This window comes from Pseudomonas sp. VE 267-6A, assembly GCF_024126555.1.
In the GTDB taxonomy this organism is placed as follows: domain Bacteria; phylum Pseudomonadota; class Gammaproteobacteria; order Pseudomonadales; family Pseudomonadaceae; genus Aquipseudomonas; species Aquipseudomonas palmensis.
The window spans coordinates 229718-284737 of the sequence record NZ_JAMYBY010000001.1; the positions used below are offsets into that span (position 1 = coordinate 229718).

General features: G+C 65.6%; 52 protein-coding genes and 1 pseudogene (2 of these 53 only partly in view). 25 read left to right on the forward strand and 28 right to left on the reverse strand.

The window, feature by feature from the left end; translation table 11 throughout:
• The 4 genes and pseudogenes from NJH59_RS01005 to NJH59_RS01020 form a co-directional block, all read left to right on the forward strand.
• Positions 1-207 carry the final stretch of a pitrilysin family protein gene (locus NJH59_RS01005; protein WP_043859990.1) on the forward strand. Its footprint begins 1149 nt before the window's first position, so the window shows 207 of its 1356 coding nt (coding positions 1150-1356); the start codon falls outside the window, past its left edge; its stop codon occupies positions 205-207.
• A 121-nt stretch (positions 208-328) separates the two neighbouring features.
• Positions 329-1678: pseudogene (locus NJH59_RS01010) on the forward strand (M16 family metallopeptidase); the annotation flags it as partial.
• Positions 1678-2274, forward strand: a complete 597-nt coding sequence (gene rsmD / locus NJH59_RS01015; RefSeq protein ID WP_043859992.1) for a 16S rRNA (guanine(966)-N(2))-methyltransferase RsmD — start codon at positions 1678-1680, stop codon at positions 2272-2274. The pseudogene NJH59_RS01010 and the gene rsmD, both read left to right, overlap by 1 nt.
• 304 nt (positions 2275-2578) lie before the next feature.
• The gene (locus tag NJH59_RS01020; protein WP_043859993.1) at positions 2579-3574 is read left to right on the forward strand and encodes a hydrolase; all 996 of its coding nucleotides are present in this window, start codon (positions 2579-2581) and stop codon (positions 3572-3574) included.
• Here the strand turns inward: NJH59_RS01020 and NJH59_RS01025 are convergent, their stop codons facing one another.
• Positions 3575-4429, reverse strand: coding sequence for a sulfurtransferase (locus tag NJH59_RS01025; protein WP_253086240.1), 855 nt, complete (start codon positions 4427-4429; stop codon positions 3575-3577). It abuts the gene before it with no gap.
• A 36-nt stretch (positions 4430-4465) separates the two neighbouring features.
• Positions 4466-5131 carry a TetR/AcrR family transcriptional regulator gene (locus NJH59_RS01030; protein ID WP_043859994.1) on the reverse strand — a complete coding sequence of 222 codons (666 nt, stop codon included), beginning with the start codon at positions 5129-5131 and terminating at the stop codon, positions 4466-4468.
• Positions 5132-5255: 124 nt separating this feature from the next.
• On the opposite strand from NJH59_RS01030, the gene NJH59_RS01035 reads away from it, so the two are divergent.
• From NJH59_RS01035 to NJH59_RS01045, 3 genes are all read left to right on the forward strand, one after another.
• On the forward strand, positions 5256-6647 hold the full coding sequence (locus NJH59_RS01035; protein ID WP_058541781.1) for a coniferyl aldehyde dehydrogenase: 1392 nt from the start codon (positions 5256-5258) through the stop codon (positions 6645-6647).
• Between the two features lie 239 nt (positions 6648-6886).
• The gene (gene coaD, locus NJH59_RS01040) at positions 6887-7366 is read left to right on the forward strand and encodes a pantetheine-phosphate adenylyltransferase (protein WP_043859996.1); all 480 of its coding nucleotides are present in this window, start codon (positions 6887-6889) and stop codon (positions 7364-7366) included.
• Positions 7367-7475: 109 nt separating this feature from the next.
• Positions 7476-7727: a YfhL family 4Fe-4S dicluster ferredoxin gene (locus tag NJH59_RS01045; protein ID WP_011531711.1), complete on the forward strand. Its 252-nt coding sequence runs from the start codon at positions 7476-7478 to the stop codon at positions 7725-7727.
• Between the two features lie 9 nt (positions 7728-7736).
• On the opposite strand, the gene mutM is transcribed toward NJH59_RS01045, so the two are convergent.
• Together mutM and NJH59_RS01055 are read right to left on the reverse strand one after the other, a co-directional pair.
• Entirely contained in the window at positions 7737-8549 is an 813-nt protein-coding gene (gene mutM / locus NJH59_RS01050) for a bifunctional DNA-formamidopyrimidine glycosylase/DNA-(apurinic or apyrimidinic site) lyase (RefSeq protein WP_058541780.1), read from the reverse strand.
• Between the two features lie 3 nt (positions 8550-8552).
• Entirely contained in the window at positions 8553-9419 is an 867-nt protein-coding gene (locus NJH59_RS01055; protein WP_043859998.1) for an HDOD domain-containing protein, read from the reverse strand.
• Between the two features lie 137 nt (positions 9420-9556).
• Here NJH59_RS01055 and NJH59_RS01060 point away from each other — a divergent pair, with 137 nt between their 5' ends.
• Positions 9557-10096, forward strand: coding sequence for a type 1 glutamine amidotransferase domain-containing protein (locus NJH59_RS01060; RefSeq protein WP_043859999.1), 540 nt, complete (start codon positions 9557-9559; stop codon positions 10094-10096).
• A 76-nt stretch (positions 10097-10172) separates the two neighbouring features.
• Positions 10173-11369 carry a class I SAM-dependent rRNA methyltransferase gene (locus tag NJH59_RS01065; protein WP_043860000.1) on the forward strand — a complete coding sequence of 399 codons (1197 nt, stop codon included), beginning with the start codon at positions 10173-10175 and terminating at the stop codon, positions 11367-11369.
• Positions 11370-11462: 93 nt separating this feature from the next.
• Here NJH59_RS01065 and NJH59_RS01070 read toward each other — a convergent pair whose 3' ends face one another.
• Positions 11463-13136, reverse strand: coding sequence for a DUF4153 domain-containing protein (locus NJH59_RS01070; RefSeq protein WP_058541778.1), 1674 nt, complete (start codon positions 13134-13136; stop codon positions 11463-11465).
• Positions 13137-13371: 235 nt separating this feature from the next.
• Between NJH59_RS01070 and NJH59_RS01075 the strand changes: the two genes are divergently transcribed.
• The 3 genes from NJH59_RS01075 (at position 13372) to NJH59_RS01085 (ending at position 18563) form a co-directional block, all read left to right on the forward strand.
• Positions 13372-14736, forward strand: coding sequence for an APC family permease (locus tag NJH59_RS01075; RefSeq protein WP_253086241.1), 1365 nt, complete (start codon positions 13372-13374; stop codon positions 14734-14736).
• A gap of 259 nt (positions 14737-14995) precedes the next feature.
• Entirely contained in the window at positions 14996-16837 is a 1842-nt protein-coding gene (gene ilvD / locus NJH59_RS01080; protein WP_043860003.1) for a dihydroxy-acid dehydratase, read from the forward strand.
• Positions 16838-17171: 334 nt separating this feature from the next.
• The gene (locus NJH59_RS01085; protein WP_043860004.1) at positions 17172-18563 is read left to right on the forward strand and encodes an L-cystine transporter; all 1392 of its coding nucleotides are present in this window, start codon (positions 17172-17174) and stop codon (positions 18561-18563) included.
• A 68-nt stretch (positions 18564-18631) separates the two neighbouring features.
• Here NJH59_RS01085 and NJH59_RS01090 read toward each other — a convergent pair whose 3' ends face one another.
• Entirely contained in the window at positions 18632-19150 is a 519-nt protein-coding gene (locus tag NJH59_RS01090; RefSeq protein WP_253086242.1) for a dihydrofolate reductase, read from the reverse strand.
• Positions 19151-19226: 76 nt separating this feature from the next.
• On the opposite strand from NJH59_RS01090, the gene NJH59_RS01095 reads away from it, so the two are divergent.
• Together NJH59_RS01095 and NJH59_RS01100 are read left to right on the forward strand one after the other, a co-directional pair.
• Positions 19227-20606 carry a DUF2868 domain-containing protein gene (locus NJH59_RS01095; protein WP_253086243.1) on the forward strand — a complete coding sequence of 460 codons (1380 nt, stop codon included), beginning with the start codon at positions 19227-19229 and terminating at the stop codon, positions 20604-20606.
• On the forward strand, positions 20599-21963 hold the full coding sequence (locus tag NJH59_RS01100) for a DUF3482 domain-containing protein (RefSeq protein WP_078480707.1): 1365 nt from the start codon (positions 20599-20601) through the stop codon (positions 21961-21963). The genes NJH59_RS01095 and NJH59_RS01100 overlap by 8 nt, the downstream gene beginning before the upstream one ends.
• Before the next feature lie 78 nt (positions 21964-22041).
• On the opposite strand, the gene NJH59_RS01105 is transcribed toward NJH59_RS01100, so the two are convergent.
• The 6 genes from NJH59_RS01105 to NJH59_RS01130 form a co-directional block, all read right to left on the reverse strand.
• A complete protein-coding gene (locus tag NJH59_RS01105; protein ID WP_253086244.1) occupies positions 22042-23157 on the reverse strand; it encodes a TIGR03364 family FAD-dependent oxidoreductase in 1116 nt (371 codons plus the stop codon).
• 112 nt (positions 23158-23269) lie between these two features.
• Entirely contained in the window at positions 23270-24295 is a 1026-nt protein-coding gene (locus NJH59_RS01110; protein WP_054915526.1) for a putative 2-aminoethylphosphonate ABC transporter substrate-binding protein, read from the reverse strand.
• Between the two features lie 39 nt (positions 24296-24334).
• Positions 24335-26053, reverse strand: a complete 1719-nt coding sequence (locus NJH59_RS01115) for a putative 2-aminoethylphosphonate ABC transporter permease subunit (RefSeq protein WP_043863458.1) — start codon at positions 26051-26053, stop codon at positions 24335-24337.
• 1 nt (position 26054) lies between these two features.
• Positions 26055-27119 carry a putative 2-aminoethylphosphonate ABC transporter ATP-binding protein gene (locus NJH59_RS01120; protein WP_043863457.1) on the reverse strand — a complete coding sequence of 355 codons (1065 nt, stop codon included), beginning with the start codon at positions 27117-27119 and terminating at the stop codon, positions 26055-26057.
• 180 nt (positions 27120-27299) lie between these two features.
• On the reverse strand, positions 27300-28169 hold the full coding sequence (locus NJH59_RS01125) for a LysR family transcriptional regulator (protein ID WP_043863456.1): 870 nt from the start codon (positions 28167-28169) through the stop codon (positions 27300-27302).
• An 8-nt stretch (positions 28170-28177) separates the two neighbouring features.
• Positions 28178-30454 carry a heavy metal translocating P-type ATPase gene (locus NJH59_RS01130; RefSeq protein WP_253086245.1) on the reverse strand — a complete coding sequence of 759 codons (2277 nt, stop codon included), beginning with the start codon at positions 30452-30454 and terminating at the stop codon, positions 28178-28180.
• An 84-nt stretch (positions 30455-30538) separates the two neighbouring features.
• Here NJH59_RS01130 and cadR point away from each other — a divergent pair, with 84 nt between their 5' ends.
• The 3 genes from cadR to NJH59_RS01145 all read left to right on the forward strand — a co-directional run bounded on the left by cadR (position 30539) and on the right by NJH59_RS01145 (position 31949).
• On the forward strand, positions 30539-30982 hold the full coding sequence (gene cadR / locus NJH59_RS01135; RefSeq protein WP_043863455.1) for a Cd(II)/Pb(II)-responsive transcriptional regulator: 444 nt from the start codon (positions 30539-30541) through the stop codon (positions 30980-30982).
• A 420-nt stretch (positions 30983-31402) separates the two neighbouring features.
• Positions 31403-31681, forward strand: a complete 279-nt coding sequence (locus NJH59_RS01140) for a hypothetical protein (protein ID WP_253086246.1) — start codon at positions 31403-31405, stop codon at positions 31679-31681.
• Positions 31674-31949 carry a DUF3077 domain-containing protein gene (locus NJH59_RS01145; protein ID WP_253086247.1) on the forward strand — a complete coding sequence of 92 codons (276 nt, stop codon included), beginning with the start codon at positions 31674-31676 and terminating at the stop codon, positions 31947-31949. Before NJH59_RS01140 ends, NJH59_RS01145 begins: the two co-directional genes overlap by 8 nt.
• Positions 31950-32080: 131 nt before the next feature.
• On the opposite strand, the gene NJH59_RS01150 is transcribed toward NJH59_RS01145, so the two are convergent.
• The 3 genes from NJH59_RS01150 to NJH59_RS01160 are packed head-to-tail and all read right to left on the reverse strand — an operon-like array spanning position 32081 to position 34710.
• Positions 32081-33052 carry a thymidylate synthase gene (locus NJH59_RS01150; protein ID WP_043863454.1) on the reverse strand — a complete coding sequence of 324 codons (972 nt, stop codon included), beginning with the start codon at positions 33050-33052 and terminating at the stop codon, positions 32081-32083.
• Between the two features lie 48 nt (positions 33053-33100).
• Positions 33101-33913, reverse strand: coding sequence for a prolipoprotein diacylglyceryl transferase (gene lgt, locus NJH59_RS01155; protein WP_088514634.1), 813 nt, complete (start codon positions 33911-33913; stop codon positions 33101-33103).
• Positions 33914-33927: 14 nt separating this feature from the next.
• Positions 33928-34710, reverse strand: a complete 783-nt coding sequence (locus NJH59_RS01160) for a sulfite exporter TauE/SafE family protein (protein WP_043863452.1) — start codon at positions 34708-34710, stop codon at positions 33928-33930.
• A 129-nt stretch (positions 34711-34839) separates the two neighbouring features.
• Between NJH59_RS01160 and NJH59_RS01165 the strand changes: the two genes are divergently transcribed.
• The gene (locus NJH59_RS01165) at positions 34840-35586 is read left to right on the forward strand and encodes an NRDE family protein (RefSeq protein ID WP_054915521.1); all 747 of its coding nucleotides are present in this window, start codon (positions 34840-34842) and stop codon (positions 35584-35586) included.
• A gap of 85 nt (positions 35587-35671) precedes the next feature.
• On the opposite strand, the gene ptsP is transcribed toward NJH59_RS01165, so the two are convergent.
• A complete protein-coding gene (ptsP, locus tag NJH59_RS01170) occupies positions 35672-37951 on the reverse strand; it encodes a phosphoenolpyruvate--protein phosphotransferase (protein WP_043863450.1) in 2280 nt (759 codons plus the stop codon).
• 22 nt (positions 37952-37973) lie between these two features.
• The gene (locus NJH59_RS01175) at positions 37974-38453 is read right to left on the reverse strand and encodes an RNA pyrophosphohydrolase (protein ID WP_043863449.1); all 480 of its coding nucleotides are present in this window, start codon (positions 38451-38453) and stop codon (positions 37974-37976) included.
• 140 nt (positions 38454-38593) lie between these two features.
• Here NJH59_RS01175 and NJH59_RS01180 point away from each other — a divergent pair, with 140 nt between their 5' ends.
• Positions 38594-39250, forward strand: coding sequence for an HAD family phosphatase (locus NJH59_RS01180; RefSeq protein ID WP_043863448.1), 657 nt, complete (start codon positions 38594-38596; stop codon positions 39248-39250).
• Between the two features lie 74 nt (positions 39251-39324).
• On the opposite strand, the gene NJH59_RS01185 is transcribed toward NJH59_RS01180, so the two are convergent.
• Together NJH59_RS01185 and ilvA are read right to left on the reverse strand one after the other, a co-directional pair.
• Entirely contained in the window at positions 39325-39753 is a 429-nt protein-coding gene (locus NJH59_RS01185) for a DUF2269 family protein (protein WP_043863447.1), read from the reverse strand.
• A 40-nt stretch (positions 39754-39793) separates the two neighbouring features.
• Entirely contained in the window at positions 39794-41308 is a 1515-nt protein-coding gene (gene ilvA, locus NJH59_RS01190; protein WP_054915520.1) for a threonine ammonia-lyase, biosynthetic, read from the reverse strand.
• 136 nt (positions 41309-41444) lie between these two features.
• Between ilvA and rpiA the strand changes: the two genes are divergently transcribed.
• A complete protein-coding gene (rpiA, locus tag NJH59_RS01195) occupies positions 41445-42116 on the forward strand; it encodes a ribose-5-phosphate isomerase RpiA (RefSeq protein ID WP_043863445.1) in 672 nt (223 codons plus the stop codon).
• 87 nt (positions 42117-42203) lie between these two features.
• Here the strand turns inward: rpiA and NJH59_RS01200 are convergent, their stop codons facing one another.
• From NJH59_RS01200 to NJH59_RS01215, 4 genes are all read right to left on the reverse strand, one after another.
• A complete protein-coding gene (locus tag NJH59_RS01200) occupies positions 42204-43106 on the reverse strand; it encodes an SdiA-regulated domain-containing protein (protein WP_088514631.1) in 903 nt (300 codons plus the stop codon).
• Positions 43107-43183: 77 nt separating this feature from the next.
• Entirely contained in the window at positions 43184-44116 is a 933-nt protein-coding gene (locus NJH59_RS01205) for an SdiA-regulated domain-containing protein (protein ID WP_043863443.1), read from the reverse strand.
• Positions 44117-44278: 162 nt separating this feature from the next.
• Complete coding sequence (locus NJH59_RS01210; protein ID WP_043863442.1) at positions 44279-44944, reverse strand: fumarylacetoacetate hydrolase family protein; 666 nt, start codon at positions 44942-44944, stop codon at positions 44279-44281.
• A 38-nt stretch (positions 44945-44982) separates the two neighbouring features.
• Positions 44983-46380, reverse strand: coding sequence for an FAD-binding oxidoreductase (locus NJH59_RS01215; protein ID WP_043863441.1), 1398 nt, complete (start codon positions 46378-46380; stop codon positions 44983-44985).
• Between the two features lie 172 nt (positions 46381-46552).
• Between NJH59_RS01215 and serA the strand changes: the two genes are divergently transcribed.
• The gene (serA, locus tag NJH59_RS01220) at positions 46553-47782 is read left to right on the forward strand and encodes a phosphoglycerate dehydrogenase (RefSeq protein ID WP_043863440.1); all 1230 of its coding nucleotides are present in this window, start codon (positions 46553-46555) and stop codon (positions 47780-47782) included.
• A gap of 70 nt (positions 47783-47852) precedes the next feature.
• Here the strand turns inward: serA and NJH59_RS01225 are convergent, their stop codons facing one another.
• Positions 47853-48326, reverse strand: coding sequence for a DUF4399 domain-containing protein (locus tag NJH59_RS01225; RefSeq protein ID WP_058541763.1), 474 nt, complete (start codon positions 48324-48326; stop codon positions 47853-47855).
• Between the two features lie 227 nt (positions 48327-48553).
• Here NJH59_RS01225 and NJH59_RS01230 point away from each other — a divergent pair, with 227 nt between their 5' ends.
• Positions 48554-49093 (forward strand): transporter substrate-binding domain-containing protein, encoded by a 540-nt coding sequence (locus NJH59_RS01230; RefSeq protein ID WP_043863438.1) that lies wholly within the window; start codon positions 48554-48556, stop codon positions 49091-49093.
• Here the strand turns inward: NJH59_RS01230 and NJH59_RS01235 are convergent.
• Together NJH59_RS01235 and NJH59_RS01240 are read right to left on the reverse strand one after the other, a co-directional pair.
• The gene (locus NJH59_RS01235) at positions 49090-49578 is read right to left on the reverse strand and encodes a DUF523 domain-containing protein (protein WP_253086248.1); all 489 of its coding nucleotides are present in this window, start codon (positions 49576-49578) and stop codon (positions 49090-49092) included. The two genes, NJH59_RS01230 and NJH59_RS01235, sit on opposite strands and share 4 nt — an antisense overlap.
• Position 49579: 1 nt before the next feature.
• A complete protein-coding gene (locus NJH59_RS01240; RefSeq protein ID WP_043863436.1) occupies positions 49580-50212 on the reverse strand; it encodes a 2OG-Fe(II) oxygenase in 633 nt (210 codons plus the stop codon).
• Between the two features lie 114 nt (positions 50213-50326).
• Here NJH59_RS01240 and NJH59_RS01245 point away from each other — a divergent pair, with 114 nt between their 5' ends.
• Positions 50327-51076, forward strand: a complete 750-nt coding sequence (locus NJH59_RS01245) for a DUF2059 domain-containing protein (RefSeq protein ID WP_043863435.1) — start codon at positions 50327-50329, stop codon at positions 51074-51076.
• Here the strand turns inward: NJH59_RS01245 and NJH59_RS01250 are convergent, their stop codons facing one another.
• Positions 51077-52006: an alpha/beta hydrolase gene (locus NJH59_RS01250; protein WP_253086249.1), complete on the reverse strand. Its 930-nt coding sequence runs from the start codon at positions 52004-52006 to the stop codon at positions 51077-51079. It abuts the gene before it with no gap.
• A gap of 162 nt (positions 52007-52168) precedes the next feature.
• Here NJH59_RS01250 and NJH59_RS01255 point away from each other — a divergent pair, with 162 nt between their 5' ends.
• The gene (locus NJH59_RS01255) at positions 52169-52726 is read left to right on the forward strand and encodes a DUF6436 domain-containing protein (RefSeq protein WP_043863433.1); all 558 of its coding nucleotides are present in this window, start codon (positions 52169-52171) and stop codon (positions 52724-52726) included.
• Here NJH59_RS01255 and NJH59_RS01260 read toward each other — a convergent pair.
• Positions 52723-53271, reverse strand: coding sequence for a sugar O-acetyltransferase (locus NJH59_RS01260; protein WP_043863432.1), 549 nt, complete (start codon positions 53269-53271; stop codon positions 52723-52725). The two genes, NJH59_RS01255 and NJH59_RS01260, sit on opposite strands and share 4 nt — an antisense overlap.
• 100 nt (positions 53272-53371) lie before the next feature.
• On the opposite strand from NJH59_RS01260, the gene NJH59_RS01265 reads away from it, so the two are divergent.
• Positions 53372-55020, forward strand: partial view of a penicillin acylase family protein gene (locus NJH59_RS01265; RefSeq protein ID WP_253086250.1) — the 5' portion only. 724 nt of this gene lie beyond the right edge of the window; 1649 of the gene's 2373 nt are visible here — the first part of the coding sequence; its start codon is at positions 53372-53374; its stop codon lies off the right edge, out of view.

Below are 55020 nucleotides of genomic sequence, written 5' to 3' on the forward strand. Positions count from 1 at the left end.
GTCTACGACCGCGACTCGATCAGCAGCCAGGCCACCACCATCGGCCAACTGGAGACCGTCGGGCTGTCGTGGAAGCTCATCGACAAGGAGCTCGACGAGCTCAAGAGCGTGACCCCAGCCGACATCCAGAGTGCCGCCCGCACCTATTTCACCCGCGAACGCCTGAGCGTTGCGCATGTATTGCCCGAGGAGCAGGCGCATGACTGAGCACACCACCCCACGCCACACCCCGAAGGGCCGCGGCGTATTCGGCGCGTTGCTGCTGAGCGCCGTGTGCCTGGCCGGCCCCGCCCATGCCGACACCACGGCCACCAAGCCCGGCGCCAACCTGCAATCGCTGGCCGAGCTGGACGGCAAGGCACCGAGCCGGCGCAACCTCGACATCAAGACCTGGAACACCGCCGAAGGCGCCAAGGTGCTGTTCGTCGAAGCCCACGAACTGCCGATGTTCGACCTGCGCCTGACCTTCGCCGCCGGCAGCAGCCAGGACGGTAACCTGCCGGGCCTGGCCACCCTGACCAACGCCATGCTCAACGAAGGCGTGGCGGGCAAGGACGTCGGCGCCATCGCCGCCGGCTTCGAAGGCCTGGGCGCGGATTTCGGCAACGGTGCCTACCGCGACATGGCGGTGGCCTCGCTGCGCAGCCTGAGCGCCAAGGACAAGCGCGAGCCGGCCCTGAAGCTGTTCGCCGAAGTGGTGGGCAAGCCGACCTTCCCTGAAGACGCGCTCAAGCGCATCAAGAACCAGATGCTCGCCGGCTTCGAGTACCAGAAGCAGAACCCCGGCAAGCTGGCCAGCATCGAGCTGTTCGAGAAGCTCTACGGCAAGCATCCCTACGGGCACCCCAGCGATGGCGACGCCAGGAGCATCCCGCCGATCACCCTGGACCAGCTGCGCGCTTTCCATGCCAAGGCCTATGCCGCCGGCAACGTGGTGATCGCACTGGTCGGCGACCTCAGCCGCACGGAAGCCGAGGCGATTGCCGCGCAGGTCTCCGCCGCGCTGCCCAAGGGCCCGGCGCTGCCCAAGCTGGCACAACCGAGCGAACCCAAGCCGGGCGTCAACCACATCGACTTCCCGTCCAAGCAGACCCACCTGATGCTGGCCCAGCTGGGCATCGACCGCGCTGACCCGGACTACGCGGCCCTGTCGCTGGGCAACTCGATCCTCGGCGGCGGCGCCTTCGGCACCCGCCTGATGAGCGAAGTGCGCGAAAAGCGCGGCCTGACCTACGGCGTGTACTCGGTGTTCAGCCCGATGCAGGTGCGTGGCCCGTTCATGATCAACCTGCAGACCCGTGCCGAACTCAGCGAAGGCACGCTCAAGCTGGTACAGGACATCCTGCGCAACTACCTCAAGACCGGCCCCACCCAGCAGGAGCTGGACGATGCCAAGCGCGAACTGGCCGGCAGCTTCCCGCTGTCCACCGCCAGCAATGCGAGCATCGTCGGCCAACTGGGAGCCATCGGCTTCTATGACCTGCCGCTGAATTTCCTCGAGGACTTCATGCAGAAGTCCCAGAGCCTCACCGTCGAGCAGGTGCGTGCTGCCCTCAACAAGCACCTGGCCGCCGACAAGATGGTCATCGTGACCGCCGGGCCGAAGGTGGCGCAACAGCCGCTGCCACCGCCCACTGACAAACCCGCCGAGCAGCCGCTTGGCGTACCGGAGCATTAATGGCCAGTCCATCCGCCAAATCCAAGGCCGCCGCCCACGGCGGCCAGGGCCAGTTGCGCATCATCGCCGGCGAGTGGCGCAGCCGCCGCCTGAGCTTTCCTGACGCACCGGGCCTGCGCCCTACCCCCGACCGGGTGCGCGAAACCCTGTTCAACTGGCTGACCGCGCACATCGAGGGCGCCCGCGTGCTGGACGCCTTTGCCGGCAGCGGCGCGCTGTTTCTCGAAGCGCTGTCGCGCGGCGCGGCCTCGGCCGTGGCGCTGGACAGCAACCGCGCCGCCATCGAGAACCTCAAGGACAACCTGGAGCTGCTGCGCTGCCCCACCGGGCAGGTGATCCAGACCGACGTGGTGCGCTACCTGCAAGGCGAACCCAAGGCCCCGTTCGACGTGGTGTTCCTCGACCCGCCCTTCCACCAGGACCTGCTGCCGGCCACCTGTGCACTGCTCGAAGAGCGCCACTGGCTGGCCGAGCACGCGTGGATCTACACCGAAAGCGAAACCGCGCCGTCGACCCTGCAACTGCCGGGCAACTGGCGTCTGCACCGGGAAAAGAAGGCCGGTCAGGTGCACTATGCCTTGTGGGAGCGCGGCTGAACGTCGCCCCGCCTCCAGCAAACTGCGGCCGCCGCCTGAGGTGCTTTGCCTGATCGTGCTCCGGCGCTCCCCAGGCACGGCACCGATCACCAACCGGCTTGTGCGTGCCGCCTGCACCACCGCCGGGCTGCTGACCCTCAGCAGCCCGGCACTCGCCCAGCACACCCTTCCACGACCTCAGCCTCGCCAACCGACAGCCCTTGCCCGAAGTGACGCCTGCTGAATATGCTTTGGCGGCAGCAGACCTGCGCTTGCGCACATACACTGATCACAGGGTCTGCCGCCCGCTCAAGAGACCTCGACGATGTCCAGCGCCACCCCACCCCCGTTCAAGCCAGCCACCGGCCTGCGCAACCCCCATGTGCAGACGCTCTGGGGCCCGCTCTGGCGCAAGTCGCCACCGCTGGCGCATCGGCGCGAGCGCCTGTGGCTGGCCGACGGCGATTTCCTCGACCTGGACTGGCACGGCCCGCTTGCCACCACCACGCCACTGGTGGTGGTACTGCACGGCCTGACCGGCTCGTCGACCTCCCATTACGTCATCGGCCTGCAGCGCGCCCTGGCGGCGCAGGGCTGGGCCAGCGTGGCGGTCAACTGGCGCGGATGCTCGGGCGAGCCGAACCTGTTGCCGCGCAGCTACCACTCCGGCGCCAGCGAAGACCTGGCCGAAGTCATCGCCCACCTGCGCACCCAGCGCCCGCAGGCACCGCTGTACGCGGTGGGTTATTCGCTGGGTGGCAACGTGCTGCTCAAGCACCTGGGGGAAGCGGGTACGGCCAGCCAGTTGCAGGCGGCCGTGGCGGTGTCGGTGCCGTTTCGCCTGGACCAGTGCGCCGACCGCATCGGCCTGGGGTTTTCACGGGTGTACCAGGCGCACTTCATGCGCGCCATGCTGGGCTACGTGAAGGACAAGCAGCGCCACTTCCAGCACCACGGTCATCATGAGGGCCTGGCAACCCTGGATCGCCTCGGCCCGCTGGAAAACCTGCGCACCTTCTGGGATTTCGACGGCCGCGTGACCGCGCCGCTGAACGGCTTCAGCGACGCCCACGACTACTACCAGCGCTCGTCGAGCCGCTACTATCTGGGTGAAAACCGTACGCCCACGCTGATCATCCATGCCCAGGACGATCCGTTCGTGTTCAGCCACAGCCTGCCAGGGGCCGCCGAACTGGCCAGCCAGACCACCCTGGAGCTGCACCGTCATGGCGGTCACGTGGGCTTTGTCGACGGCAGCCTGCGCCAGCCCGGCTACTACCTGGAGCGGCGCATTCCACAGTGGCTGGCCAGCGGGGCCTGATCAGTCGCCCTTGGCCACCGGACGCTGCGGGTCGGTGATCCACTCGCTCCACGAACCGGCGTACAGCCGTGCCAGCGGATAACCGGCCAAGGCCAAGGCGAACAGGTTATGGCAGGCCGTCACCCCCGAGCCGCAATAGGCCACCAGCGCCTGCGGCTGGCGCGTACCGAGCAAGGCGGCAAAGCGCTGCTTGAGCTGCTGGGGCGACAGAAAACGACCATCAGGCCCCAGGTTGTCGGTGAAGGCCGCGCAATGCGCACCCGGGATATGCCCGGCCACCGGGTCGATGGGCTCCACCTCGCCGCGAAAACGCGGCAGCGCACGGGCGTCGAGCAGGGTCAGGTCGGGCGTGCCCAGGCCATTGGCCAACTCGGCGGCGTCCAGCACCAGGCTCGCATCGGGCTGCCCGCTGAAGTTGCCTTCACGCTTGTCACAGGCATCCAGGCTCAGCGGCAACCCGGCCGCGTGCCAGGCCTTGAGCCCGCCATCGAGGATCGCCACCCCGTCGCGCTTGCCCAGCCATGCCAGCAACCACCAGGCCCGCGCGGCAAAGGCCCCGGGGCCATCGTCGTAGAGCACCACGTCGCTGTCGTTGTCGATGCCCCAGCTGCGCAGCCGTTGGATCAGTTGCTGCGGGTCGGGCAAGGGGTGGCGACCGGTCACGCCCTTGACCACCGGCCCGCTCAGGTCACGCTCCAGGTCGGCGAAGTGCGCGCCGGCGATATGCCCTTCGGCATAGCTGCGCTGGCCATAGTCGATGTCTTCCAGGGCAAAGCGACAATCGAGAATCACCAGCTTCGGAGCGCCCAGGCGCTCTGCCAGTTGCTGGGGTGCGATCAGTTGCGCGAGTGGCATGTCGGTCTCCATATCGATTCAAAGGGGGTGGGCGGCCTACTGTTCCAGTGCCTGGTCCAGCGGCACGTAGAATTCCTTGCACAGCGCATCCACTGCAGGGCGCGCGCTGGCGGTGACGAAACCGAGCTCCAGCACCAGCACCTGGTACACGCCGCGCTTGATCGCCTCTTCGCTCAGGTGCGCGGAGTGCTCGCGGGTGGTGCACAGAAAGCGCACCCAGGAGGTCAGCACGATCCAGGCATTGAGGGTCAGCGATTCGATCTGCACGGTGTCCATGGCCACGATGTCGGCCTCGACGAAACCTCGGTAGATGGCCTGGCCCTGCAGCAGGCAGCGCTGCGAAAAACGTCGGTAGCGCGCAGCCAGGGTCGGGTCGTGGCCGAGCAGGTGTTCGAGGTCGCGGTGCAGGAAGCGGTAGTTCCACATCGCCGACAGCAGCGCCTCGAGGTAGAAGCGCTTGTCCTCGACGGTGGCGGCGCGCCCCTGGGGCGGGCGCAGAAAGCCTTCCACCAGCGCCTCGTACTGGGTGAACAGCACGGCGATGATCGCCTGCTTGTTGGCGAAGTGGTAATAGAGGTTGCCAGGCGAGATTTCCATGTGCGCAGCAATGTGGTTGGTGCTGACACTGCGTTCACCCTGCTGGTTGAACAGCTCGAGGCTGTTCTGCACGATGAGCTCGCGGGTCTTGATGCGCGGTGCCATGGTCAGCTCCAAAGGCATGAGCTTGAAGGAATAGGCTTATCTTACGGCGTATCCGCCACGGGATGTACCACCTGCACAACCGGCGTATATGCTCCAGGCACACTTGCCCTGCCACGGAGCCCGCATGCCCCTCCAGACCCTGTTCGAACAGCAGCGCCGGGCCTTTGCCGGGCTGCCCATGGCGCCGGCGGCGCAGCGCCTGCAGTGGCTTGCCAGCCTGCGCCGGCTGCTGCTGGCGAACCAGTCGGCCCTGGTCGCGGCGATCGACCGCGACTTTGCCGGGCGCAGCGCCGACGAGACCCTGCTGGCCGAACTGATGCCCAGCGTGCAGGGCATTCGCCACGCCGAGCGCCACCTCAAGGGCTGGATGAAGCCGGTGCGGCGCACGGTGGGCCTGGCGTTCCAGCCGGCCAGCGCGCGGGTGCTGTACCAGCCGCTGGGCGTGGTGGGCATCATCGTGCCATGGAACTACCCGCTGTTTCTGGCCATCGGCCCGCTCACCGCGGCGCTGGCAGCGGGCAACCGGGTGATGCTCAAGCTCAGCGAAGCCACCCCGGCCACCGCGGCGCTGCTTCAGCGCCTGCTGGGCGAAGTGTTTCCCGACGACCTGGTCAGCGTGGTGCTGGGCGATGCTGGCGTGGGCGAGGCCTTCTCGCGCCTGCCGTTCGATCACCTGCTGTTCACCGGCGCCACCAGCATCGGCCGCCAGGTGATGGCGGCGGCAGCCACCAACCTGACCCCGGTGACCCTGGAGCTGGGCGGCAAGTCGCCAGCCATCGTGTCGGCCAGTGTACCGCTGGCCCAGGCGGCCGAGCGCATCGCCTTCGGCAAGACCCTCAACGCCGGGCAGACCTGCGTTGCCCCGGACTACGCGCTGGTCCCGCGCGAGCGCCTGGAGGGCTTCGTGCAGGCCTATCGCGAGGCAGTGCTGCGGTTTTATCCACAGGTGCGAAACAACCCGGACTACAGCGCGATCATCAATGTGCGCCACCTGGCGCGCCTGGAAGGCTATTTGCGCGATGCCCGCGACAAGGGCGCCAGCGTGCTCGACCTGTACCCCGGCGAAGCCCGCGAAGGTCGGCGCCTGCCGCCGCAGGTGCTGCTGCAGGTCGATGACAGCATGCAGGTGATGCAGGACGAGATCTTCGGCCCGCTGCTGCCGGTGGTGCCCTATGACAGCCTGGCCGAGGCGCTGGCCTATGTGAACCAGCGCCCGCGCCCGCTGGCGCTGTACTACTTCGGCCACGACCGTGCCGAGCAGCGGCGGGTGCTGGAGCAGACCCATTCCGGCGGCGTGTGCCTGAACGACACCCTGCTGCACGTGGCCCAGGACGACCTGCCGTTTGGCGGGGTCGGGCCGTCGGGGATGGGCAACTACCATGGGCACGAGGGCTTCAAGACCTTCAGTCATGCCCGGGCGGTGTTCGCCAAGTCGCGGGTGAATGCGGCGCGGCTGATCTATCCGCCGTATGGGAAGGCGCTGCAGCGGTGGGTCTATCGTCTGTTCATTCGCTGACGTTGCAGCGACTCCATCGCGGGTCAGGCCCGCTCCCACAAAGAGATGCATAGCCTGGGGGAGCGGGCCTGACCCGCGATGGGGTCGATACTTTCAAGGCACCAGACACTCGGCCTGCAGCGGGTGACAAGCATTATCACGCCTGTCTATAGTGCCTTGAGCCGGCGATGGCGACTTGGCCGACCGCAGCTGCTGCGATACCATCCGACTCCCAAACGCACTCCTGCCAGGACGACGCGATGAACCGAGTGTTGTACCCAGGTACATTCGACCCTATTACCAAAGGCCATGGCGATCTGGTCGAGCGGGCCTCCCGGCTGTTCGACGAGGTGATCATCGCGGTCGCCGCCAGCCCCAAGAAGAACCCGCTGTTCCCCCTGGAACAACGGGTAGAGCTGGCGCGTGAGGTCACCAAGCACCTGCCCAACGTGCAGGTCATCGGCTTCTCCACGCTGCTGGCGCATTTCGCCAAGGAGCAGCAGGCCAATGTATTCCTGCGCGGCCTGCGCGCGGTTTCGGACTTCGAGTACGAGTTCCAGCTGGCGAACATGAACCGGCAACTGGCGCCCGACGTCGAAAGCCTGTTCCTGACGCCGTCCGAGCGCTATTCGTTCATATCCTCGACGCTGGTGCGCGAAATCGCGGCGCTGGGCGGCGATATCACCAAGTTCGTGCACCCGGTAGTGGCTGACGCACTCACCGAGCGCTTCAAGAAGTAACCGCGCCCGCATCGAAAACCGCGCCCGCGTGCACTGCGGGCGTTAATGCGGCACAATTGTGCCCATTGGTTTTCATATGCCCGGGCCTGACGCCCCGGCCGGAGTCCCCATGTCCCTGATCATCACCGACGATTGCATCAATTGCGACGTCTGCGAACCCGAGTGCCCGAACGCCGCCATCTCCCAGGGCGAAGAGATCTACGTGATCGACCCCAACCTGTGCACCCAGTGCGTTGGCCATTACGACGAACCGCAGTGCCAGCAGGTCTGCCCGGTCGACTGCATCCCGCTGGATGAAGCGCACCCGGAAACCGAAGACGAGCTGATGGCCAAGTACCGCAGGATCACCGGCAAGGCCTGATACAGGCCGCTAGGTCTGGCAGCGCGGGCAGAACACGCTGGCGCGCTGGCCCAGGGTCACGTTGCGCAGCACCGTGCCGCACACCTTGCACGGTTCTTCCCCGCGCCCGTACACGAACAGTTCCTGCTGGAAGTAGCCCGGCTGGCCGTCGCCGCCGATGAAGTCGCGCAGGGTGGTGCCGCCACGCTCGATGGCGGCGGCCAGGATGCGCTTGATCTCGATGGCCAGGCGTAGGTAGCGCGCCCGCGAAATGCCCCCGGCCGGGCGCCGCGGGTCGATGCCCGCCGCGAACAGCGCCTCGGTCGCATAGATGTTGCCCACCCCCACCACCACCGCGTTGTCCATGATGAACGGCTTGACCGCCATCGAGCGCCCGCGCGACAGCTGGAACAGCCGCTCGCCATCGAACAGGTCGGTCAGCGGCTCCGGGCCCAGGCGCAGCAGCAGCTCGTGCTGCAACGGGTCGGGGGCCCAGAGCATCGCGCCAAACCGGCGCGGGTCGGTGTAGCGCAGCGCCAGCCCCGACTCCAGCTCGATGTCCACATGCTCGTGCTTGGCCGCCGGCAGGCCGATCTCCACCAGCCGCAGGTTGCCCGACATGCCCAGGTGGCTGATCAGCGTGCCCACCTCGGCGTTGAGCAGCAGGTACTTGGCACGCCGTTCCACCGACACGAAGCGCTGCCCCGACAGGCGTACGTCGAGGTCTTCGGGTATCGGCCAGCGCAGGCGCCGCTCACGCACCACCACACGGCTGACACGCTGCCCTTCAAGGTACGGCGCAATGCCGCGGCGGGTGGTCTCGACTTCAGGTAGCTCGGGCATGGGTCAGTGCGCACCCATTTCGCGGATGGTCTGCTTGAGGTTCTCGAAGTCGTACTCCGACAGGCCCACGTAGTCGAGCACCAGGTGCCCGACGGTGTTCCATTCGTGGTCCACGCTCTGGTTGCCCAGCACCCGGTACGAGCTGCAGATGTGCTCGGCCATCTTCAGAATGGCCAGCAGGTTCTTGAGCTGGGTGTTGCGCGCCGAGTCGTCGCTGAACACCGCCAGGGCATTGTGGTGGTTGGCGATGGCGGCACTCACGTGCTCGGGCAGGCGCCACGACTTGGCCGTGTAGTAGCCGACCACGGCGTGGTTGGTGTTGAACGTGCGGTTCTCGGTGTCGACCACGCGCTTGTCGGGGCCGGCCTCGGCGTAGGCCTGCTCCAGGGTATGCATGTAGTCGGGGAAGCGCTTGTGCATCAGCGGCACGCCGCAATCGTGGAACAGCCCCAGGGCATAGGCTTCGTCCACCGCCTGCGAGCCGATGCGCTTGGCCAGGGTCAGACAGGTCATGGCCACGTCCTGGGCGGTATCCCAGAAGCGGTTGAGGGTGACGATGGTGTCGTCGCTCATCTCGCCCTTGATCGACTGCGCGTTGATCAGGTTGATGATCGAGCGGCTGCCCAGCAGGTTCACCGCGCGCTGGATCGAGGCGATCTTGTTGGTCAGCCCGTAATACGGCGAATTGACCAGCTTGAGCAGTGCGCCGGAAAGGCCCGGGTCCTGGGAGATCAGCTTGGCGATGGTCTCCAGGTCCGGGTCGGGCATGTACTGCTCGAACTGCAGGTCGACCATGATCTGCGGCTGGGGCGGTACGCTGATGCCCTGCAGGGCTTGCTGGATCTGTTCGGCGGTAAGTTCCTGGGACATAGATACACACTCGGGGCTGAAGGGCGATTCTAACCCTGCAGGCGGGCCGGGAAACACCCGCTGATGGATTCAGAAGGAACTTTGCCTGCCCCAGGGCTGCCTGCTTACTACAGGTTCAACTCAACAGGAGCACGCAGATGACGACCCAACTGAACGGCAAGCGCGTGGCCATGCTGGTCACCGACGGCTTCGAGCAGGTAGAACTCACCGGGCCAAAGCAGGCCCTCGAGCAAAGCGGCGTGCGCGTCGACATCCTCTCGGCCAAACCGGGCACGGTCAAGGGCTGGAACCACGACAAGCCCGCCGACGACTTCACTGTGGACAACACCTTCGACAAGGCCGACGTCGCGGTCTACGACGCCATCGTGCTGCCCGGCGGCGTGCAGAACTCCGACACCATACGCATCGACCCCGGCGCCCAGAAGCTGGTCAAGGCCCACGACGCCAGCGGCAAGCCCCTGGCGGTGATCTGCCATGGCGCCTGGCTGCTGGTGTCGAGCCAGTTGGTCAAGGGCCGCAAGATGACCAGCTACAAGACCGTGCGCGACGACATCACCAATGCCGGCGGGCAGTGGCAGGATCAGGCCGTGGTCATCGACCGCAACCTGATCAGCAGCCGCCAGCCCGACGATATTCCCGCCTTCAACACCCAGCTGCTGCGCGCTTTGGGCGCCTGATCGGCTATTTGTCGCCGGCCGAGCCGCGTGCCCGGCCGACGCGCTATACTCCCGCTCTTTTTTCCGGAGCGACGTCATGTCCCTGCCCAGCCTTCGCCTCAAAGCCAACGCCGACCGCCGCCTGCGCGCCGGCCATCTGTGGGTGTACAGCAACGAAATCGACGTCGCCGCGACCCCGCTGCATGGCTTCAAGGCCGGCGACCAGGCGGTGCTCGAAGGTGCCGGCGGCAAGCCGCTGGGCATCGTCGCCATGAGCCCCAACAACCTGATCTGCGCGCGCCTGCTGTCGCGCGACGCCAAGCTGGCCCTGGATAAGTCGCTGCTGGTGCACCGCATCAACGTGGCCCTGTCGCTGCGCGAGCGCCTGTTCGACAAGCCGTTCTACCGCCTGGTGTACGGCGACTCGGACCTGCTGCCGGGCCTGGTGGTCGACCGTTTCGGCGACATCCTGGTGGTACAGCTGGCCTCGGCCACCATGGAACAGCACAAGGACGACGTGATCGCCGCCCTGGTGCAGGTGCTCAAACCCACCGGCATCCTGTTCAAGAACGACTCGGCGGCGCGTGATGCCGAAGGCCTGAACCGATACGTCGAAACCGTGTTCGGCCTGGTGCCGGAGTGGGTGGCGCTGGAAGAGAACGGCGTGAAATTCGAAGCGCCGGTGATGGAAGGCCAGAAGACCGGCTGGTTCTACGACCACCGCATGAACCGCGCACGCCTGGCACCCTACGTCAAAGGCAAGCGCGTGCTCGACCTGTTCAGCTACATCGGTGGCTGGGGCGTGCAGGCCGGTGCGTTCGGCGCCAGCGAAGTGTTCTGTGTGGATGCCTCGGGCTTTGCCCTGGATGGCGTGGAGCGCAATGCGGCGCTCAACGGCATTGCCGAGAAGGTCACCTGCGTGGAAGGCGATGTGTTCGAGGCGCTGCGCGAGCTCAAGGCCGCTGAAGAGCGTTTCGACGTGATCGTGGCCGACCCGCCCGCGTTCATCAAGCGCAAGAAGGACCTGAAGAACGGCGAAGGCGCCTACCGCCGCCTGAACGAGCAGGCCATGCGCCTGCTGAGCAAGGACGGCATTCTGGTCAGCGCCTCGTGCTCGATGCACCTGCCCGAAGACGACCTGCAGAACATCCTGCTGACCAGCGCCCGCCACCTGGATCGCAACATGCAGCTGCTCGAACGCGGCGGCCAGGGCCCGGACCACCCGGTGCACCCGGCGATCCCGGAAACGCGCTACATCAAGAGCATCACCTGCCGGCTGCTGCCCAACAGCTGATCGCGCTGAATGAAAATCCCGGCCAGGTGCCGGGATTTTTTTGCCTGTAACGGCCTTTTCGCAGGCAAGGCCGGCTCCTGCAGGCAGGTGCACTCAATCGCGCTGCGGGTAAGGCATCATTCCCAGTTCTCGCCCGTCGATCACCAGGGTCTTGTAGCGCGGTTTCGCCAGCTTGAGCGTGCCCGCCCGAATCTGCTCGATCAGTGCGCGCCCCGTGCCGATCCCGTCCACCCGCGCATAATCACGCCAGAAGCCCTCGTGACGCGCATACACGAACGCCGACGTCGAGTACTCGTGCTTGGGCACCACCAGCACTTCGTTGACCCCATCGTCATCCAGGTCCACCTGCCAGGCAGCACACCCCGAACTGCCGCATTGGCTCTCGATCAGGGTCAGGTTGAGCATCTGCGCACTGTCCTCCGGCGCAGGCCCGATCCATTCCAGCTTGGGTCCGTACTCACGCGGCGACATGCTCACCGGTTCGGCCTCCAGCAGTCGATCGGCCAGCAGCTCGCGGCTTGGCGCATCCAGGATCTGCCCCTCCTTGACCAGGCGCGACAACCGCTCGAACTGCTCGATCCCCGGCTTGCCGAGCCGGTAGCGCAAAGCGCGCGCATCGAACGCATCCGCCGAGGTGCGCCCGCTCAACAGCCGCTCCATCTGGTTGGCGGCGCTGTAGGTCAACGGGTTGAGCACCGGCGTGAACACCAGCATCAGCACCACGAAACTCAGCAGCGCGATCAACGGGTTGCTGCGCCGCAAGCTGCCCAGCCACACCGCCTGGCGCGGGCGAATGGCCCACAGCGCGGCCAGGCTGTGCACCAGCGCGATGCCGATCAGCAGCATCGCCAGAAAGCGCTGCGGGGTCAGGCCGTACTGGTCGATGCGCAGCCAGCTCGAATAGCACGCCAGCGCCATCAGCAGCGGCAGGCACACAAGGCTGGCGTTCACCAGCAGCTTCAGGGGCCTGGCATAACCGGCATCGTGCTCGCCGTCCTGGAACACGCCGTTGAGCAGAAACAGCGTACTGCCCACCAGGCACAGCAGGATGCTGGTGGAGTAACCGGTGTTGAAGATCGGCGCGACCCCGGTCACCGCCAGCGCCAGGGTGAACACCACCGCAATCAGCGAACACAGCGGCAGCAGGTAGCGACACACGGTGAGCAGCACATTGCGCAGCAGGCCGATGGCCTTGTCGTTCTGGCGCCCCATGCGGATGCCCAGCGAGAAGAAGATCGGCAGGCACACGCAGATGAATTCGAGCGAGGCGAAGATATCGCTGAGCACCGGCGCGCCCAGAATCGTGAACAGCCGCCCGCACAGCCACAGCAGCAACCAGAACGCCAGGGTCACCAGCAGCGCCAGCAGCACGATGAAGGCATTGTTCCAGGCGTGCTGGTACAGGTCCTGATAGCGCAGGCGATTGCCGTCGCGGGTCGGCCAACTGAGGATGAACGCCGCGCCGATATAGGCCAGCACCAGCGAGGCCGGTATCCAGCGCATCCATAGCCAGCCGTCGGCCGATTGCGCATACAGCCAGGCGGACACGCTGGCCATCAACAACGCCAGGCCGGCCACCAGCAGCCAGGTGCCGCGCTGACGCACCGCGCCGCCCAGCAGTTGCAGATTGATGCCGCCCACCAGGGCCAGCGTGGCGCAGAACACCGCGAGCACAGGGTTGCGGTAATGGATGAAGGTGAGCAGCAGCGCCCCCTGTACCAGGGCGATGGCGAGGTAATAAAGCACGGAGCGGTTGAGCACGGGCATTCCAAGTCCTTTTGCGAGGGGTGATGCACAAGGCGCGCAGTCTAGGGCCAGGCGACCCCGCACGGCTAGAGCACGTCGACTTCATTGCAGCGCCGCACAGGCCCCATGCAGCCATGCATATATATCGATAAAAATCCAGGCCAATAATCCATAATGGCAAATTTTTCATTGATCCAGGCGACATAAGCAGATAAAAATCGACTCAATCAAAATAAAAACAATGCAGGTTCGACCCATGTCCTCTATCGACCGCTCTCATCCTGGCACTTCAGATACCGCTCGACTGCGCCGCGTGCTGGGGCTGCCCGCCCTGGTGTTCTTCGGCCTGGTGTACATGGTGCCGCTGACCATCTTCACCACCTACGGCATCGTCACCGAGCTCACCGGTGGCCGCACCGCAGGCGCCTACCTGGTGACCCTGCTGGCCATGCTGTTCACCGCGACGTCCTACAGCTTCATGGTCAAACGCTTCCCGGTGGCGGGCTCGGCCTACTCCTATACCCACCTGGCGTTCGGCCCCAACATCGGCTTTCTGGCCGGTTGGTCGCTGCTGCTCGACTACCTGTTCATCCCGATGATCAACTACCTGCTGATCGGGCTGTTCCTCAATATCGCCTTCCCGGCACTGCCGGTGTGGGGCATCATCGTCGCCGCCATCGCCCTGGTGACCGTGCTCAACGTGATCGGCATCCATTCGGTGGCCAAGGCCAGCAACCTGATCGTGGGCGCGCAGATCATCTTCATCGGCGTGTTCGCCGCACTGTCGATCAAGAGCCTGCACGGCGCGCCCATCGACCTGCTGTCGCCCCTGCTCGGTGACGGCACCCGGCCCGGGTTCAGCCACCTGATGACCGGGGCAGCGGTACTGTGCCTGTCCTTCCTGGGCTTCGACGCGGTATCGACCCTTGCCGAGGAAACCCGCGACCCGCAACGCGATGTGCCGCGCGCCATCCTGCTCACCACCCTGGGCGCCGGGCTGCTGTTCACCGTGCTGGCCTACATCAGCCAGCTGGTACTGCCGGGCAGCCACTTCGCCAACGTCGATGCGGCAGCCAATGAAGTGATGTTCAAGGCCGGCGGGCAGTTCCTCGCCAACTTCTTCACCGCGGCCTTCGTGGCCGGCAGCCTGGGTTCGGCACTGGCCTCGCAGGCTGCGGTGTCGCGCATCCTGTACACCATGGGCCGCGACCAGGTGCTGCCACGGCGCTGGTTCGGGCGCCTTTCGCCACGCTTCGGCACCCCGGTGTTCGCCACCCTGGTGGTATCGTTGTTCTCCCTGCTGGCACTGGTGATCGACCTGACCACCCTGGCCTCGCTGATCAGCTTTGGCGCGCTGGTGGCGTTCTCGGCGGTGAACCTGGCGGTGGTGCGCACGCACCTGGTCGATCAAGCCTGCCACCGCAACCTCTCGGGGCTGCTGCGTTACGGCGTGGTGCCGCTGGTGGGCATGAGCCTCACACTGTGGCTGTGGACCAGCCTGTCGGCACTGACCCTGACCATCGGCATGACCTGGTTCACCCTCGGCCTGGTGTACCTGGGCGTGCTGACCGGCGGCTTTCGCAAGCGCGTGAAGCTGGTGCACTTCTCCGAGGCCGGCTGAACGCCATGGCGGTTGGGCGGCCCGCGCGCAGCGAAAACGCCCAACCGCCCAATGCGCCATTCCTTCCCGCCGCCAGCGGTGTAGAATCGGCCTATTCATCGCCAGTCATCCCCGGCGGGTTTATGAGCTCTGGTCGAGCCCTCGGCGATCCCGTGGTGTTTTCGGCCTCATCCGTACCAGCGGCCACCTGCCTTCGGTGCAAAGGACAAGAGAAGCTCACTCCCCTTTTTGTTACCTGATTAGCCGCCAGGAGTGCTTCATGCCTGATTACCGCTCGAAAACGTCCACCCACGGTCGCAACATGGCCGGCGCACGCGCCCTGTGGCGCGCCACCGGCATGAAAGATGCCGACTTCAAGAAGCCGATCATCGCCATCGCCAACTCCTTCACCCAGTTCGTCCCGGGCCACGTGCACCTGAAGGACCTGGGCCAGCTGGTGGCCCGCGAGATCGAGCGCGCCGGTGGCGTGGCCAAGGAATTCAACACCATCGCCGTGGATGACGGCATCGCCATGGGCCACGACGGCATGCTGTACTCGCTGCCCAGTCGCGAGATCATCGCCGACTCGGTCGAGTACATGGTCAACGCCCACTGCGCCGACGCCATCGTGTGCATCTCCAACTGCGACAAGATCACCCCCGGCATGCTGATGGCCGCCCTGCGCCTGAACATCCCGGTGATCTTCGTGTCCGGCGGCCCGATGGAAGCCGGCAAGACCAAGCTGGCCAGCCACGGCCTGGACCTGGTCGACGCCATGGTGATCGCCGCCGACAGCTCGGCCAGTGACGAAAAGGTCGCCGAATACGAGCGCAGCGCCTGCCCTACCTGCGGTTCGTGCTCCGGCATGTTCACCGCCAACTCCATGAACTGCCTGACCGAAGCCCTGGGCCTGGCCCTGCCGGGCAACGGTTCGACCCTGGCCACCCACAGCGACCGCGAAGAGCTGTTCCTCAAGGCCGGCCGCACCATCGTCGAACTGTGCCAGCGCTACTACGGCGAGAACGACGAGTCGGTACTGCCGCGCAACATCGCCAACTTCAAGGCGTTCGAGAACGCCATGATGCTCGACATCGCCATGGGCGGCTCGACCAACACCATCCTGCACCTGCTGGCCGCCGCCCAGGAAGCCGAGATCGACTTCGACCTGCGCGACATCGACCGGTTGTCGCGCAGCGTGCCGCAGCTGTGCAAGGTGGCGCCGAACATCCAGAAGTACCACATGGAAGACGTGCACCGCGCCGGCGGCATCTTCAGCATCCTCGGTTCGCTGGCCCGTGGCGGCCTGCTGCACACCGACCTGCCGACCGTGCACAGCCGCAGCATGGAAGAAGCCATCGCCAAGTGGGACATCACCCAGACCGACGACGAAGCGGTGCACCACTTCTTCAAGGCCGGCCCGGCCGGCATCCCGACCCAGACCGCGTTCAGCCAGTCGACCCGTTGGGAAACCCTGGATGACGACCGCGAGAACGGCTGCATCCGCAGCTTCGAGCACGCCTACTCCAAGGAAGGCGGCCTGGCCGTGCTGTACGGCAACATCGCGCTGGATGGCTGCGTGGTGAAGACCGCAGGCGTCGACGAGTCGATCCATGTGTTCGAAGGCAACGCCAAGATCTTCGAAAGCCAGGACAGCGCGGTACGCGGCATTCTGGCCGACGAAGTGCAGGCCGGCGACATCGTGATCATCCGCTACGAGGGACCAAAAGGCGGCCCGGGCATGCAGGAGATGCTGTACCCGACCTCTTACCTGAAGTCCAAGGGCCTGGGCAAAGCCTGTGCGCTGCTGACCGACGGGCGCTTCTCGGGCGGCACCTCGGGCCTGTCCATCGGTCATGCTTCGCCGGAAGCGGCAGCAGGCGGCGCGATTGGCCTGGTGCGCGACGGCGACAAGGTGCTGATCGACATTCCCAACCGTTCGATCAACCTGCTGGTCAGCGATGAAGAGCTGGCGGCGCGGCGTGTCGAGCAGGACAAGAAGGGCTGGAAGCCGGTCGAGCAGCGTCCGCGCAAGGTGACCACCGCACTCAAGGCCTACGCCTTGCTCGCCACCAGTGCCGACAAGGGCGCGGTGCGCAACAAGGCCATGCTGGACGGGCTGTAAGGTCTGGCGACAATAAAGAACCGGCGCCCAGGCGCCGGTTTTTTTTGCCTGCGGTGCGGTGTTCGCCGGCAACGCCGGCTCCTACAGACGCCGTGGCCCCCGTAGGAGCCGGCGTTGCCGGCGAAGAGGCCGGTACAGAGGGCGGCAACATCTGCCCCTTACACCCCAGCCCCGCATCTGTTTTCGTCCGTCTTTGCTTGCCGAGGAATATGGTTATTCCAAAACCATCTATCTAAATTCCATTTAGATCTAATTTCGTTGTTTTTCAGGCTGTTAGCATTTCTGTTCGCAATCGCGCACAGACGCGACGCCCCGCCCTTTGTCTGGAGCTTCAATGAACCTGCCGCTGTTTCTCAACCTGCTGGTGTTCGCAGCCTTGCTGCTGGGCCTGGCGCAAACCAGCAAGACCTCCTGGAGCCTGGCCAAGAAAGTGCTGGTCGGCCTGATCGTCGGCGTGCTGTTCGGCAGTGCCCTGCATGCCATCTACGGTGCCGGCAGCCCGGTCCTGAAAAGCACCATCAGTTGGCTCGACCTGGTCGGCAACGGCTATGTGGGCCTGCTGCAGATGATCGTCATGCCGCTGATCTTCGTCTCGATCCTCAGCGCCGTGGCACGCCTGCACAACGCCTCGTCGCTGGGCAAGATCAGTTTCCTGACCATCGGCACCCTGCTGTTCACCACGGCCATCGCCGCGTTGATCGGCATCGGCCTGACCAACCTGTTCGGCCTCAGCGCCGAAGGCCTGGTGGCCGGCGTGCAGGAAACCGCGCGCATGCAGACCATCCAGAGTGACTACGCGGGCAAGGTTGCCGACCTCAACATCCCGCAACTGCTGCTGTCGTTCATCCCCACCAACCCGGTGGGCGACCTGGCCCGGGCCAAGCCGACCTCGATCATCAGCGTGGTGATCTTCGCCGCGTTCCTCGGTGTGGCCGCCTTGCAACTGCTCAAGGACGACGCCGACAAGGGCAACCGTGCGCTGGTGGCCATCGACACCCTGCAGGCCTGGGTGATGCGCCTGGTACGCCTGGTGATGAAGCTCACCCCGTATGGCGTGCTGGCGCTGATGACCAAGGTGGTGGCCAGCTCGAACCTGGACGACATTCTCAAGCTGGGCAGTTTCGTGGTGGTGTCGTACATCGGCCTGGGCCTGATGTTCTTGGTGCACGGTGTGCTGCTGGGCCTGGGCGGGGTCAACCCGCTGCGGTTTTTCCGCAAGGTATGGCCGGTGCTGACCTTTGCCTTCACCAGCCGCTCCAGTGCGGCGAGCATTCCGCTGAGCATCGAGGCGCAGACCCGTCGCCTGGGCATCCCTCAGGCGATTGCCAGCTTTGCCGCCTCGTTCGGCGCGACCATCGGCCAGAACGGTTGCGCAGGCCTGTACCCGGCGATGCTGGCGGTGATGGTGGCCCCGGCGGTGGGCATCGACCCGCTCGACCCGCTGTGGATCGCCACGCTGGTGGCCATCGTGACCCTGAGTTCGGCCGGGGTGGCCGGGGTGGGTGGCGGTGCGACCTTCGCCGCGCTGATCGTGCTGCCGGCGATGGGCCTGCCGGTGGAGCTGGTGGCGCTCTTGATCTCGGTCGAGCCGCTGATCGACATGGGCCGCACGGCACTGAACGTGAGTGGTGCGATGGTGGCCGGTACCCTGACCAGCCAGGCCATGGGGCAGACCGACAAGGTGCTGCTGGAGGCCGATGAGCATGCGCAGTTGACGCATAGCTGAAGGCCCCTTCGCCAGCAAGGCCGGCTCCTACAGCAATCGTGTAGGAGCCGGCCTTGCCGGCGAATGCATCAACGCCGCTCCCACACCTCGAAGTGATAAGCCGGCTTGTCCCCTTCAGCCGCGTTCGCCTGGGTCGAGGTCATCGCCCACTGCTGCGCATCCACTTCAGGGAACCACGCATCCCCCACCGGGCTGAGCTCGACCCGCGTCAGGTACAGGCGATCCGCCAGCCCGCGTTCCAACGCCTGACCGTACAGCTGCGCACCGCCGATCAGCATCAGCTCGTTCACACCGTGCTCCATCGCCCACTGCTCGGCCCGCACGATGGCCTCATCCAGCGAACCGAACACCTCGGCGCCCTCCAGCACCAGGCCCGGCTGACGGCTGACCACCAGGTTCAGACGCCCCGGCAAGGGGCGCCCCAGCGAATCCCAGGTCTTGCGACCCATGATGATCGGCTTGCCCAACGTGGTGGCCTTGAAATACTTGAAATCCCCCGGCAAATGCCAGGGCATGCTGTTGTCGATGCCGATGACGCGGTTCTCGGCGAGGGCCGCGATCAGGCTGAGAGGCAGTGATGTTTTCATGCCCGCGAGGATAGCAAAGCCCGCTGGCCGATGCGTGGGTTATGCTTTGGGCAGTTTTGATCAATGGAAGCTGGGTGTGACTGGACTGACTGACCTGGACAAACGCTGGCTCACCGAAGCCGTGCGCCTGCGTGAAGAACATGCCGGCGCGCTGGAAGACCAGGAAGCCAACCGCCGTGCGCGCCAGCAAGGCGGCGACCTGGCTGCACGCATCGAACACCGCGCCCTGTGGCTGGCCGAACGCGACGGCCTGCGCGCCGCGCTGGGGCGCTGGAAAGCCGGGGCGCGCCTGGCGCTGCTGGCCCTGCTGCTGCTCGCCGTGCTCAGCGGCGCCGGCCTGGCCTTCGCCGGGCTGGGCGACGGCCAGCGCCCGGTCAACGTGTTCTGGGCGCTGGGCAGCCTGCTGGGGCTTAACCTGCTGATGCTGCTGAGCTGGACTCTGGGCTTTGCCCTGGCCGGCGACCATGGCGCCAGCCTGGGGCGGCTGTGGCTATGGCTGAGCGAAAAGTTCGCCCGCGATGCCAAGGCCGCGCATCTGGCCCCAGCCCTGCTGGTACTGCTGCAACGCCAGCGCCTCAACCGCTGGCTGCTCGGCCTGCTGGTGCACGGCCTGTGGCTGCTGGCGCTGGCCAGCGCCCTGGTGGTGATGCTGATGCTGCTGGCCACCCGGCGTTATGGCTTTGTGTGGGAAACCACCATCCTCGACCCCGACACCTTCGTCGGCCTGACCCAGGCCCTCGGCACCCTGCCCGCGCTGCTGGGTTTCAGCGTGCCGGACGCGGCCATGATCCGCGCCAGCGGCGCCAGCCAACCGGCGCTGGAGCTGGCACGCCAGTCGTGGGCCGGCTGGATGCTCGGCGTGCTGGTGGTGTACGGCCTGCTGCCGCGGCTGGTGCTCGCGGCCCTGTGCCTGTGGCGCTGGCACAGCGGGCGCCGGCGCCTGGGCCTGGACCTCAACCTGCCCGGCTACAGCGCCCTGCGCGACGTGCTGATGCCCAGCAGCGAACGCCTGGGGGTCAACGACCCTGCCCCGCAGGCCTTGCCCGAAATCACCCGCAGCGAAGGCGACGCACCGGCCGAGGGCGCCTTGCTGGTGGGCCTGGAGCTCGACGACCAGCGCGCCTGGCCGCCCGCTCTGCCAGCCTCGGTGACCAACGCCGGTATCCTCGACAGCCGCGAATCACGCAACAGGCTGCTCGAACAGCTGAGCCGCTTCCCGCCCGCGCGCCTGGCCATCGCCTGCGACCCGCGCCGCTCGCCCGACCGGGGCAGCCTGGCGCTGCTGGCCGAGCTTGCGCGCAGCGCCGGGGCCACGCGCATCTGGCTGTTGCAGGCACCACCCGGCCAGGCACTGGACGCCGACCGCCTGGGCGACTGGCACCAGGCGCTGGAGCAACTGGGCCTGGCCTACGCCGACAGTGCCCCCCTCAACTGGCTGGAGCATGGCCATGACTAAGCCGTTGAAACTGGCCGTGGTCGGCCACACCAACGTCGGCAAGACCTCGCTGCTGCGCACGCTCACCCGCGACGTGGGTTTCGGCGAAGTCTCGCACCGCCCCAGCACCACCCGGCATGTGGAAGGCGCACGGCTGTCGGTGGAGGGCGAGCCGCTGCTGGAGCTGTACGACACCCCGGGCCTGGAGGATGCCATCGCGCTGCTCGATTACCTGGAGCGTCTCGATCGGCCCGGTGAGCGGCTGGACGGACCGGCGCGGGTCGAGCGTTTTCTGCAAGGCAACGAGGCGCGCCAGCGCTTCGAGCAGGAGGCCAAGGTGCTGCGCCAGTTGCTGGCCAGTGATGCCGGGCTGTACGTGATCGACGCCCGCGAGCCGGTGCTGGCCAAGTACCGCGATGAACTGGAAGTGCTGGCCGGTTGCGGCAAACCGCTGCTGCCGGTGCTCAACTTCGTGGCCAGCAACGAGCATCGCGAGCCGGACTGGCGCGAGGCCCTGGCACGCCTGGGGCTGCACGCACTGGTGCGCTTCGACAGCGTGGCCCCGCCGCAGGATGGCGAGCAGCGCCTGTACGAAAGCCTGGCCTTGCTGCTGGAGAATGCGCGCCCGGCCTTGCAGCGCCTTATCGATGACCAGCAGGCCCAGCGTGTGGCACGCCAGCACAGCGCCAAGCGCCTGATTGCCGAACTGCTGCTCGATTGCGCGGCGTGCCGGCGTAGCGTGATCGCCAGGCCGGAGGCCGAGGCAGCGGCGATCAGCGAGCTGCATCAGGTGATTCGCCAGCGTGAACAACGCTGCGTCGAGGCGCTGCTCAAGCTGTATGCGTTTCGCAAGGACGACGCCCACACCGGCGAGCTACCGCTGCTGGACGGGCGCTGGGGCGATGACCTGTTCAACCCCGAGACCCTGAAATTGCTGGGCGTGCGCCTGGGCAGCGGGGTTGCCGCGGGCGCCGCGGCCGGTGCCGGGGTCGACCTGCTGGTCGGCGGCATTACCCTGGGGGCGGCCGCACTGGCCGGGGCGATTGCCGGGGGTGCGCTGCAGACGGCACGCAGTTACGGTTCGCGGCTGATGGGCAAGCTGAAGGGCCAGCATGAACTGACGGTGGACGACGGGGTGCTGCGCTTGCTGGCGTTGCGTCAGCGTCAGTTGCTGGCAGCGCTGGAGGGGCGCGGGCATGCGGCGACAGCTCGCATCAAGCTGACGTTGCCCAGCGACAAGGGCTGGCGCGAGGGCAAGTTGCCGGAGGCGCTGAGCAAGGCGCGGGCGCACCCGCAGTGGTCGTCGATGAACCCAGGGGCCAAACTCGGGCAGGCGGAGCGGCAGGAGCAGATCGACAGTCTTGTGCAGGAGCTTTAAGGCCAATCGCGGGTCAAGCCCGCTCCCACAGAGAGTGTGCGATCCCTGTGGGAGCGGGCTTGACCCGCGATGGCGGTCTTAGATCAGACGTGCAATATGCCCCTCCGCCAACGCCGGCCCCACGCTCATCCCCACCCCGCTGTGCATCAGCGCCGCACTCACCCCCGGCGCTACCGCCAGCAGCGAAAACGGCCCCGGCCCACCCGAGCCGTACACCCCCTGCCAGCGCTCCAGCACCTCGATGCGCCCACCCAGCGTCTGCTCGGCCAGCTCGATCATCCAGTTGTCCACCTGCTCGGCATTGAACGGCGATGCATCGCTGCCATAGGCATGCGAATCGCCGATGATCAGCTCGCCATGGGGCGTCGGGCTAATCAACAGGTGAATGCCGTTTTCCAGCAGGTGCGGGCTGCCGGCCTGTATCTCGGCGCGCAGGGCCTGCGCCTGCGGCAGGTCGGCATACGCCCCGTAATGCAGGCAGCTCAACCCGGTCAGCAGCGAATGCTGCAGATCCAGGCCGAAGCGTGGCCGGGCGCGCATCATCTGCAGGCGACATACCTGCGGCTGCAACTGCGCCATCGGCTCGGCGAGCAGCGTCTGGTAGTCGTGCCCGCTGCACACCACGATATGCTCGCCGCTGAAGCGACCGGCGGTGGTGGTCAGAAACCCCGGCTCCACCTCGCGCACCAGCGTGGAAAAGTGGAACTCGACGCCCAGTTGCTCGCGCAGGTAGTTGACCAGCGCAGGGATGGCCTCGCGCGAGTACACCTGCTGATCGTCCAGCCCACGCAGGGCGGCGCGATGATGGCGGAACTGGCCGTCGTACAGCGCATCGAGCGCGGCGCCCTGCAGCAGTTCGACCGGGTAGCCGTGCTCGGGTGCACGCCCGTTGCAGAAGGCTTCGAGCAGGTCTTGCTCCAGCGCGGTGCGGGCCAGCAGCAGCGAGCCGTTGCGCTTGAGCGCAAAGCCGGCGTGCTCGGCCCAGTGGGCCCAGATGCCGCGGCTGGCCTTGGCCAGTTCGAGCATCTGGCCGGGTGGCTGGCCGCTGACCAGGGCCTGGCCGAAGTTGCGAATGGAGGCGCCCAGCGGGGTGGCGCTGCGTTCGAACACCTTGACCCGCAGGCCGCGCCGGGCTGCGGCGTAGGCGTGGGACAGACCGAGGATGCCGGCGCCGACGATGAGAAAATCTGACATGGGGGTTCCCTTCAGGATTGTGGTGCGGCCATCGCGGGTCAAGCCCGCTCCCACAAGGACGGCGATGATCCCTGTGGGAGCGGGCTTGACCCGCGATGAATGCGAAGCGGATTTACTGCTGCGCCACCTTCTCCGACTTGCCGTCATAGCGCTTGCGCCACTCGGCCAGAATGCTGTCGCGGTTCTTCGATGCCCAGCCGAAGTCGTTCTTGATCAGACGCTGCTCGTAATCGGCCGGCAACTCGGTCTGCGGCTTGGCAATGCCCGGCTGCGCCAGCACCGCGAAGTTCTCCTTGTACAGCTCCATCGCCGCCGGGCTCGCCGAGAAGTCGGCCAGGCGCTTGGCCGCGGCTTCATGCTGACTGCCCTTGATCAACGCAGTGGCCTCGATCTCCCAGCCCAGGCCTTCCTTGGGCAACACGATATCCAGCGGCGCGCCCTGGCGCTTGAGCTGCACCGCCGGGTACTCGAACGAGATGCCGATCGGGAACTCTCCCGCCGCCGCCAGCTTGCACGGCTTGGAACCGGAGTGAACGTACTGGCCGATGTTCTGGTGCAGCTCGTCCATGTACTGCCAGCCCTGCTTCTCGCCGAAGGTCTGCAGCCATGCGCTCACATCCAGAAAACCGGTGCCGGACGACGCCGGGTTGGGCATCACGATCTTGCCCTTGTACTCGGGCTTGGTCAGGTCCTGCCAGCTCACCGGCTTGCTCAGCCCCTGCTTCTCGGCCTCGATGGTGTTGAAGCAGATGGTCGCCGCCCACACGTCCATGCCCACCCACGCCGGCGGGTTGGCCGCATCGCGGTAGTTGGCGCCGATCTTGTCCAGGTCCTTGGGGGCATAGGTCTGCAGCATGCCCTGCTGGTCGAGGATCGCCAGGCTCGACGCCGCCAGGCCCCACACCGCGTCGGCCTGCGGGCGATCCTTCTCGGCCAGCAGCTTGGCGGTGATGATGCCGGTGGAGTCACGCACCCACTTGATCTCGATATCCGGGTTGGCCTTTTCGAAGGCCTGCTTGTAGGTCTTGAGCTGTTCGGCCTCCAGCGCGGTGTACACGGTGAGCTGGGTGTCGGCGGCCTGGGCCTGCACGGTCACGGCAGCGAGCACGGCAGCGGCAAGAGCAAGTGGCTTGAACATGGTGCGGTTCCTTTGAGCAGTACAGGGTTGGAAGAGCAATCAGTGGCCCGGCGCGCGCTGGCGCCAGGCCTGGGAGCGTTTGAGCAGGCCACGCGAGGCCCACGCCAGCAGCAGTGACACGCCGGCGCTGGTCAGCAGGATCAGGGTGGACATGGCGGCGGCACCGCCGACGTTGCCGGCATCGTCCATGTTCAGTACCGCCACCGCGGCCAGGATGGTGTCGGGGCTGTAGAGGAAGATGGCCGCCGACACGGTGGTCATCGCCGAGACGAACAGGTAGCGGATGATGTCCAGCAGCGCTGGCAGGCAGATCGGCACGGTAACCCGCGCAAAGTGGCGGTACAGCGGGGCCTTGAGCGACAGCGCGGCGGCCTCGAACTCGCTGTCGAGCTGGCGCAGTGCAGTGGTGGCGGTCATCTGCGCGGTGGTCAGGTAGTGCGCGATGGTGCACACCACCAGCAGCGTCATGCTGCCGTAGAACACATGCAGCGGGTTGCCCGGCAGGTTGAAGAAGAACACGTAGCCCAGCCCCAGCACCAACCCCGGCACGGCCATCGGCACGAAGCTGAGCAGGCGCAGCAGCAGGTTGAGACGGCCTCTGGTCTTCTCCATCAGGTAGGCGCCGCTGAAGATCACCGCGCTGCCGATCAGGGCGGTGCCCAGCGCCATGGTGATGCTGTTGCGGTAGGCCAGCCAGCCGCCGCCGGCGGTGTCGTCGAACTGGTAGTGCTTGAGCGACAGCGACAGGTTGTAGGGCCAGAACTTGACCAGCGAGGAGTACACCGCCATGCCCACCACCAGCAGCAGAATGGCGCACACCAGCAGCACGATGGCCAGGAAGCACGCATCACGCCGGCGGCTGGGGGCCGGCTCGAACACCTGGGCGCGACCGCTCATGGCATCGCCCTGGCGCCGGCGCAGCCAGGCATCCACCGCAAAGCTGAGCAGCGCCGGCACCAGCAGCACCATGCCAATCAGTGCACCACGGCCGAACTGCTGCTGGCCCACCACCGCCTTGTAGGCTTCCAGCGCCAGCACCTGGTAGTCGCCACCCACCACCACCGGCACGCCGAAGTCGGTGATGGTGAGGGTGAACACCAGGCAGAACGCGGCGAACACGGCCTGGCGTGTGGCCGGCCAGGTGATGCTGGTGAACGCGCGGCGTGGCCCGGCGCCCATGCTGGAGGCCGCATCGAACAACCGTGCATCGGCCAGCGACAGTGCCGAGAGCAGGATCATCAGCGCATGCGGGAAGGTGTAGATGGCCTCGCCCAGCACGATGCCCCAGAAGCCATAGATATTGTCGCTGAGCAGCCCGCGCAGCAGGCCCTGGTTACCGAACAGGTACACCAGCGCGATGGCCGGCAGCATCGAAGGCGCCAGCAGCGGCAGCAGCGAGATCCCGCGCCATATGCGCTTGCCCGGAATCAGCGTGCGTTGCAGCGCATAGGCGAACAGGTAGGCGGTGGGCACCACGATGGCCGCCACGCTCAGCGCGACGGTGAGGCTGTTGCCCAGCAGCCAGTGGAAGTTGGCGCTGGCGAACAGTTCGCGGGCCGCGACCAGCCCGCCGCCCTGCCCGGCATCGCTGCTGAAGCCGCGCCAGAAGATCGCCAGCAACGGCAGCAGCACCGCGACGGTCAGCAGCACCAGCAACAGCCATTTGCCGCCGGTCACGAACAGGCGATCACCCAGCGCGACGCCGCCGGTGGTCTTGGCCTTCGCAGGTGCGATCGGCAGGCTCATCGGCGCGCCCATGTCAGGCAAACACCTGCAGGCTGCGCGGCGGCAAGGCCACCCAGATATCCTGCGAGCCCAGGCGCGGCATCGATTCGGGCGCCACCTCGGCGGTAAATGCGTGGCCAGGCAGTTGGTTGAACTCGAAACTCATGCGGCAGCGATTGCCGAGGAAGGTGATTTCCCGCACGCGGGCCGGGAACAGGTTTTCTTCATGCACCGGCGGGTTGACGCTGATCGCCTCGGGGCGGCAGAACAACCGGCCACTGTTGGCCGCGCCCGCACCGGGGGCCAGGCGCAGGTTCATGTCACCCACCTGGGCATGGCTGTCGCTGCGCTGCTGGAATGGCAGCCAGTTGCCCTGGCCGACGAACTCGGCCACGAACGGCGTGGCCGGCTTGTCGTAGATGGCCTGCGGGGTGTCGTACTGCTCGACCTGGCCGTTGTTCATCACCGCAATGCGGTCGGCCATGAGCATGGCCTCGTCCTGGTTGTGGGTGACCATCAGGGTGGTGATGCCAAGCTGGCGTTGCAACTGACGCAGCTCGCTGCACAGGTGGTCGCGCACGCGGGCATCGAGGGCCGACATGGGTTCGTCGAGCAGCAGCAAGGAGGGTGCCGGGGCGAGTGCGCGGGCCAGGGCCACACGTTGTTGCTGGCCGCCGGAGAGCTGGCCGGGGTACTTCTTCTCGCTGCCGCGCAGGCCGACCAGGTCGAGCATGTCGGCCACGCGCTGACGGGATTCGTCGCGGCTGCTGGCGGTCAGGCCGTAGGCGATGTTGGCTTCGACGGTGAGGTTGGGGAACAGCGCGTAGGACTGGAACAGAATGCCGTAGTCGCGGGCCTGGGGCGGCAGCTCGGAAATGTCGCGGTCACCGATGTAGAGGGTGCCGCGGTCCTGGCGTTCGAGCCCGGCGATGCAGCGCAGCAGGGTGGTCTTGCCGCAGCCGGAGGGGCCGAGCAGGCACACCAGTTCGCCGGCGACGATGTCCAGGGACACGTCGTGCAGCGCGGTGAAGGCGCCGAAGCGTTTGTGGATGCCGCGCACTTTCATCTGTGCGCCGGGGGTTGCGAGTGCGTTGTTCATGCCGGGACCTCACTGAACGAGTGAGGGCCATGCTAGGCGGGCAATGCGAAGGTTCTGTGGCGGTGGGGCAAAAGCGGGTGATAGTGGTATAGGCAGATTTTGTAGGGCTGCTGCGCAGCCCATCGCGGGTCAAGCCCGCTCCCACAACGATCTTGTGGGAGCGGGCTTGACCCGCGATGGCTATGGACCAGACGCCGATACTTCCTGGGCCAGGCCGAGAAAGGCAGCAGGCAACCGCGCCTGGCGCCGTTCCTTGAGGCAGTACAGGTACTCATGCATCACCGGCGCACCCTCCAGCGCCAGCACCTTAAGCTCCGGGTTATGCGGCACCTCGTGGCGGGCGATGATGCTGATGCCGATGTTGCGCAGCACCGCCTCGCGGATCGATTCGCGGCTACCGATCTCCAGCAGCGAGCCTACCTTCACCCCCGCCTCGTCGAGCATCTGCTCGGTGAGCCGGCGCGTGGTCGAGCCCTGTTCGCGCATCAGCAGGCAATGCCCGCCCAGCGCACTCAGCGGCACCGCCTCACGCGAGGCCAAGGGATGGTTGCGGTGCACTGCCACCACCAGCGGGTCGACGCCCAGCACCCGCCGCACCAGGCGCGCATCCTCCACCAGCTGTGACGAGGCGGCCATGTCCACGCGGTAATCCTCCAGCCACTCCAGCACCTGCTGCGAGTTGCCGATCTCCACCGACAGCTCCACCTGCGGCAGGCGCTCGCGGAAGATCTTCACCAGGTCGAGAATGTAGTACGGCGCCGTGGCCGCAATGCGCAGGCCACCCTGCCCCTGGCCGCTGTTGCGCAGGAAGAACTCGATATCCGACTCCTGCTGCATCAGCGCCTTGACCATCGGCATCAGCCGCGTGCCGTCGTCGCTCAGGGTCAGGCGGCGACCGCCGCGAAAGAACAGCTCGACCCCGTACTGGGCCTCCAGGTTGCGGATCTGCGTGGTCACCGTCGGCTGGCTGAGCCCGAGTTTCTTCGCCGCCAGGGTAATGCTGCCCAGGCGGGCCACCATGTAGAACGCCTTCAACTCGGAACTCAACATACCGCCTCTTACTTTCTGAGCAGGCGCAAGCCGTTGAATACCACCAGCAAGCTCACGCCCATGTCGGCGAACACCGCCATCCACAAGGTCGCCATGCCGGTGAAGGTGATCGCCAGGAAGATCGCCTTGATGCCCAGGGCCAGAACGATGTTCTGCACCAGGATCGCCGCGCTTTGCCGCGAGAGCCTGACGAACGCCGGGATTTTGCGCAAGTCGTCATCCATCAGTGCCACGTCTGCGGTTTCGATGGCGGTGTCGGTACCGGCCGCCGCCATGGCAAACCCGATCTCGGCCCGCGCCAGCGCCGGGGCATCGTTGATGCCGTCGCCGACCATGCCGACCCGATGGCCCTGGGCGTACAGGTCTTCGATGGCCTTGAGCTTGTCGGCCGGCAGCAGGTTGCCGCGAGCCTCATCGATGCCCACCTGCGCGGCGATGGCCTCGGCGGTGTGCGGATTGTCGCCGGTGAGCATGACGGTCTTGATACCCAGTGCATGCAACTGCGCAATCGCCTCGCGGCTGCTTTCCTTGACCGTATCGGCCACGGCGAACAGCGCCAGCGGGCCGGAGGCGTCGAGCAGCAGCACCACGGTCTTGCCCTGGCGCTCCAGCTCATCGAGCCGGGCTTCCAGTTCGGGCGAGCACAGGCCCAGTTCCTCGACCAGGCGATGGTTGCCCAGGTGGTACAGCACGCCGTCGATCTTGCCGCCCACGCCACGGCCCATCAGGGCCTGGAACTCGCTGACCTCGGCCAGCGGCTGATCGCCGTACTGCTGTGCGATGGCCATCGACACCGGGTGATCGGAACGAGCGCCCAGGCTCGCGGCGATGTGCTGGGCGCGGCCTTCGAAGCGCGCATCGAGCACGCGGTAGTCGGTTTGCACCGGTTTGCCGTGGGTGATGGTGCCGGTCTTGTCCAGCGCCAGGAAGCTGAGCTTGCGCCCGCCCTCCAGGTACACGCCGCCCTTGATCAGGATGCCCTTGCGCGCTGCGGCGGCCAGGCCGCTGACGATGGTCACCGGGGTCGAGATCACCAGCGCGCACGGGCACGCCACCACCAGCAGCACCAGCGCACGGTAGATCCAGTCGAACCACAGGCCGCCGAAGAACAGCGGTGCCACCACGGCCACCGCCAGTGCCAGCACGAACACCACCGGGGTGTAGATGCGCGAGAACTGGTCGACGAAGCGCTGGGTCGGGGCGCGGGCGCCCTGGGCTTGCTCCACGGCCTTGATGATGCGGGCCAGGGTCGACTGGCCGGCGGCGGCGGTCACGCGGTACTCCAGCGCACCGGACTGGTTGATGGTGCCGGCGAACACCTTGTCGCCGGGGCCCTTCTCCACCGGCAGGCTTTCGCCGGTGATCGGCGCCTGGTCGATGCTGGACTGGCCTTGCAGCACTTCGCCGTCCAGGCCGATACGTTCGCCTGGGCGCACGCGCACGGTGGCGCCAAGGGCCACCTGGCGCACGTCGACCTCCTGCCATTGGCCGTCGGCCTGGCGCACGGTGGCCAGGTCCGGGGCCAGTTGCATCAGGCCGCCGATGGCGTTGCGTGCACGGTCCAGCGAGCGCGCCTCGATCAGTTCGGCCAGGGTGAACAGCACCATCACCATGGCCGCTTCCGGCCACTGGCCGATCAGCACGGCGCCGGTCACGGCGATGCTCATCAGTGCGTTGATGTTCAGGTTGCGGTTCTTCAGGGCAATCCAGCCCTTCTTGTAGGTGCCCAGGCCGCAGCCGAGGATGGCCGCCAGCGCCAGCAGGGCCACGGCCCATTCCGGGGCGGCATTGGTGAAGTGGACGATCTCGGCGGCGAGTGCGGCGACACCGGACAGCGCCAGCGGCCACCAGGCTTTCTTCGGTGCAGCCACTGCGTCGCTGCCGGCCTCGCCCGCATCGTCGAGCGGTTCGGCGTGCATGCCCAGCGAGGTGATCGCCTGCTCGATGCCGAGGGTGTCGGGGTGGGTATGCGTGACGCCGAGGATACGGTTGATCAGGTTGAATTCCAGCTGCTCGACGCCGTCGAGCTTGCCCAGCTTGTTCTGGATCAGGGTCTGCTCGGTCGGGCAGTCCATGGCCTCGATCCGGAAGCGGCTCAGCTGCGCATCGCTGCTGGTGGTTTCACGCAGCTGCACCAGGGCCGGTGCGGCGGCGCCGGAGCAGCAGCTGCCGTGGGCAGGCGCGGCAGGCGCGGGGCTGGCGTGGTCGTGGGCATGATCGTGGCTATGTTCATGCTTGTGATCGTGCGCGTGGCCGACGTGGTCGGGGCTGACAGGCTGGTTCATGTGGTTCATCCCTAAAGGTCCTGTTGCCAAGTGAACACCCTGTAGCCACTATAGGGTCAAGCAACCAACCGAGGTATTTTGCAGATGAAGATCGGAGAGCTGGCCAGGGCCACCGACTGCCCGGTGGAAACCATTCGCTACTACGAGCGTGAAAGCCTCTTGCCAGAGCCTGCGCGCAGCGAGGGCAACTACCGGCTGTATACCCAGGCGCACGTGGAGCGGCTGACCTTCATCCGCAACTGCCGCACGTTGGACATGACCCTGGAAGAGATCCGCAGCTTGCTGCGCCTGCGCGACAGCCCGGAGGACCAGTGCGAAAGCGTGAATGCGCTGATCGACGAGCATATCCAGCACGTGAAGGCGCGCATCGACGGGTTGGTGGCATTGCAGGGGCAGTTGCTGGAGTTGCGCCAGCATTGCCGGGCGCAGGAAACACAGTGCTCGATCCTGCAGCATCTGGAGGTGAACGGTGCGGTGACAGCCCCGGAGGCGGAGCATTCGCATGTGGGGCGCAGTCATGGGCACTGACTGAGGGCCCTTTCGCCGGCAAGGCTGGCTCCTACAGGGGATCGCGGTGATCCTTGTAGGAGCCAGCCTTGCTGGCGAAGCGGTATGGCGCGCTTATACGGCCATCCTTCGTCTGCGATCACATGGGTCAAAAAATTTCCAGTCTAAATGCTTTCAGAACTATCCTACGCAAGCTGCCACCCTTTCTCCGTTGCTGAGAAGGCACATCAAGGCTAGTTTTCCCTAGTCGTCGATTTGGCGACCGGGTGTGAGAGCCCGTCCTTGACCTGATGGCAGCTTTGTCATGGCAGCTGTGCGCGGGCAGACTTTGGTCTGGCCGGGTTCCTAGGTCTCCGGTCTCTCACCCCGCGTACGGCTGCCACCCTACATCCTGTGAGAGGGATTGGGCGGTAGCTCCTGAGTGAACCTAGGAGTTACGCCATGAAAAAGATCGTCCCCGATCCGCCTGTTCTACACCCATTCACCAGCCCCTACTTCTCCATCCACAGCGACCTCGTTACCGCTGACTCCCTTGCCTTCGCTAGCGAATTGATGCGCGGCATCCATGAAACCACCAATGAATTCTGTAGAACCCACGCCAATGATCCAAGCCACAGTATGCTGCTGAGTGTGCTGCATTCGGCCGAGATGGCTAAAGCGTTGGTAGAGCATGCACTAGCCAACCTGCTAACTCTGGAACGAGGATTTCTGCATGAGTAACGGCCCGCAAGCTGGCACAGGCGAGACGATAGGTGCCGCGACGTTCATTCGAAGCCAAAACCCACCTACAGAGCTGTTCCGAATCGTCCCCGGCATCCCCTGCGATTACGCACTGGAGCAGGCTTCGATCATGCTCGGCTGCGTGCACAAGCTCATTCTGAACGGTGTGATGGAGGACGATGGCGCAGCGGTGTGGGCAGCTTATTACCTCAGCGGGTTCGCCAAGGCGCTGATCGATGATGCGGAGTTGGGGATGAAGCAGGCGTAACGGCGCATTGTGCGCCAAGGCTACAAACTGGACGTTAATTGACAGCCCTTTCGCCAGCAAGGCTGGCTCCTACAGGGGATCGCGGTGATCCTTGTAGGAGCCAGCCTTGCTGGCGAAGCGGTATGGCGCGCTTAGACCGCCATCGGCGCCGTCATCGGCGCATGGTGCTCGTAGCCTTCCAGGCTGAAGTCGCTCGGCTCGATCTTCTCCAGCCACTCAGGCTCGTACACACCCGTCTTGGCATACTCCGGCACGCGGTCGGAGATCACCAGCTTCGGCGCCGCCAGCGGCTCGCGCTTGAGCTGTTCGGTGAGCATGTCCAGGTGGTTCTCGTACACGTGCGCATCACCGATGAAGTAGGTGAACCAGCGCGGCGTGTAGCCGGTCAGGCGGCCCACCAGCGACAGCAGCGCGGCGCCTTCGGTGAGGTTGAACGGCGTGCCCAGGCCCAGGTCGTTGGAGCGGATGTAGAGGGTCAGGGAAATCTCCTTGGTCTCCACGTTCGGGTGAAACTGATAAAGCAGGTGGCACGGCGGCAACGCCATCTCGTCCAGCTGCGCACAGTTCCAGCCATGGAACAGGATGCGGCGGCTGCCCGGGTCGTTGTGGATGGTGTCGATGCACTGGCGAATCTGGTCGATGGCCTTGTACAGCACCACGAACGCCTCGCCCTCTTCTTCTGCCTCGGCAATCTTCACGAAGCCATTGCTCTGCGCCAGCTCGATGGCCGCCGGGTTGCTCAGCGGGATGCGCTTGTAGGCCGGCCACTGGCGCCATTGCACGCCGTAGATCTCGCCCAGGTCGTCATGCCCCTGGCGGAAGGGGTTGGCCAGCCACTGGGCGTTCTCGTTGGCGTTCTGGTCCCAGACCTTGCAGCCCAGTTCACGGAATTCGCCGGCGTTCTTCACGCCACGCAGAAAGCCCACCATTTCGCCAATCGCCGACTTGAACGCCAGGCGGCGGGTGGTGATGGCCGGGAAACCCTTCTGCAGGTCGAAACGCAGCATGGCGCCCGGCAGGCTGATGGTGCGCACGCCGGTACGGTTGCCCTGCAGGGTACCGTTCTCGATCACATCACGCACCAGCTCTAGATATTGCTTCATGTCTTACCTGTCTCGATACCGGCAGGGGCCAGGCCCCTGCCGGGAAAATTAAAGCGCGGCGCCCTTGGCACTCGGCGCGCGGCGGTAGGCCAGCCAGATCAGCGCGATACCGGCGACGATCATCGGCACGCACAGCACCTGCCCCATGGTCAGCCAGCCGAAGGCCAGGTAACCCAGCTGCGCATCCGGCACCCGCACGAACTCGACGATGAAGCGGAAGATGCCGTAGAACAGCGCGAACATCCCGGAAACCGCCATGGTCGGGCGCGGTTTACGCGAGTACAGCCACAGAATCAGGAATAGTGCCACACCTTCCAGGGCGAACTGGTACAGCTGCGACGGGTGACGCGGCAATTGCGCCGGGTCGCTGAACGGCGGGAACACCATGGCCCACGGCACGTCGGTGGCCTTGCCCCACAGCTCGGCGTTGATGAAGTTGCCAATGCGCCCGGCACCCAGGCCGATTGGCACCAGCGGCGCAACGAAGTCCATCAGCTCGAAGAACGACTTGTTGTTGCGCTTGCCGAACCACAGCGCCGCCAGCATCACGCCGATGAAGCCGCCATGGAACGACATGCCGCCCTTCCACACCTCGAAGATCAGCGTCGGGTTGGCCAGGTACGCGCTCAGGTCATAGAACAGCACGTAGCCCAGGCGCCCGCCGACGATCACGCCCATGGACAGCCAGAACACCAGGTCGGAGAGTTTCTCGCGGCTCCAGGTGGGGTCGAAGCGGTGCAGCCGGCGCGACGCCAGCAGCCACGCGCCGCCGATGCCGATCAGGTACATCAGGCCGTACCAGTGGATTTTCAGCGGCCCGATGGCCAGTGCCACGGGATCGATCTGCGGGTAAGGCAGCATGGTGACTCCTCTCGTTAAAGCAAAAAGCTCAGGCCTACACAGAACAGCAGTGCGGCGAACAGCCGCTTGAGCAGGCGTGGCGACAGTTTATGCGCCAGGCGCGCACCGAAACGGGCAAAGAACATGCTGGTCAGGGCAATCCCGAGCAGCGCCGGCAAATACACGAAGCCCAGGCTGTTGGGCGGCAGGTGCGCCTCGTCCCAGCCCAGCACGATGAAACTCAGGGCACTGGCCACCGCAATCGGAAAACCACAGGCCGAGGACGTGGCCACCGCCTGCTGCATGGGCAGGCTGCGCCAGGTCAGGAAGGGCACGGTGAGCGAGCCGCCGCCGATGCCGAAGATCGCCGAGGCCCAGCCCACCACGCCGCCGGCGGCGGTCAGGCCAAGCTTGCCGGGTACGCCGCGGCTGGCCTTGGGCTTGAGGTCCAGGGCCATCTGCACCGCCACCAGCAGGGCGAACACGCCGATGATCTTCTGCAGGTGCGGGCCCTGGATCAGCGAGGCGGTCTTGGCCCCGACCCCGGCGCCGAGCAGGATGCCCACGGTCATCCACACGAAGATCGGCCACTGCACCGCGCCACGGCGGTGGTGCTCGAGGATGGCGTTGACCGAGGTGAAGACAATGGTCGCCAGCGACGTGCCGACTGCCAGGTGGGTCAGCACCGAGGCGTCGAAGCCCTGCAGGGTGAAGCTCAGTACCAGCACCGGCACGATGATGATGCCGCCGCCCACGCCGAACAGCCCGGCCAGTACACCTGCACAGGCGCCCAGCACCAGATAGATCACAAATTCCATTGTCGACCCCCAAAATCAGTTCGGCATGGTAACGGAAGGTGGGCCTGTGGCTCTAGTGAAGACACGTTTAGTCGATGGATAGCGAACGCCAGTGTGGGTAGAGTGGCTGAAAACACTGGGAGCGAACCTATGTGTCTGATTGCTTTTGCATGGCGCCCGGGGCATGCCCGGCCGCTGATCGTCGCGGCCAACCGTGACGAGTTCTATGCCCGCCCCAGCCAGGCGCTGGGGGCGTGGGAGGATGCGCCGGGGGTGTATGCCGGACGTGACCTCGAGGCTGGCGGCAGCTGGCTGGGGGTCGGACCGGGCGGGCGCTTTGCGGCGCTGACCAATATTCGGGACCCGCAGCAGGCGCAGGGTGCACGCTCGCGCGGCGAGCTGGTGGCGGGGTTTCTGCGCGGCGAGCTGGGGGTGGAGGCTTACCTGGACCATGTGGCCAGCCGCAGCAGCCAGTATTCGGGATTCAACCTGCTGGTAGGGGACGCCGGGCAGCTGGGGTACCTGAATGCGCAGGAGGCGGCGCCGGTGCTGCTGGGCGAGGGGGTGTACGGCTTGTCGAATGCCGGGCTGGATACGCCGTGGCCGAAACTGCTGAAGATGCGGGCTGCGCTCGAAGACCAGCTGCAGGACCCGCGACCACAGCGGTTGCTGGCGTTGCTGGGGGATGAGCAGCAGGCCGAAGAGGCCGAGCTGCCGCAGACCGGTGTGGGGCTGGCGACCGAGCGGTTGCTGTCAAGCGTGTTCATTGCCAGCCAGAACTACGGGACGCGGGCGAGTACGGTGTTGATTGTCGAGGCGGATGGAAGCAGGTTGATGGTGGAGCGCAGCTTCGGGCCGTTTGGAGGGCAGCTGGGAGAGGTCACCCTGCAGGTTTGACGCTTTCGCCGGCAAGGCCGGCTCCTACATCGACCTCCTGTAGGAGCCGGCCTTGCCGGCGAAGGGCCGCGAAGCGGTCCCGGCTTCACAGGGTCTTGGAAGCCCCAGGATTGATCATTCGCGACAACCCCAGGTTCTTCAGCGCCAGTTGCAGCGAGCTGTGGATAACCTGCGGGTTATCGATACCCATCGCCTGCTCCAGCAATTCCCTGGATTTGCTCATGCTGATCTGACGCAGCATCCATTTCACTTTCGGCAGGTTGGTGGCGTTCATCGACAGGCTGTCGAAGCCCATGGCCATCAGCAGCACCGCCGCTGCCGGGTCGCCAGCCATCTCGCCACAGATGCTCACCGGCTTGCCCTCGGCATGCGCCGCGGTCACCACGTGCTGCAAGGCCTGCAGCACCGCAGGGTGCAGGTAGTCATAGAGGTCGGCCACCCGCGGGTTGTTGCGGTCGACCGCCAGCAGGTACTGGGTCAGGTCGTTGGACCCCACCGACAGGAAGTCGACCATGCGCGCCAGCTCGCGGGTCTGGTAGACCGCCGCCGGAATCTCGATCATGACCCCCACCGGCGGCATCGGCACGTCGGTGCCTTCGTCGCGCACCTCGCCCCAGGCGCGGTGGATCAGGTGCAATGCCTCTTCCAGTTCGTGTATCCCGGAGATCATCGGCAGCAGAATGCGCAGGTTGTTCAGGCCTTCGCTGGCCTTGAGCATGGCGCGGGTCTGCACCAGGAAGATCTCCGGGTGGTCCAGCGTCACGCGGATACCGCGCCAACCCAGGAACGGGTTGTCCTCCTTGATCGGGAAGTACGACAGCGCCTTGTCACCCCCGATGTCCAGGCTGCGCATGGTCACCGGCAACGGGTGGAAGGCCGCCAGTTGCTCGCGATAGATCGCCAGCTGCTCCTTTTCGCTGGGGAAGCGCTGGTTGATCATGAACGGCACTTCGGTACGGTACAGCCCCACCCCTTCGGCGCCGCGCTGCTGCGCCCGCGCCACGTCGGCCAGCAACCCGGTGTTGACCCACAGCGGCATGCGATAGCCATCGAGCGTCTCGCACGGCAGTTCGCGCAGGGCATCCAGGCCCTGGGCCAGCTGGCGCTCCTCCTCGACCACTTCGGTGTAGTGCTTGCGCAGCACTTCGCTGGGGTTGGTGTAGACGTCGCCCTTGTAGCCGTCGACGATCATCTGGATGCCGTCGACCTTCGAATACGGCAGGTCGACCAGGCCCATCACCGTGGGGATGCCCATGGCACGCGCCAGGATCGCGACGTGGGAGTTGCCCGAGCCGAGAACCGACACCAGCCCCACCAGCTTGCCTTCGGGTACTTCGCCGAGCATGGCCGGGGTCAGCTCTTCGCTGATCAGGATGGTGTTGTCGGGGTACACCAGGGTCAGCTGGCGGGCTTCCTGCAGGTAGGCCAGCAGGCGCCGGCCCAGGTCTTTGACATCGGAGGCGCGCTCGCGCAGGTAGGCGTCGTCCATCAGCTCGAAGCGGTTGACGTGCTCGCCCACCACCTGGCGCAAGGCGCCCTGAGCCCACTGGCCGGTCTTGATGACCTCCACCACCTCGCCGCCCAGGGCGACGTCTTCGAGCATCATCAGGTACACGTCGAACAGCGCACGCTCTTCGGGGCGCAGCTGGGTGGCGAGCTTGGCCGAGAGGTTGCGCATGTCGCTGCGCACGCCTTCGAGGGCGTTGTTGAACAGTTTGAGTTCGGCGTCGATGTCGGTGACGGTCTTGTCCGGCACCACGTCCAGGTCGGCCGGCGGCAGCATCACCACCGCCGTACCCACCGCCGCGCCAGGCGAGCCCGGCACGCCGACGAACTTGGCTTCCTGGATACCCTTGCCCTGGCGCCCCAGGCCGCGAATCGAGCCGGTGGCCTCGGCATGGGCGATAACCCCGGCCAGCTGCGCACTCATGGTGACCAGAAAGGCTTCTTCGCCCTCGTCGAACTGGCGACGTTCCTTCTGCTGGATGACCAGCACGCCCACCACGCGGCGGTGGTGGATGATGGGTGCACCGAGGAAGGAGGCAAAGCGCTCTTCGCCGGTTTCGGCAAAGTAGCGATAACGCGGGTGATCGGCGGCGTTTTCCAGGTTCAGCGGTTCTTCGCGGGTACCCACCAGGCCCACCAGGCCTTCGTTGGGGGCCATGCTGACCTTGCCGATGGAGCGCTTGTTCAGGCCCTCGGTGGCCATCAGCACGAAGCGGTTGCTCTCCGGGTCGAGCAGGTAGACGGAACACACCTGGCTGCCCATGGCTTCTTTGACGCGTAACACAATGATCCCCAACGCCGTCTTGAGATCCTTGGCGGAGTTAACTTCCTGGACGATCTTGCGCAGCGTATTGAGCATGGCTCGGGGTCGAACTCCGTCGTCAGTCGCGCGCCAGCAGGCGCGGGGCAAGCTCTTTGAGAGCGCGGCGGTAAACCTCGCGCTTGAATGTCACCACCTGGCCCAACGGATACCAATAGCTGACCCAGCGCCACCCATCGAATTCCGGTTTACCGGTCAAATCCATCCGCACCCGCTGCTCGTTGGACACCAGGCGCAGGAGGAACCATTTCTGTTTCTGGCCGATGCACAGCGGTTGGCTGTGGGTACGCACCAGGCGTTGGGGTAAACGATAACGCAACCAGCCACGGGTGCAGGCAAGAATTTCAACATCCTGCCGCTCCAGGCCCACTTCTTCATTCAGCTCGCGGTACAGGGCGTCTTCCGGCGTTTCCTCGGGGTTGATCCCGCCTTGTGGAAACTGCCAGGCATCCTGGTTGATCCGTCGAGCCCATAGCACCTGCCCGAGATCATTGGTCAGAATGATCCCGACATTGGGGCGAAAACCATCGGGGTCGATCACGGCAGCAACCTCGCAAACGCATGTCGCCGCATTGTTCCACAAAGCTTGCAACGCCAGCAACGCGCCGCTCCACCTTATGTGCATAGCAGATAAAAGTCCGTATTCTGTGGGCCTTTTCAGATGTTATGCGAGTGACTTCGATGCGCCTGGCTTTATTCGATCTGGACAACACGCTTCTGGGTGGCGACAGCGACCACGCCTGGGGCGATTACCTGTGCGAACGCGGGATTCTCGACCCCATCGCCTACAAGAACCGCAACGATGCGTTCTACCAGGACTACCTGGCCGGCAAGCTGGACCAGGGCGCCTACCTTGAATTCACCCTGGAGATCCTGGCCCGGACCGAAATGGCGCAACTCGACGAATGGCACCGCGACTTCATGCGCGACTGCGTCGAGCCGATCATCCTGCCCCAGGCCCTGGCGCTGCTGCAAAAGCACCGTGACGCAGGCGACAAGCTGGTGATCATCACCGCCACCAACCGCTTCATCACCGGCCCGATTGCCCAGCGCCTGGGCGTGGAGACCTTGCTGGCCACCGAGTGCGAGATGGTCGATGGTCGCTACAGCGGGCGCAGCATCGACGTGCCGTGCTTCCGTGAAGGCAAGGTGACGCGCCTGAACCGCTGGCTCGAAGAGAATGGCTTGAACCTGGACGACAGCTACTTCTATAGCGACTCGATCAACGACCTGCCGCTGCTGGAGCAGGTGGCCAACCCGGTGGCGGTGAACCCGGACCCTACCCTGCGTGCCGAAGCCGAGAAACGCGGCTGGCCGGTGATCAGCCTGCGCGATTGAGGTGTGACCATTCGCCGGCAAAGCTGGCTCCTACAGCGCAACGGGTGTAGGAGCCGGCCTTGCCGGCGAAGGCATCAGACGGGTTTTGCACCCATCAGCCCGGCAATCGCGATGAAGCACACGGCGCAGAACACCGCCAGGCCCAGCGTCACCTTCGGGTTGCCTGCGCCCGGCGCCGTGCGCAGCCGGTTAAGGCGCACACTCAGCCAGAACCAGCAGAACGCCCCCACCGTATAGATCAGGCTGGAGCCCAGCACCCAGGTCTGCCCCAATGGCCAGCCGATCAGGTGCACCAGCCACCAGCCACTGAACGGCATGCTCACCAGGCATACGCCCATCAGCAACCATACGAACAGCAAAGGCCGCTGCAACAGGCGCGTGTGCGCAGTCACGTCACCCTTGCGTCGTGCCAGCCAGACCCACAGCGCCAGGCCCAGGGCACTGCCCAGCAGCACGACCGTGGCCAGTACGTGGGCGATTTTCAGGCTTGTCAGCAATTCCATGTCTTCTTATTCCTCAGGCGTTGCCCAACAGCGTAGCCGTTCAGCCCAGAAACAGCCGGTACGCCGGGTTGTCGGTTTCATCCCAGTACGGGTAGCCGATCTTGGCCAGTGCCGCCGGCACCAGGTGGCGCTCATCATCCGGCACCTGCAGCCCGGCCACCACGCGACCATCGGCCGCGCCATGGTTGCGGTAGTGGAACATCGAGATGTTCCAGCGCCCACCCAGCTTGTTGAGGAAGTTGAACAGCGCCCCCGGCCGCTCAGGGAACTCGAAGCGCAGCACCAGCTCGTCGCTGACCCGCGCCGCGTGCCCGCCCACCATGTGGCGGATGTGCAGCTTGGCCAGCTCGTTGTCGGTCAGGTCCAGCACCGGAAAACCCTGCGCGGTCAGGCTGTGCAGCAGGGCACTGCGCGGGTCGGTGTCGGGGTGGGTCTGCACCCCGACAAAGATGTGCGCCTCGCCGTCGGCGTGGTAGCGGTAGTTGAATTCGGTGATCTGGCGCTTGCCGATGGCCTCGCAGAACGCCTTGAAGCTGCCCGGCTGTTCGGGGATGGTCACTGCGATGATCGCCTCGCGGCCCTCGCCCAGTTCGGCGCGCTCGGCCACATGGCGCAGGCGGTCGAAGTTCACGTTGGCACCGGAGTCGATGGCCACCAGGGTCTGCCCGGTCACACCTCGCAGCTCAACGTACTTCTTGATGCCGGCAACGCCCAGCGCGCCGGCAGGTTCGGTGATCGAGCGGGTATCGTCGTAGATGTCCTTGATGGCCGCGCAGATCTCGTCGGTGCTGACGGTGATCACCTCGTCCACATGATCCTTGCAGATGTCGAAGGTGTGCTGGCCGATCTGCGCCACCGCCACGCCATCGGCGAACAGGCCCACCTGCGGCAGCACCACGCGCTCGCCGGCGGCCATGGCGGCCTGCAGGCAGTTGGAGTCGTCCGGCTCGACACCGATCACCTTGATCTCGGGGCGCAGGTATTTGACGTAGGCGGCAATGCCGGCGATCAGGCCGCCGCCGCCCACCGGCACGAAGATCGCGTCCAGCGGCCCGGGGTGCTGGCGCAGGATCTCCATGGCCACGGTGCCCTGCCCGGCGATGGTGTGCGGGTCGTCATAGGGGTGGATATAGACGAAGCCCTTTTCGTCCACCAGCTTGAGCGAGTAGGCCAGCGCCTCGGGGAACGAATCGCCATGCAGCACCACCTTGGCGCCCCGCGAGCGCACGCCTTCGACCTTGATCTCGGGGGTGGTCTTGGGCATTACGATGGTGGCCTTGATCCCCAGTTCACGGGCGGCCAGCGCCAGGCCCTGGGCATGGTTGCCGGCCGAGGCGGTGACCACGCCCCGCGCCAGTTCCTCGGCGCTCAATTGCGCCAGCTTGTTGTAGGCGCCGCGGATCTTGAACGAGAACACCGGCTGCAGGTCTTCGCGCTTGAGCAGCACGTGGTTGCCCAGGCGCTTGCTGAGCTGGCCGGCCGGTTGCAGCGGGGTTTCGACGGCGACGTCATAGACGCGCGAGGTGAGGATCTTCTTGACGTACTGTTCGAGCATCGGGAACGCATCACTGGGCAGCTGGGCGGGGCCTCGGAGTCTACCGCAGCGCCCGGTCGGGCGACCACAGCCAGTCTGTGGTTTTAGCCGCTATACTACGCGCCCTCACGATACCCCTGCCCGCTCCGGAGCCCGCATGACCCAGGACCAACTCAAACAGGCTGTCGCCCAGGCCGCTGTCGATTTCATTCTGCCCAAGCTCGATGACAAGAGCATCGTCGGCGTCGGCACCGGTTCGACCGCCAACTGCTTCATCGACGCCCTGGCGCTGCACAAGGGTGCGTTCGATGGTGCGGTCGCCAGCTCCGAGGCCACGGCTGCACGCCTGAAGGGCCACGGCATTCCGGTGTACGAGCTGAACACGGTCAGCGACCTGGAGTTCTATGTGGACGGTGCCGACGAGAGCGACGAGCGCCTGAACCTGATCAAGGGCGGTGGCGCAGCCCTGACCCGCGAGAAGATCGTCGCGGCCGTGGCCAAGACCTTCATCTGCATTGCCGACGCGAGCAAGCTGGTGCCGGTACTGGGCGCCTTCCCGCTGCCGGTCGAGGTGATCCCGATGGCGCGCAGCCATGTGGCACGTCAGCTGGTGAAACTGGGCGGCGACCCGGTGTACCGCGAAGGCGTGGTGACCGACAACGGCAACATCATCCTGGACGTGTTCAACCTGCAGATCACCAACCCGGTGGAGCTGGAAACCCAGATCAACGCGATCGTGGGCGTGGTGACCAACGGCCTGTTCGCGGCGCGCCCGGCGGACCTGCTGCTGCTGGGGACCGCGGACGGCGTGAAGACCCTGACCAGGTAAGCTTGCGGGGCGGCCTCATCGCGGGCCAAGCCCGCTCCCACAGGTTCGGTGTGATCTTGTGGGAGCGGGCTTGACCCGCGATACAGCCTACTCGGTCTTCTTGAACACGTAGAACAGGTTCGGCTCGCTCACCACATACAGCGTCCCGGCATCGTCCAGCGCAATCCCCTCGGCCTGCGGCACGCTCGCCTTCAACCCGGCAGACCCCTTGCGCAGCGACAGGCTGCTGATCGGCTTTCCCTTCACGTCCAGCTCCAGCACCAGTTGCGATTCGTCCGACAGGGCCAGCAGATGCCCGCTGCGCTCGTCGAACTGCAAGCTCGACAGGTCTCTCACGAACAACCGCGAATCACGCTTGCGGTCCTGCACCACGTGCACCGCATAGGGCTGCTCCGGATTGTCATGGGGAAACCCGTGCACCTCGTAGATCAGCATCGGGTCGCGCTCCTTGGCCACGAACAGGCGCTTGCCGCCCGAGTCGTAGGCCAGCCCCTCGAAACCCTTGTTGCCGTTCAGGCCGATGCCCAGGGTAAGCTGCTCGGCATCCTTGGCATCCAGGAACGCGGTATCGGGCGCCACATGCACCCGGATCAGGCGCTGCTCGCGCTCGTCGGTGATCACGAAACTGCCCGGCCCCACATACTCCACCGCCTCGGGGTCGCCGAAACCGGTCAGGGGGATGCGCCGCACGATGCGCCCCTCCAGCGACAGCTCGATCAGTTCGGGGTTCTTGTTGGTGACCGTGTACAGGCTGTTGCGGTCCGGGTCGAAGGTCAGCGCCGAAATATCCGCCTGCAGCCCCTCGACCGGGCGTGCCTCGACCACCACCTGGTAGCGGCTCAGCCCCATGCCCTGCTCGGCCGGCTGCCACCAGGCCTTGAGGTCGAACCAGGCACGCTCGAACACGCGGTGCTGCTGCCCCGCCACGCCCAGGGCGGCAAGGGCCAGCAGACTGAAAACAAGAAAGACCAGGGGCAGGTAACGACGCATTCGGGAAGACTCGGCAGGGTTCGGGCGTCATCTAACCATAGCCAACTGAATCGAAGCTTAATGCCACTATGCGGGAGTCACTGCTTGCGAAAGCGGTAGAACAGGTTCGGCTCACTGACGATGTACAGGGTGCCCTGGTCGTCCATGGCCACGCCCTCGGCGCGAGGGATGCGCTTTTTCAGGCCGTTGAAACCGCCGAGCAGGGTCATGAAGCTGACCTGCTCGCCCCGCTCGTCCAGCTCCAGCAGCATGTTCGAGTCGGCCGACAGCACCAGCATGTGCCCGGTACGCGGGTCGACCCCCAGCGCCGAGAGGTTGCGCAGGTCCAGCTCGTCACTGGGCAGCGGCTGCTTGTCGCCGGTCAGCGGCGAACGGCCGTCGGTGCGCCAGGTGAACAGCCGCGGCGGACGCTCCTCGCCCAGCACGAGGCGCTGGTTGCGCGGGTCCCAGGCAATCGCCTCGAAGGCCTTGTTCTGATTGGCCGAAGGGCCCAGGTCGTATTGCGTGAAATCCTTGATGTTCAGTGCCTGGGTGCTGTCGTCCAGGCTGACGATGGTCATGGTGTGATCACGCTCATCGACAATGGCCAACCGCCCGTCCGCCAGCACCGCAACCCCCTCGGGGTTGCTCCAGCCGTGAAGTGGCAGCTTGCGCAACACATCGCCGTCCAGGGTCAGCTCGACCAGGAACGGGTTCTTGCCCATGACGGCGAACAGGGTCTTGCGCTGGGGGTCGTAGGCCAGGTCGGAGGCCTCGTCGTCCTCCATGCCCGGCAGCACCTTGGCGTCGATATCGACCGTATAGCCCGGCAGCCAGATACTGGCCTGCTGTTCGCTCACCGACTCGAAACGCTCCTGCAGCCACAGCAGGCCACGGTCGTCCCAGTGCATGGCGATGGCCACGCCATAGCCGATCACCGCAGCCGTCACCAGCCAGGTAGACCAGCGCAACAGGAGACGACGCTTGCGCACAGGAGGGAGCGAACCGCTGGAAGGATAAGGTGTGGCCATCAGGTATTCCCGTTGTTTTTTTAGCCTGGCACGCAACACGCAGGCACGTTCACAAGGTTGATTCGCGGGGATTATCCGGATCATTTGTGAAAAAAACGGCAACGCCCGATCAAAGGCCGGGGAAAAGGTGGCAGTCGGCTATCGACTGCCACCCGGGGCAGGTCAGCGAACGCTGCCCTCGAAACGGCTCACACCAGGCAGTTCCAGCACCAGCTCATCGCCAGCGCTCAGCGGCCCGACGCCGGCCGGCGTACCGGTAAGAATCACGTCACCCGCCTGCAGCGCGAACTGCGAGGCCATGTGCTGGATCATCGGCACGATCGGGTTGAGCATCAGCGCGCTGTTGCCGTCCTGGCGCACCTCGCCGTTGATGCTCAGGCGAATGCCGATATCGGCCAGGTCTTCGAATGTGCTGCCAACCACGAAGGGCGTCAGCACGCAGGCGCCGTCGAAGCACTTGGCGCGCTCCCAGGGCAGGCCCTTTTCCTTGAGCTGCGCCTGCAGGTCACGCAGGGTCAGGTCTAGTGCCGGGGCGAAGCCGGAGATGGCGTCGAGCACTTCTTCTTCGGTAGGCGCCGGCGACAGCGACTTGCCCAGCAGCACCGCGATTTCCGCCTCGTAGTGCACCGAGCCACGCTCGGCCGGGATCTTGAACCCGCCTTCCAGCGATACCACGCAACTGCCCGGCTTGATGAACAGCAGCGGCTCGGTCGGAATCGGGTTGTCCAGCTCTTTGGCGTGCTCGGCGTAGTTGCGACCGATGCACACCACCTTGCCCACCGGCAGATGAGTACGCGTGCCGTCTACATACTGGTGCTGATAGTTCATTGCCGACTCCTGGAACGATGTTATTGGCGCTGCGGGGTTCACTCGACGGCGAAGATCTTGCCCGGGTTCATGATCCCGTTGGGGTCGAACACCGCCTTCACTGCCTTCATATACTCGATCTCGACCGGCGAACGGCTGTAGGTCAGGTAGTCACGCTTGGTCATGCCCACGCCGTGTTCGGCCGAAATCGAGCCGTTGTACTTCTCTACCGTCTCGAACACCTGCTTGTTGACCACCGCGCAACGGGAGAAGAACTCGTCCTTGCTCATGTCGTCGGGCTTGAGGATGTTCAGGTGCAGGTTGCCGTCGCCGATGTGGCCGTACCACACCACCTCGAAGTCGGGGTAGCGTTCGGCGACGATCGCGTCGATATCCTTGAGGAACGCCGGCACCTTGGACACGGTTACCGAAATGTCGTTCTTGTACGGGGTCCAGTGCGAGATGGTCTCGGAGATGTACTCGCGCAGCTTCCACAGGTTCTGCAGCTGCTGCTGGCTCTGGCTCATCACGCCGTCCAGTACCCAGCCCTGCTCGACGCAGTGCTCGAAGGTGGCCAGGGCTTCGTTGGCCACTTCCTCGGTGCTGGCTTCGAATTCCAGCAGCGCGTAGAACGGGCAATCGGTCTCGAACGGCGCAGGCACGTCACCGCGGCCCAGCACCTTGGCCAGGGCCTTGTCGGAGAGAAATTCGAAGGCGGTCAGGTCGAGCTTGCCACGGAAGGCGTGCAGCACCGGCATGATGGAGTCGAAATCAGGCGTGCCCAGCACCATCGCGGTGAGGTTGTTGGGTGCCCGGTCCAGGCGCATGGTGGCCTCGACCACGAAGCCCAGGGTACCTTCGGCGCCGATGAACAGCTGGCGCAGGTCGTAGCCGGTGGCGTTCTTGATCAGGTCCTTGTTCAGCTCGAGCAGGTCGCCCTTGCCGGTCACGACCTTGAGGCCAGCTACCCAGTTGCGGGTCATGCCGTAGCGAATCACCTTGATACCGCCGGCATTGGTGCCGATATTGCCGCCAATCTGGCTGGAACCTGCCGACGCGAAGTCTACCGGGTAGTACAGGCCCTTGTCCTCGGCAAAATTCTGCAGCTGCTCGGTGATCACGCCAGGCTGGCACACCACGCTGCGGTCGAATTCGTTGAAGTCGAGAATCTGGTTCATGTAGTCGAACGCCACCACCACTTCGCCATTGGCGGCTACTGCGGCAGCCGACAGGCCGGTGCGCCCGCCCGACGGCACCAGGGCGACCTGGCGCTGGTTGGCCCAGCGCACGATGGCCTGAACCTGTTCGGTGCTCTTGGGGAACACGATGGCCAGAGGGGCTGGAGCAAAATGCTTGGTCCAGTCCTTGCCGTACGCATCAAGTGAAGCAGCGTCGGTCAGGACCTTTCCAGGCTCAACCAGGGTCATCAGCTCATCCAACAGCGCACGATCGGTCATCTACAGAACTCTCGAACAATTCATGGTCACCCTGAGCACGTTTCACGTGCCAGGGATGGGCGTAAACAGGGGTGCCTATGCTAGCATACGCACCCCCGCAGATCGTGCCGAAAGCCGATGCTGCGAGCGCTTCTTTCCCTGCCATTTTTCTCCGGGACACAGGTTTACGCAGATGAGCAAGACTTCTCTCGATAAGAGCAAGATCAAGTTCCTTCTCCTCGAAGGCGTCCACCAATCCGCCGTGGACGTCCTCAAGGCCGCCGGGTACAGCAACATCGAATACCTCACCGGCTCCCTGCCGGATGCGCAACTGAAGGAAAAGATCGCCGATGCCCACTTCATCGGCATTCGCTCTCGCACCCAGCTGACCGAAGAGGTCTTCGACTGCGCCAAGAAACTGGTCGCTGTCGGCTGTTTCTGCATCGGCACCAACCAGGTCGACCTGGACGCCGCTCGCGAGCGCGGCATCGCCGTGTTCAACGCGCCTTACTCCAACACCCGTTCGGTTGCCGAGCTGGTACTGGCCGAAGCGATCCTGCTGCTGCGCGGCATCCCCGAGAAGAACGCTTCCTGCCACCGTGGCGGCTGGATCAAGAGCGCGGCCAACTCCTTCGAGATCCGTGGCAAGAAGCTGGGCATCGTCGGCTACGGCTCGATCGGCACCCAGCTGTCGGTACTGGCCGAAAGCCTGGGCATGCAGGTGTTCTTCTTCGACCCGCTGACCAAGCTGCCGCTGGGCAACGCGACCCAGGTCGCCAGCCTGCACGAGCTGCTGGGCCTGGCCGACATCGTCTCGCTGCACGTTCCTGAGCTGCCATCCACCCAGTGGATGATCGGCGAGAAGGAAATCCGCGCGATGAAAAAGGGCGCGATCCTGATCAACGCCGCCCGTGGCACCGTGGTCGAGCTGGACCACCTGGCCGCCGCGATCAAGGACAAGCACCTGATCGGCGCCGCCATCGACGTGTTCCCGGTAGAGCCGCGCTCCAACGACGAGCAGTTCGAAAGCCCGCTGCGTGGCCTGGACAACGTGATCCTGACCCCGCACATCGGTGGTTCCACCGCCGAGGCCCAGGCCAACATCGGCCTGGAAGTGGCCGAGAAGCTGGTCAAGTACAGCGACAACGGTACCTCCGTGTCGTCGGTCAACTTCCCTGAAGTGGCCCTGCCGGCGCACCCGGGCAAGCACCGCCTGCTGCACATCCACCAGAACATTCCGGGCGTGCTCAGCGAGATCAACAAGGTGTTCGCGGAAAACTCGATCAACATCTCCGGTCAGTTCCTGCAGACCAACGAGAAGGTCGGCTACGTGGTGATCGACGTCGATGCCGAGTACTCGGACCTGGCGCAAGAGAAGCTGCAGCACATCAACGGCACCATCCGTTCGCGCGTGCTGTTCTAAACGCTTCGCCGGCAACGCCGATCCAAATGAAAAAGGCGACCCTCGGGTCGCCTTTTTTCATGCACGCGATTTACTTCACGGTCACGGTGATCTTCTTCGATTCCACGCTTGGCTTGAACGGCACGTGGAACTTGTCGCCCAGCACCAGTTGCAGGGTGTGCTTGCCAGGGGTCAGGGTCAGCTGGGTTTCGGTCTGCGCCTTGCCAAAGTGCAGTACCTGCGGGCCGGCGGGCAGCGGCTGGCCGTTTTCCGGCATCAGGCTGGTGGGCAGCACCTGGTCGGCAGCCGGCGCCTTGTCGACGTCCACCAGCAGGTGATGATGGCCGCTATGCGGGGTGGCGTCGCCGGCCGGCTTGAGTTCCATGCCTTCGATGCCAAACTTGACGGTGAAGGTCTTGTCGACGGTGGCGCCATCGGCCGGGGAAACGATGAATACCTTGGCATCCTTGGGTGGTGCCTGGCTCACCAGGCCTTCGGCGGCGGCCAGCGCGGACACGCCCATCAACAAACCAGCGACGGCAGCACGCGAAAATAGGCTTTTCATTCACTTCTCCTGTGATTTACTTCGGTAACCCTTACCCCTGAATACCAGGGCAACGGTTCATTACGATAGATCAATTGCGCCAAGGCAAGCTTTAAAAAACGCCACGGAAAAATCTTCCCTGGCATCTAACATCCTCGGCCAAGTGCGGTCCTAGACACTGTTCGACCGCGACACACAAAAAGTCGCGGCGACCGGACTCACTGCCAAAGACCAGGAAAGGGGCTTAGATGCGTTTGACTATTGGGGTACTGCTCACGGCCCTGCTGACCCCGTTGGCCCATGCCGAGCTGATCGACGAGGTCAACGATCGAAATGAACTGCGTATCGCGATCAGCGCCGATTCCTCGACCAATATCCGCAAGCAAGGCCAGTGGACCGGCTTCGAGATCGGGTTGGGCCAGGCGCTGGCCAAGGAGCTGGATGTAGGGGTGGAGTTCGTGCCCGTCGACCATGACGAGTTGCTGGACGGTGTGGAAAGCGGCCGTTACGACATCGCCCTGGACCAGATCACCGCCAGCCCCGAGCTCAAGCAGCGCCTGGGTGTCAGCGAACCCTATACCGACGGCGACGACGACAAACGCTATGTGATGCCCTTCCAGAAGGACAACCCGGCCTTCGAGAAAGCCTTGAACGCCGCCCTGCAGCGCATCAAGGACAACGGGCGCATGACCGAGCTGGCGCAGCAGGCGGCGCGGCCCGCTGTCGAGCCCCAGGCCCAGACCCACACCGAAGCGGCGGATGCTGCCGTGGACACCGACGCACCTTAGGCGTCGAGGGCCTCCAGGGCCTGCACGGCCGCGTCCAGCTCCAGTTCGCTGAACACCTGCACCCCGGCACGGCGCAACAGCGCCGTGGTCACACCCTCACCTTCCACCCTGGTGCCGCTGAACGTACCGTCATAGGTCAGCCGGTTGCCACAGGACGGGCTGCCCGACTTGAGCACGGCCACCCTTATGGCGTGGCGCTGCACCAGTGCCAGCGCCAGGTGCGCGCCCTGCACGAACGGCGCGGTCACGTCCTCGCCGGCTACCGTCACCACCCGGGCCTGGCCCTCCAGCACCGCACTGCCCTGCCCACCGGGAATTTCCGCAGGTGGCCGCGGGGTCGGCAGACCGCCGGCGACCTCGGGGCACAACGGCACCACGCGACCCTCCCGCTGCCAGCCCTGGAGCACATCCGGATGCCCGCTGGCGCGACCGTCATAGCGCACCGGCTGCCCCAGCAGGCAGGCGCTGACCAGAACCTTGTGCATGCTAGAAGGGCTCGTTGCCGCGCCGACGGAACCAGCCGGTGAGCGACAACCGCTCGCGGTTGGCCGGCAGCACTTCGTGGGGGATCTCGCCGGAGAGGAACACCACCAGGCAACCGCCGGTCGGCTGCACATCGTGTTCCACATTGTCCTTGAGGGTCATGCGCAACTGCCCGCCATGTTCGGGCAGCCAGTCTTCGTTGAGGTAGATCACCGCCGAGACCATGCGCCGGTCGTCGTCGCGAAAGCGGTCCAGGTGCTTGCGGTAGAAGCCGCCGGGCGGGTACAGGGCGAAGTGGCACTCGAAGTCTTCCAGGCCCAGGAACAGGCCGCGGTTCATCGCTTCGCGCAGGCCGTCCATCAACCCCAGGTACTGGTCGCAGGCGTCCGAGTCACCGGGTTCGAGCCACTGGATATGGTCGTTGCGAATACCTTCGCGTACTTCCTGCGCGGGCCCTCGCCCGACCCCCGCAGGGGCCAGTTCACCTTCGGCGGCGCGGCGGCGGCACTCGGCCGCCAGTGCCCGCGTCAGCGGGGCCGGCAGGAACAGGTCGTGCTGCGACCAGCCACGGGTGGCCAGGTCGTCGACGATGCGCGACAGCAAGGGGTGATCAAGGGATATCTGCATGCCGCGCATAGTATCGAGCCGCCAGCAAAACCGACAGCGCCACTTGGCCGAGAGTGTGCATTGGCGTCTCGACAAAGCCCCGCCGGGCCACGGACAATAGCGGCCTGCCGACAGGAGTCCTGAATGCGCCGTTTGTTTTTTCTGCTGTTGATGATCTGCACCACGCCTGTCCTGGCAGATACCCACGACCAACTGTACAAGGTTGCCGGGTGGCCGGAGCAGCGCGCCCACTTCACCGATGCCCTCGATGCCGCCCAGCAGCGCTATCGCAGCAGCCTGCCGCCTGCAGTCTTCCAGGCCCTGGTGAACAACAGCAACCAGCGTTTCGAACCCACCGCCGTCGACCGCCGCGCCGAAGCCCAGTTGCGCGCCAACCTCAGCGACCCCAAGCCTGCGCTGGCGTTTTTTCAATCCCCCCTGGGGCGCAAGATCGTGGCGGCCGAGCTGCTGGCCACCCGCCGTGACCAGTTGGCCAAGAATGCCAAGGGCCTGCCCAAGATCGAGGCCAGCGACAGCCGCCTGCTGATCATCGGCCACCTGGCCCAGGCCCTGCCGGCCCGCGAGGCCGGTGCCGAGGTCAGCCTGGCGATTGCCGGGGTGGCGGCCGACAGCCTGAGCCAGATGATCCCCGGCCTGCTCGGTGGCAGCCAGGCCCAGGGCCTGCTCGACGGACAGCGCCAGCGCCTGATGCAGCAGATCGAGGCCGACCTGAACAACACCCTGCTGTATGTGTATCGCGGGCTGTCGGATGCCGAACTCGACGCCTTTGCAAGCTTTGCCGAATCGCCCGAAGGCAAGGCGTACTATGCCGCCGCCCTGGCCGCAATCCGGGCTGGCCTGGCGGTCGGTCAGAGCACCTCCGACCTGCAGTGATCAGCCCAGGCGCTGGCCGATGAAGGCAAAGTAGTCTCGGCGTATTGCCGGCAGCTCGTTGACCAGGTGGTGGCGGGCTTCGGGCATCAGCAGAATCTGCGGCTCGGCGAACTTGGCCTTGAGCACCTCAAGGTTGTACGGCCAGTCCACGGTCATGTCGGCCTGCCCCTGCACGATCAGCGGCTGGCGCGGGCTGCATGGCGCCAACTCGATACGTTTGACCCACGCCATCAGCGCCCCGACCCAGGCAGTGGGCAGGCGCCGCGGCTGCAGCGGGTCGGCCTGCAGGAACGGTAAAAAGGTCGGGTCGTTGCTGTTGTCGCTGAAGCGCCGCTCGATGCCGGTGACGAAGTGGCGCAGCACCTGATAGCTGAATTTCGACCAGCGCCACGCACGCGGGCGTACCAGCGGCGCCAGCAGAATCACCTGGCCCTGGGCCGGGCTGTGCGCGCCGTGGTGCAGCAGGTGGTCGACCAGGATGGCGCCGCCGGTGCTCTGCCCGCACAGGTGCCAGGGTTGCGGCAGGTTCAGCGCCTGGCCCTGCTCGAACAGCGCCTGCAGCACGTCCTGATACACCGCAAAGTCATCGATGCTGGCGCGCTCGCCGCTGGACAGCCCATGGCCCGGCAGGTCGCAGGCGATGACCGCGAACTGCCGGGCCAGAGCCCATTCGATGGCGTGGCGGTAGAGGCCCATGTGGTCGTAGAAACCGTGCAGCAATACCAGCGTCGCCACAGGCGCGGCGGGCAGCCAGACCTGGGCGACCAGCTCGAAGCCTGCGGTGTCGAAGCGCCCCAGCCAGCTGTCGACGCCGGGGATGTCCAGGCTGTAGAAATGCCGGTACGCCTGCGCCTGGGTCGACAACGGCTGACGCGCGGCCAGCGGTTGCAGGCTGGCACGCAGGGAGTCGGGCTGGAATGACGCGGGCATGGAAGTTACCAACAACGGGGCAAAGGATTGACCTGTGATATTCATCTGTTGCGAACGGCGTGGCAAGCTGGGGGACTTTTTTGTTGCCTGTGCCGTCCCCTCGCCCGTAGGCGCCGGCCTTGCCGGCGAAAAGATACACCTCTTTCCAGAATTGGTACCCCGATGCCCCGCCACCTGCTCACCGGCCTCACCCTGCTCCTCTGCGCCGCCGGCCTGTGGTGGGCCTACGACAGCTTCCAGGGCCGCTACCTGCGCCCCTTCGACAACCACACCGCACTGTTCGCCGGCGACACTCTGCGCCTGCCAGAAGACATCGCCGGCCCCGGCCCCGTCCGCCTGGTGCACTTCTGGGACCCGGCCTGCCCCTGCAACGTCGGCAACCAGCAGCACCTGGCCGAGCTGACCGAGCACTTCGCCGCCCAGGGTGTGGAGTTCTACGTGGTGCAAAAGCCCGGTACCCACGGCCAACTGCCCGCCACCCTCGGCGCGCTCAAGCCACTGGCCGATCTGCCCGGCGCCGAGCACCTGCCGGCAAGCCCTGCGGTAGCGATCTGGGACCGCAACGGCCAGCTCGCCTACTTCGGCCCCTACAGCGAGGGTGCCACGTGCAATTCGAGCAACAGCTTCATCGAGCCCATTCTGCTGGCCCTCACCCAGGGCCGCAGCGTGAACGCCACCCACACCCTGGCGGTGGGCTGCTATTGCCCCTGGGCCGGCTAGCGTACCCGTGCCGGGTTGCCCATCGCTGTCGCCCCCGCCGGCACATCGCGGGTCACCACTGCGCCCGCGCCGATGATCGCATCATCACCAATGCTCACCCCTGGCAGAATCAGCGCACCGGCACCGATCCACACGTTGCTGCCGATGTTCACCGGGCGCCCGCTCTCCAGCCCCGAACGGCGGATGGCCGGATCGCGCGGATGGTCGGCGGTGAGGATCTGCACACCGGGGCCGATCTGGCAGTCATCGCCGATGTGCACCTGCACCACGTCGAGGATCACGCAGTTGAAGTTGACGAACACGTTGGCGCCCAGCGTGATGTTGTAGCCGTAGTCGCAATGAAACGGCGGCCGGATCACCGCGCCTGCCCCCACCTTGGCGAAGTGCTCGACCAGCAGGGCATGACGCTGCTCGTTGAGCAGTTCTGGGGAATGGTTGTAGCGGTACATCCAGTGCTTGTTGGCGATCTGCTCGGCCTGCAGCTCGGGACAGCCGGCATGATAGAGCTGGCCGGCGAGCATTTTCTGCTTTTCACTGAGGTTCATCGGACCGTGGCTTCCTGGGATGGGTTAAGTTGCAGGGTCTATCCTGTGCCGAACATCTGACCGGCCAGGGCAAGGAACGATCCTCGCACAAGGAGCCCCGATGAAACGCAGCCTTACCCTTCTTGCGGTGCTCATCGCCGCCGTCGCCGGCGGCGGCTACTGGTATGCCCACAGCAAGTTGCCGCAACGCACCGGCGAAGTCACCGTGGCCGGCCTGCAGGCGCCGGTAAGCGTGCGCTACGACCAGCGCGGCGTACCGCACATCCAGGCGCAGAACGAAACCGACCTGTACCGCGCACTGGGCTACGTGCACGCCCAGGACCGCCTGTTCCAGATGGAAATCACCCGGCGCCTGGCCAATGGCGAACTGGCCGAGGTACTGGGCCCCAAGCTGGTGGAGACCGACACCCTGTTCCGCAGCCTGCGCATTGCCGAGCAGGCGCGCAGCATGGTCGCCCGCCAGGACAGGCAATCCCCGGCCTGGCTGGCCCTGCAAGCCTACCTGGAGGGCGTGAACGCCTGGCAGGACTCGCACCCCAGGCCCGTGGAGTTCGATGTGCTGGGCATCACACCGCGCCCGTTCACCGCCGAGGACACCCTGAGCATCGCAGGGTTCATGGCCTACAGCTTCGCCGCCGCGTTTCGTACCGAGCCGCTGCTGACCTACGTGCGCGATCACCTGGGCAAGTACTACCTCAGCGACTTCGAACTGGGTTGGGACCCCGAAGGCGCGGTGCAGACCCCGCCACACCTGGCCGCCGCCGACTGGCGCAGGCTGGGCCGCATCGCCCAGGTCAGCCACCAGGCGCTGGGCGATGCGGGCCTGCCGCAATTCGAGGGCAGCAACGCATGGGCCGTCAGCGGCAGGCTCACCGCCAGTGGCAAGCCGCTGCTGGCGGGCGACCCGCATATTCGCTTCTCGGTGCCGTCGGTGTGGTACGAGGCCGAACTGTCGGCGCCGGGCTTTCACCTGTACGGCTACCACCAGGCGCTGAACCCGTTCGCCTCGCTGGGACACAACCGCGAGTTCGGCTGGAGCCTGACCATGTTCCAGAACGACGACCTCGACCTGATCGCCGAGCAGGTCAACCCGGACAATCCCGAACAGGTGAAGATCCACGGCCAGTGGCACGACCTCACCTCCACCCAGCAGCAGGTCCGGATCAAGGGGGAAGACCCGCTCACCCTCACCCTGCGCCGCTCGCCGCACGGGCCGATCATCAACCCCGCCGTCAGTGGGCATGAAAACGGCACGCCGATCGCGATGTGGTGGGCATTCCTGGAAACCGAGAACCCGATCCTGGAAGCCTTCTACGACATCAACCGCGCCAACACCCTGGACAGGATGCGTGCGGCCGCCGCCAAGATCCACGCCCCCGGCCTCAACCTGGTATGGGCCAACGCACAGGGCGATATCGGCTGGTGGGCGGCAGCGCAGTTGCCGATCCGTCCGGATGGGGTGAACCCGGCGTTCATTCTCGACGGCAGCACGGCCCAGGCCGACAAGCTCGGCTTCTACCCGTTCAGCGCCAACCCGCAGCAGGAGAACCCCGCCGCGGGCTACATCGTCTCGGCCAACTTCCAGCCGGTGTCGCCCACCGGCATGGTCATCCCCGGCTACTACAACCCGCCGGACCGCGGCCGCCAGCTCAACAACAACCTGGCCTCGCCCGGCGTGAAGTGGGACCTGCACAACAGCCAGGCGTTGCAGCTGGACACGGCCACCGCCTATGGCCCGCACCTGCTCAC

Excerpts from the sequence above, each read along its gene's own strand:
- rsmD (WP_043859992.1), top strand. The coding sequence starts at position 1,678 with ATGGCCAGTCCATCCGCCAAATCCAAGGCCGCCGCCCACGGCGGCCAG.
- NJH59_RS01020 (WP_043859993.1), top strand. The coding sequence starts at position 2,579 with ATGTCCAGCGCCACCCCACCCCCGTTCAAGCCAGCCACCGGCCTGCGC.
- NJH59_RS01025 (WP_253086240.1), bottom strand. The coding sequence starts at position 4,429 with ATGCCACTCGCGCAACTGATCGCACCCCAGCAACTGGCAGAGCGCCTG.
- NJH59_RS01030 (WP_043859994.1), bottom strand. The coding sequence starts at position 5,131 with ATGGCACCGCGCATCAAGACCCGCGAGCTCATCGTGCAGAACAGCCTC.
- NJH59_RS01035 (WP_058541781.1), top strand. The coding sequence starts at position 5,256 with ATGCCCCTCCAGACCCTGTTCGAACAGCAGCGCCGGGCCTTTGCCGGG.
- coaD (WP_043859996.1), top strand. The coding sequence starts at position 6,887 with ATGAACCGAGTGTTGTACCCAGGTACATTCGACCCTATTACCAAAGGC.
- NJH59_RS01045 (WP_011531711.1), top strand. The coding sequence starts at position 7,476 with ATGTCCCTGATCATCACCGACGATTGCATCAATTGCGACGTCTGCGAA.
- mutM (WP_058541780.1), bottom strand. The coding sequence starts at position 8,549 with ATGCCCGAGCTACCTGAAGTCGAGACCACCCGCCGCGGCATTGCGCCG.
- NJH59_RS01055 (WP_043859998.1), bottom strand. The coding sequence starts at position 9,419 with ATGTCCCAGGAACTTACCGCCGAACAGATCCAGCAAGCCCTGCAGGGC.
- NJH59_RS01060 (WP_043859999.1), top strand. The coding sequence starts at position 9,557 with ATGACGACCCAACTGAACGGCAAGCGCGTGGCCATGCTGGTCACCGAC.
- NJH59_RS01065 (WP_043860000.1), top strand. The coding sequence starts at position 10,173 with ATGTCCCTGCCCAGCCTTCGCCTCAAAGCCAACGCCGACCGCCGCCTG.
- NJH59_RS01070 (WP_058541778.1), bottom strand. The coding sequence starts at position 13,136 with ATGCCCGTGCTCAACCGCTCCGTGCTTTATTACCTCGCCATCGCCCTG.
- NJH59_RS01075 (WP_253086241.1), top strand. The coding sequence starts at position 13,372 with ATGTCCTCTATCGACCGCTCTCATCCTGGCACTTCAGATACCGCTCGA.
- ilvD (WP_043860003.1), top strand. The coding sequence starts at position 14,996 with ATGCCTGATTACCGCTCGAAAACGTCCACCCACGGTCGCAACATGGCC.
- NJH59_RS01085 (WP_043860004.1), top strand. The coding sequence starts at position 17,172 with ATGAACCTGCCGCTGTTTCTCAACCTGCTGGTGTTCGCAGCCTTGCTG.
- NJH59_RS01090 (WP_253086242.1), bottom strand. The coding sequence starts at position 19,150 with ATGAAAACATCACTGCCTCTCAGCCTGATCGCGGCCCTCGCCGAGAAC.
- NJH59_RS01100 (WP_078480707.1), top strand. The coding sequence starts at position 20,599 with ATGACTAAGCCGTTGAAACTGGCCGTGGTCGGCCACACCAACGTCGGC.
- NJH59_RS01105 (WP_253086244.1), bottom strand. The coding sequence starts at position 23,157 with ATGTCAGATTTTCTCATCGTCGGCGCCGGCATCCTCGGTCTGTCCCAC.
- NJH59_RS01110 (WP_054915526.1), bottom strand. The coding sequence starts at position 24,295 with ATGTTCAAGCCACTTGCTCTTGCCGCTGCCGTGCTCGCTGCCGTGACC.
- NJH59_RS01115 (WP_043863458.1), bottom strand. The coding sequence starts at position 26,053 with ATGGGCGCGCCGATGAGCCTGCCGATCGCACCTGCGAAGGCCAAGACC.
- NJH59_RS01120 (WP_043863457.1), bottom strand. The coding sequence starts at position 27,119 with ATGAACAACGCACTCGCAACCCCCGGCGCACAGATGAAAGTGCGCGGC.
- NJH59_RS01125 (WP_043863456.1), bottom strand. The coding sequence starts at position 28,169 with ATGTTGAGTTCCGAGTTGAAGGCGTTCTACATGGTGGCCCGCCTGGGC.
- NJH59_RS01130 (WP_253086245.1), bottom strand. The coding sequence starts at position 30,454 with ATGAACCAGCCTGTCAGCCCCGACCACGTCGGCCACGCGCACGATCAC.
- cadR (WP_043863455.1), top strand. The coding sequence starts at position 30,539 with ATGAAGATCGGAGAGCTGGCCAGGGCCACCGACTGCCCGGTGGAAACC.
- NJH59_RS01140 (WP_253086246.1), top strand. The coding sequence starts at position 31,403 with ATGAAAAAGATCGTCCCCGATCCGCCTGTTCTACACCCATTCACCAGC.
- NJH59_RS01145 (WP_253086247.1), top strand. The coding sequence starts at position 31,674 with ATGAGTAACGGCCCGCAAGCTGGCACAGGCGAGACGATAGGTGCCGCG.
- NJH59_RS01150 (WP_043863454.1), bottom strand. The coding sequence starts at position 33,052 with ATGAAGCAATATCTAGAGCTGGTGCGTGATGTGATCGAGAACGGTACC.
- lgt (WP_088514634.1), bottom strand. The coding sequence starts at position 33,913 with ATGCTGCCTTACCCGCAGATCGATCCCGTGGCACTGGCCATCGGGCCG.
- NJH59_RS01160 (WP_043863452.1), bottom strand. The coding sequence starts at position 34,710 with ATGGAATTTGTGATCTATCTGGTGCTGGGCGCCTGTGCAGGTGTACTG.
- NJH59_RS01165 (WP_054915521.1), top strand. The coding sequence starts at position 34,840 with ATGTGTCTGATTGCTTTTGCATGGCGCCCGGGGCATGCCCGGCCGCTG.
- ptsP (WP_043863450.1), bottom strand. The coding sequence starts at position 37,951 with ATGCTCAATACGCTGCGCAAGATCGTCCAGGAAGTTAACTCCGCCAAG.
- NJH59_RS01180 (WP_043863448.1), top strand. The coding sequence starts at position 38,594 with ATGCGCCTGGCTTTATTCGATCTGGACAACACGCTTCTGGGTGGCGAC.
- NJH59_RS01185 (WP_043863447.1), bottom strand. The coding sequence starts at position 39,753 with ATGGAATTGCTGACAAGCCTGAAAATCGCCCACGTACTGGCCACGGTC.
- ilvA (WP_054915520.1), bottom strand. The coding sequence starts at position 41,308 with ATGCTCGAACAGTACGTCAAGAAGATCCTCACCTCGCGCGTCTATGAC.
- rpiA (WP_043863445.1), top strand. The coding sequence starts at position 41,445 with ATGACCCAGGACCAACTCAAACAGGCTGTCGCCCAGGCCGCTGTCGAT.
- NJH59_RS01200 (WP_088514631.1), bottom strand. The coding sequence starts at position 43,106 with ATGCGTCGTTACCTGCCCCTGGTCTTTCTTGTTTTCAGTCTGCTGGCC.
- NJH59_RS01205 (WP_043863443.1), bottom strand. The coding sequence starts at position 44,116 with ATGGCCACACCTTATCCTTCCAGCGGTTCGCTCCCTCCTGTGCGCAAG.
- NJH59_RS01210 (WP_043863442.1), bottom strand. The coding sequence starts at position 44,944 with ATGAACTATCAGCACCAGTATGTAGACGGCACGCGTACTCATCTGCCG.
- NJH59_RS01215 (WP_043863441.1), bottom strand. The coding sequence starts at position 46,380 with ATGACCGATCGTGCGCTGTTGGATGAGCTGATGACCCTGGTTGAGCCT.
- serA (WP_043863440.1), top strand. The coding sequence starts at position 46,553 with ATGAGCAAGACTTCTCTCGATAAGAGCAAGATCAAGTTCCTTCTCCTC.
- NJH59_RS01225 (WP_058541763.1), bottom strand. The coding sequence starts at position 48,326 with ATGAAAAGCCTATTTTCGCGTGCTGCCGTCGCTGGTTTGTTGATGGGC.
- NJH59_RS01230 (WP_043863438.1), top strand. The coding sequence starts at position 48,554 with ATGCGTTTGACTATTGGGGTACTGCTCACGGCCCTGCTGACCCCGTTG.
- NJH59_RS01235 (WP_253086248.1), bottom strand. The coding sequence starts at position 49,578 with ATGCACAAGGTTCTGGTCAGCGCCTGCCTGCTGGGGCAGCCGGTGCGC.
- NJH59_RS01240 (WP_043863436.1), bottom strand. The coding sequence starts at position 50,212 with ATGCGCGGCATGCAGATATCCCTTGATCACCCCTTGCTGTCGCGCATC.
- NJH59_RS01245 (WP_043863435.1), top strand. The coding sequence starts at position 50,327 with ATGCGCCGTTTGTTTTTTCTGCTGTTGATGATCTGCACCACGCCTGTC.
- NJH59_RS01250 (WP_253086249.1), bottom strand. The coding sequence starts at position 52,006 with ATGCCCGCGTCATTCCAGCCCGACTCCCTGCGTGCCAGCCTGCAACCG.
- NJH59_RS01255 (WP_043863433.1), top strand. The coding sequence starts at position 52,169 with ATGCCCCGCCACCTGCTCACCGGCCTCACCCTGCTCCTCTGCGCCGCC.
- NJH59_RS01260 (WP_043863432.1), bottom strand. The coding sequence starts at position 53,271 with ATGAACCTCAGTGAAAAGCAGAAAATGCTCGCCGGCCAGCTCTATCAT.